Origin of the sequence: Paenimyroides baculatum (assembly GCF_008629655.1) — a bacterium.
GTDB classification, from domain to species: Bacteria; Bacteroidota; Bacteroidia; order Flavobacteriales; family Flavobacteriaceae; genus Flavobacterium; species Flavobacterium baculatum.
Genome location: NZ_VWSG01000004.1, coordinates 173,015 through 230,685, shown reverse-complemented (window position 1 = coordinate 230,685; position 57,671 = coordinate 173,015). Strand labels below are relative to the sequence as shown.

37 protein-coding genes and 1 pseudogene (1 of these 38 cut by a window edge) are annotated in these 57,671 nt (G+C 35.7%); 19 read left to right on the top strand and 19 right to left on the bottom strand.

The features are described 5' to 3' along the window. The first annotated feature begins 453 nt into the window (after nt 1-453). From F0460_RS07480 to F0460_RS07460, 7 genes are all read left to right on the top strand, one after another. Complete coding sequence (locus tag F0460_RS07480) at nt 454-4,974, top strand: sacsin N-terminal ATP-binding-like domain-containing protein (RefSeq protein ID WP_150011814.1); 4,521 nt, start codon at nt 454-456, stop codon at nt 4,972-4,974. A gap of 18 nt (nt 4,975-4,992) precedes the next feature. Then, on the top strand, nt 4,993-6,507 hold the full coding sequence (locus F0460_RS07475) for a P-loop NTPase fold protein (protein WP_150011812.1): 1,515 nt from the start codon (nt 4,993-4,995) through the stop codon (nt 6,505-6,507). 287 nt (nt 6,508-6,794) lie between these two features. Then, nucleotides 6,795-7,859, top strand: a complete 1,065-nt coding sequence (locus F0460_RS07470; protein WP_150011810.1) for a helix-turn-helix domain-containing protein — start codon at nt 6,795-6,797, stop codon at nt 7,857-7,859. After that, nucleotides 7,860-8,300, top strand: coding sequence for a hypothetical protein (locus F0460_RS07465; protein WP_190304119.1), 441 nt, complete (start codon nt 7,860-7,862; stop codon nt 8,298-8,300). A 188-nt stretch (nt 8,301-8,488) separates the two neighbouring features. After that, nucleotides 8,489-8,662 (top strand): hypothetical protein, encoded by a 174-nt coding sequence (locus F0460_RS16165; protein ID WP_190304118.1) that lies wholly within the window; start codon nt 8,489-8,491, stop codon nt 8,660-8,662. Between the two features lie 380 nt (nt 8,663-9,042). Continuing rightward, nucleotides 9,043-9,216: a hypothetical protein gene (locus F0460_RS16160; RefSeq protein ID WP_190304117.1), complete on the top strand. Its 174-nt coding sequence runs from the start codon at nt 9,043-9,045 to the stop codon at nt 9,214-9,216. Nucleotides 9,217-9,221: 5 nt separating this feature from the next. Then, nucleotides 9,222-10,472 carry a hypothetical protein gene (locus F0460_RS07460; protein WP_150011806.1) on the top strand — a complete coding sequence of 417 codons (1,251 nt, stop codon included), beginning with the start codon at nt 9,222-9,224 and terminating at the stop codon, nt 10,470-10,472. A 353-nt stretch (nt 10,473-10,825) separates the two neighbouring features. Here F0460_RS07460 and F0460_RS07455 read toward each other — a convergent pair whose 3' ends face one another. The 6 genes from F0460_RS07455 to F0460_RS07430 all read right to left on the bottom strand — a co-directional run bounded on the left by F0460_RS07455 (nt 10,826) and on the right by F0460_RS07430 (nt 16,991). Further along, nucleotides 10,826-11,674, bottom strand: a complete 849-nt coding sequence (locus F0460_RS07455; RefSeq protein ID WP_150011804.1) for a hypothetical protein — start codon at nt 11,672-11,674, stop codon at nt 10,826-10,828. A 165-nt stretch (nt 11,675-11,839) separates the two neighbouring features. Then, entirely contained in the window at nt 11,840-12,652 is an 813-nt protein-coding gene (locus tag F0460_RS07450) for a hypothetical protein (RefSeq protein ID WP_150011802.1), read from the bottom strand. A gap of 351 nt (nt 12,653-13,003) precedes the next feature. After that, nucleotides 13,004-15,058 carry an AAA family ATPase gene (locus F0460_RS07445; RefSeq protein WP_150011800.1) on the bottom strand — a complete coding sequence of 685 codons (2,055 nt, stop codon included), beginning with the start codon at nt 15,056-15,058 and terminating at the stop codon, nt 13,004-13,006. Then, nucleotides 15,045-15,524 (bottom strand): hypothetical protein, encoded by a 480-nt coding sequence (locus F0460_RS07440; RefSeq protein ID WP_150011798.1) that lies wholly within the window; start codon nt 15,522-15,524, stop codon nt 15,045-15,047. Before F0460_RS07440 ends, F0460_RS07445 begins: the two co-directional genes overlap by 14 nt. Continuing rightward, the gene (locus F0460_RS07435) at nt 15,525-16,454 is read right to left on the bottom strand and encodes a hypothetical protein (protein WP_150011796.1); all 930 of its coding nucleotides are present in this window, start codon (nt 16,452-16,454) and stop codon (nt 15,525-15,527) included. 27 nt (nt 16,455-16,481) lie between these two features. Further along, complete coding sequence (locus tag F0460_RS07430; protein WP_150011794.1) at nt 16,482-16,991, bottom strand: hypothetical protein; 510 nt, start codon at nt 16,989-16,991, stop codon at nt 16,482-16,484. A gap of 3,022 nt (nt 16,992-20,013) precedes the next feature. Between F0460_RS07430 and F0460_RS07425 the strand changes: the two genes are divergently transcribed. The 3 genes from F0460_RS07425 to F0460_RS07415 are packed head-to-tail and all read left to right on the top strand — an operon-like array spanning nt 20,014 to nt 26,839. Beyond that, nucleotides 20,014-22,992 carry a SusC/RagA family TonB-linked outer membrane protein gene (locus tag F0460_RS07425; RefSeq protein ID WP_150011792.1) on the top strand — a complete coding sequence of 993 codons (2,979 nt, stop codon included), beginning with the start codon at nt 20,014-20,016 and terminating at the stop codon, nt 22,990-22,992. A 54-nt stretch (nt 22,993-23,046) separates the two neighbouring features. Continuing rightward, the gene (locus F0460_RS07420) at nt 23,047-24,393 is read left to right on the top strand and encodes a RagB/SusD family nutrient uptake outer membrane protein (RefSeq protein WP_190304116.1); all 1,347 of its coding nucleotides are present in this window, start codon (nt 23,047-23,049) and stop codon (nt 24,391-24,393) included. Further along, nucleotides 24,380-26,839 (top strand): alpha/beta hydrolase family protein, encoded by a 2,460-nt coding sequence (locus tag F0460_RS07415; RefSeq protein WP_150011788.1) that lies wholly within the window; start codon nt 24,380-24,382, stop codon nt 26,837-26,839. Before F0460_RS07420 ends, F0460_RS07415 begins: the two co-directional genes overlap by 14 nt. 432 nt (nt 26,840-27,271) lie before the next feature. On the opposite strand, the gene F0460_RS07410 is transcribed toward F0460_RS07415, so the two are convergent. From F0460_RS07410 to F0460_RS07395, 4 genes are all read right to left on the bottom strand, one after another. Beyond that, a complete protein-coding gene (locus tag F0460_RS07410; RefSeq protein WP_150011786.1) occupies nt 27,272-28,249 on the bottom strand; it encodes a hypothetical protein in 978 nt (325 codons plus the stop codon). A 331-nt stretch (nt 28,250-28,580) separates the two neighbouring features. Further along, nucleotides 28,581-29,042 (bottom strand): MauE/DoxX family redox-associated membrane protein, encoded by a 462-nt coding sequence (locus tag F0460_RS07405; protein WP_150011784.1) that lies wholly within the window; start codon nt 29,040-29,042, stop codon nt 28,581-28,583. A gap of 86 nt (nt 29,043-29,128) precedes the next feature. Continuing rightward, nucleotides 29,129-30,034, bottom strand: coding sequence for a helix-turn-helix domain-containing protein (locus F0460_RS07400; protein WP_150011782.1), 906 nt, complete (start codon nt 30,032-30,034; stop codon nt 29,129-29,131). After that, on the bottom strand, nt 30,031-30,417 hold the full coding sequence (locus tag F0460_RS07395) for a DUF7793 family protein (protein ID WP_150011780.1): 387 nt from the start codon (nt 30,415-30,417) through the stop codon (nt 30,031-30,033). The genes F0460_RS07400 and F0460_RS07395 overlap by 4 nt, the downstream gene beginning before the upstream one ends. 1,208 nt (nt 30,418-31,625) lie before the next feature. Here F0460_RS07395 and F0460_RS07390 point away from each other — a divergent pair. Then, nucleotides 31,626-31,982, top strand: a complete 357-nt coding sequence (locus tag F0460_RS07390; protein WP_150011778.1) for a hypothetical protein — start codon at nt 31,626-31,628, stop codon at nt 31,980-31,982. A gap of 180 nt (nt 31,983-32,162) precedes the next feature. On the opposite strand, the gene F0460_RS07385 is transcribed toward F0460_RS07390, so the two are convergent. From F0460_RS07385 to F0460_RS07360, 6 genes are all read right to left on the bottom strand, one after another. Next, the gene (locus tag F0460_RS07385; RefSeq protein WP_150011776.1) at nt 32,163-32,630 is read right to left on the bottom strand and encodes a lipocalin family protein; all 468 of its coding nucleotides are present in this window, start codon (nt 32,628-32,630) and stop codon (nt 32,163-32,165) included. A 258-nt stretch (nt 32,631-32,888) separates the two neighbouring features. Continuing rightward, nucleotides 32,889-33,320 carry a hypothetical protein gene (locus F0460_RS07380; RefSeq protein ID WP_150011774.1) on the bottom strand — a complete coding sequence of 144 codons (432 nt, stop codon included), beginning with the start codon at nt 33,318-33,320 and terminating at the stop codon, nt 32,889-32,891. A 303-nt stretch (nt 33,321-33,623) separates the two neighbouring features. Beyond that, nucleotides 33,624-34,091 carry a GNAT family N-acetyltransferase gene (locus F0460_RS07375; RefSeq protein WP_150011772.1) on the bottom strand — a complete coding sequence of 156 codons (468 nt, stop codon included), beginning with the start codon at nt 34,089-34,091 and terminating at the stop codon, nt 33,624-33,626. A gap of 69 nt (nt 34,092-34,160) precedes the next feature. Beyond that, complete coding sequence (locus F0460_RS07370; protein WP_150011770.1) at nt 34,161-34,391, bottom strand: thioredoxin domain-containing protein; 231 nt, start codon at nt 34,389-34,391, stop codon at nt 34,161-34,163. Nucleotides 34,392-34,557: 166 nt separating this feature from the next. Beyond that, nucleotides 34,558-35,457, bottom strand: a complete 900-nt coding sequence (locus F0460_RS07365) for a dihydrodipicolinate synthase family protein (protein WP_150011768.1) — start codon at nt 35,455-35,457, stop codon at nt 34,558-34,560. A 35-nt stretch (nt 35,458-35,492) separates the two neighbouring features. Next, complete coding sequence (locus F0460_RS07360) at nt 35,493-35,996, bottom strand: cupin domain-containing protein (RefSeq protein ID WP_150011766.1); 504 nt, start codon at nt 35,994-35,996, stop codon at nt 35,493-35,495. Nucleotides 35,997-36,095: 99 nt separating this feature from the next. Here F0460_RS07360 and pdxR point away from each other — a divergent pair, with 99 nt between their 5' ends. After that, a complete protein-coding gene (gene pdxR, locus F0460_RS07355; RefSeq protein WP_150011764.1) occupies nt 36,096-37,514 on the top strand; it encodes a MocR-like pyridoxine biosynthesis transcription factor PdxR in 1,419 nt (472 codons plus the stop codon). 26 nt (nt 37,515-37,540) lie between these two features. On the opposite strand, the gene F0460_RS07350 is transcribed toward pdxR, so the two are convergent. Further along, entirely contained in the window at nt 37,541-37,912 is a 372-nt protein-coding gene (locus F0460_RS07350; protein WP_150011762.1) for a hypothetical protein, read from the bottom strand. Between the two features lie 464 nt (nt 37,913-38,376). On the opposite strand from F0460_RS07350, the gene F0460_RS07345 reads away from it, so the two are divergent. Then, entirely contained in the window at nt 38,377-39,687 is a 1,311-nt protein-coding gene (locus F0460_RS07345) for a T9SS type A sorting domain-containing protein (protein ID WP_190304115.1), read from the top strand. Nucleotides 39,688-39,794: 107 nt separating this feature from the next. Here the strand turns inward: F0460_RS07345 and F0460_RS07340 are convergent, their stop codons facing one another. Both F0460_RS07340 and F0460_RS07335 read right to left on the bottom strand, forming a co-directional pair. Next, nucleotides 39,795-41,282 (bottom strand): serine hydrolase, encoded by a 1,488-nt coding sequence (locus F0460_RS07340; protein WP_150011758.1) that lies wholly within the window; start codon nt 41,280-41,282, stop codon nt 39,795-39,797. An 88-nt stretch (nt 41,283-41,370) separates the two neighbouring features. Then, nucleotides 41,371-41,940 (bottom strand): helix-turn-helix domain-containing protein, encoded by a 570-nt coding sequence (locus F0460_RS07335; protein ID WP_150011756.1) that lies wholly within the window; start codon nt 41,938-41,940, stop codon nt 41,371-41,373. Between the two features lie 292 nt (nt 41,941-42,232). Here F0460_RS07335 and F0460_RS07330 point away from each other — a divergent pair, with 292 nt between their 5' ends. The 6 genes and pseudogenes from F0460_RS07330 to F0460_RS07305 form a co-directional block, all read left to right on the top strand. Further along, nucleotides 42,233-43,969 (top strand): T9SS type A sorting domain-containing protein, encoded by a 1,737-nt coding sequence (locus F0460_RS07330; RefSeq protein ID WP_150011754.1) that lies wholly within the window; start codon nt 42,233-42,235, stop codon nt 43,967-43,969. Between the two features lie 13 nt (nt 43,970-43,982). Continuing rightward, complete coding sequence (locus tag F0460_RS07325; RefSeq protein WP_150011752.1) at nt 43,983-54,983, top strand: RHS repeat-associated core domain-containing protein; 11,001 nt, start codon at nt 43,983-43,985, stop codon at nt 54,981-54,983. Nucleotides 54,984-54,990: 7 nt separating this feature from the next. Next, nucleotides 54,991-55,470: a hypothetical protein gene (locus F0460_RS07320; RefSeq protein ID WP_150011750.1), complete on the top strand. Its 480-nt coding sequence runs from the start codon at nt 54,991-54,993 to the stop codon at nt 55,468-55,470. Nucleotides 55,471-56,206: 736 nt separating this feature from the next. Further along, a pseudogene (locus F0460_RS07315) lies at nt 56,207-57,013 on the top strand (RHS repeat-associated core domain-containing protein); the annotation flags it as partial. Then, entirely contained in the window at nt 57,013-57,498 is a 486-nt protein-coding gene (locus tag F0460_RS07310) for a hypothetical protein (protein WP_150011746.1), read from the top strand. The pseudogene F0460_RS07315 and the gene F0460_RS07310, both read left to right, overlap by 1 nt. A gap of 142 nt (nt 57,499-57,640) precedes the next feature. Further along, nucleotides 57,641-57,671, top strand: the start of a protein-coding gene (locus F0460_RS07305; RefSeq protein ID WP_150011744.1) for a hypothetical protein. It continues 227 nt past the right edge of the window; 31 of the gene's 258 nt are visible here — the first part of the coding sequence; the start codon lies at nt 57,641-57,643; its stop codon lies off the right edge, out of view.

Genomic DNA, 57,671 nt, shown 5'->3' with positions numbered 1-57,671 from the left:
GGGTTGAAGTATTCAATAGTGCAGATCATTTAATTTGATCAAATGCGGATGATAGTATGATGATGGAATGATTTACGAATCATGTTTAATCTTGATCCAAGACGTATCAAACACACTTGCCGTTACCAATGAAAATTGTAACATATTTATGTTGGTTTATTTAACATTTTATTATATTAGCACAATAATATGTTAGGTTTTATAGGTGAATTAACATAAAACTTTAGTAAATAAAACATTAAAAACACAAACTTATGAATACTACTAAAATTGATCTTTCCTGAGTTGGGAGGTCTTATCGTCGAAGTGATCGGACAAATGAAAATTGAACTGATACTGACAAATAGAAATAAGAAACGTCTTTAAATTACCTTTCTGCTACTATACTTATAAATAATATTTTATGCAGTAGCAATAAATCTATACTAACTATTATAATTTAATAAGCATTATATGATTAACCAAATAAAAACTTATAAAGAAAATAAAATAAAAAAATACGTAGACGATTATCCTGAAATGGTTGCTGAGTATCAACGAGAATTAGAGACGATTAAAGGGTATAACGGTAGGCAGATTTTAGAGTTATTACAAAATTGTGATGATCAATCTGCAACAGATGTTAAGATTTTTTTAGACACTATTAATAATATTTTTTCAATTGAGAATGATGGTATTCCTTTTTCTTTAGAAGGCTATCGCTCCTTATTTATCGCTAATTTATCTTCTAAAGTTGATAAGCAAAAATATATTGGAAATAAAGGTCTTGGATTCAGATCGATAATCAATTGGTCTAATGAGTTACAGATTATTAGTAACAATATTTCATTAACTTATTCTAATAAATTAATCAAAGATTTCTTTGAGAATAACTTTAATGAAGAAGATGGAAATAAAATCAAAAAAGAATTCAATAAAGGCGATAATCAAACACCTGTTGCATTATTAGCTATGCCTCATATTGAAAAATATGGTTCACACGATTACGCGACTAAGATTCAAATTAAATACAAGAAAACTGAAGAAGAAAAAATTTTAGATCAACTAAATGTTATTGATACAGACTCTTTATTATTCTTAAATTCAATTCAAAAAATAACGATTATAATAGATAGTAATGTAAAGGAGTATATCAAAAAAGCAGAGGAATCGATAGAGGTTGAGAATATTATTGTAACCAGTAAAAAGATAAACGATGTTAATTGGAAAGTGTACGCTTTAGAAGGTGAAATTGATAACGAATGTGTAGAGAATGATGAGGACAAAGAAACAAACTTTCAAATAAAGATTGCAATTGCAGATAATTTCATAAAGCCAAATCCATATTTGTTCTCATTTTTCCCTACAAATATAAAATTCGATCAAGAATATATCTTACATGCTACGTTCGAATTAGATTCAACAAGAAATCAAATAGTTAAATCAGAAAAGAACAAATTCTTATTAAAGAAAATAGTTGAGTTTACCATTCAAGTAGCAAAACTTCATAGTAAAAATGAAGTGAATTACAATGCATTGAAAATTTTAAACTATAAACATAGAGCGGATGTTTTGGATAAATACGGATATTATGAGTTAATAGACGAAGCTTTAGAAAATGAGCCAATATTTCCATGTATTGACAATACATACAAAACTAAAAAGGAAATTCTATATGTAGATGACTTATTATCTAAGTTTCTCCTAAAATATGAATTAATAGATGAGATGCCTTATCATTTAATCCCTATAGATAGTATAGAAATAGAAGATATTTTATTGAAAAAAAATGTAGATAGAAGTCTTTTGTTACTAAATGATTTAGAAGAGTATGTAAACATTATTTCTTCAGCACAATTGTCCTTAAATGATAGAATAACTTTTATTGAGATAGTTTTAAAAAATCTAAAAGAATACAACAAGGTTAAAAAAGAATTTAAGTTTAATATATTAATTGATGAAAATGAAAATATAGTAAATAGTACGGATAATATCTATACAATTCCGTCAAAAGATAATAAATTAATTGTTCCGGAATTTTCAAAAATAAAATCTGTTAATAATCAATTCTATAGAGACTTTAACAATAGAAATAATAAGACAAATCTTAAATCTAATACTCGTTTTTTTTACGATACTTTTAAAGATTATTGCAATATCTACGAGTACGACATAGTACCCTTAATGAATCGTATTATTTCAAAAACTAATGAACTAGCTAGTCTATCAAGTTTATCAATAACTGAAAAAACTGAAGTTACAAAAGAAGCCATATCTGCATTATATCAAAATTATCAGCAGTTGGAAAATAAAGGAGTTAATCGTGATTTAAATAAATTGATTGTATTAACCAAGTCAAATGAATTTAAACCAATTACAAATTTATTTCTGTCTGTAAATTACGGTGAATCGGGTAGATTAAACCAAACTATATTCCAAGATATCTATACGAATGAAGATTACATTTCCGATATTTACAAGTCGATAGATAATGATTTTCAATTAGGACTCCAAAAGGTTGAAGAGTTTTTAATATGGTTGGGTATCAACAAGTTTTTGATTTATAGTAAAGGAAAGTTTCAGGATAGCAGTACTTATGGAAATCAATTTAATGGTAATCCGTATGTAAAGTATGTAAGGAAAATAGTCGGTAATAGAGAAGACTTTACTAGTTATGAAATCAATTATTTTAGTATAGATTCTACTTTACTAAAAAAAATAAATATCTATCAACTTATTTGCTTTTGCCAATTAGATAACTTTATGTCAAATCAAATTAATGATAGAAAAAATTCAGATACATTTGAATTTTATTACAGAAGCTGGAAAGAAGTAAGTAATAATCCTTCTTACATAAAATTTCAAATCAACAAGGTGTTTAACTTTGAAAACTTCATCATAGAAGATAAGTTCTCTTGGGTTAATGATTTCGAACTTGATTACAACCATGAGTTATTTAAAAAGCTAAATATTGGTCCTTCAGTAGTTAAAAATATTTTAATAGATCTTGGAGCTATTGAGAATTTTGAAGACGCACCACTAGAGTTATTAAATGCATCATTCGAAAAATTCAATAACAAATTTCAAGACGGTAAAAGTTCGCAATCGTTTTACAAACAAATCGTAAAAATTCTTTCTAAAAGGGATATTGTATTGGACGCTCCTTTTAAATTGTTTGCCAATAATGGAGAAGACTTAGTTCTGAAACAACAAAATGAGGTGTACTTTAGTGACAATAATTTATTACCAAAGCGTTTTGCTAAGCAATTCCCTTTGTTAAATTTTCCTTTACGTGCTGGCGCTAAAGAAGCAATTAAAAGATTTAAAATTAACGATCTAGATGATTTAGTGATTAATATTAAATCATATAAAGAATTTCAAAATTTAAATGAAGAATTTCATGATTTTTTCAAATCGTTAAAACCATACATTTTAGCATATCGCTTAGAGGAAGTAGAAACAGATGCATCAATCCAATCTAACGTACAATTATTAAATGCTTTTAGGTTTGAGATTTGTCAGGATTTAGTGTGTCAATTAGAGGATGATATATTCAATTTAGAAGATAATGCCTACGCTTATAATAAAAACAGCAAAACATACTTTATTAAAGTAAATCATGAAAGTACATTACAAAAGCTGAGGTGCAACCCGGCATTTATCGATATATTTTCAGAAGTATTAACCAGTGTATTTTCTACTAAAAATGAAAAACACATTTTTGAGTCTTTAATTAAAGACTCTACTGCTACAATAAATTACAATTTAGAAAAAGCCTTAGGTAATAATGCTTTAGAAGAAGCCAAAGTTCACCTAGGTCAAATATCATCGAAGAAATATTTTTGGACAATTATTTTTAAGCTAATTGATAATCCAGAAGATGCTACTGATGAGAAAATTGATAAGTTCAAAGAACAAAATTTTGGAGAATATGTATTCGACTTAGATTACATAAATTACAATAACGAAAAGAATTTCAATCAATTCAAAGAGATATTTGATGCGTTAAATATCTACATATCAGATTTTAATGATTTAGTAACTGAACGTATTGATTTAACAAATTACAACAAACTAAAATTTGTAGTTGAATACCATAATTTCAATAATGAAATAAAACAAATACTGTACAAAGGTTTACAAACAAAAGGGATAGATGAAAAACGTAAATTATATAAGTACTTCAACTTATACAATTTAGCAATTGAAGAAATAAAAGCTTTTGCTAACGAGTATTCAGAAGCGTTCATCAATAACCCTAAAGATATAGTTGTAGATTTCTTTAAAAAAGAGTTTGACGAATTTGATTTTGATACAAATACAAGTCATTTCAATTTAAATCAACTAGAAACAGAATTCAGTAAAGCATTTACGGAAGATGAGCTTTTTCTAATTCGCCAAAATACAGAATGGCAAAGTTTATTAGTCTTTGGTGAAATTGATTTACTTAGATTGGAATTAGAGGATAATTCAGAAATTGTAGAAGAGGATGAAGCGTATCAAAGTGTAGATAATAATGATAATGCAGATACCTTAACACGAACTAAAACTACCGTATTAGATAGTAAAGCATACTCGACACAAACTGTTACTAAAACCTCTATTGCAAAAGGATTGTACAAAGGGCAATCACGTGATCAAAATTATTTAAAACGTAAAGGAAACAAAGCAGAAGATATAGCTTATCAAGAATTAGTTGAAAAATACACTGAGCAATTTGTACATTACAAATCCAAAGAAAATGAAGCTTTACATTACGATATTTCATACTCTAAAGACCAAGGAAAATCATGGGTATATGTTGATGTAAAAAGCTCATCAAATGGAAACTTTTACGTTTCTGCATCCGAGAAACTATTTGGAGAAGAAAACAAAGACAATTACGAAATATGGGTATATATCAACAATGAATTTAAAATTTTAGAAAAATTCTTCTGTGTAAATCCTATTCTTAATGCAACAGAATATGTTGTACAATTAAAATTAACTGAATAAAATTATTACATAAAAAACATGATTAAAAACAACACAAATATTATTCCTAACAATCTTATTTTACAAGATTTTAAACGCCATTTAAATCTAGATTCAAATAACAGAATTTTATTTACTGCTCCTTTTGGCTCAGGTAAATCTACATTTATTCAGGAATTTGCAGAAAAGTATAACCATAATTACAGATTTATAAAACTATATCCTGTTAATTATGCGGTTGCATCTAATGAAGATATTTTTGAGCTTGTTAAGTTCGATGTTCTTTTCGAACTAATGTCTAAATTTCAAAATGAGATCAGTCTGGAAAAGACAGACTTTGATTTTTGGCTTCGTGCAGCAATGTTTATGCAAAACAGGGTGGACTTTGCTCCAATACTATTAAATATAATTTCGTTACATGAAAAAATAGGTAAACCAGTCGCTACGTTTTTAAATCAGCTAAAATCTATAGTGGGCGATTTTAAAGCTTACACTAAAGAAATTAATATCAACGAAGCAGATGATGTTTTGGAATTCCTGGAATCCTTTAAAAATATAAAAGGTGGTATTCATGAAATGGATGCAACCTCACAATTTATTTATGACATAGTAGATCGTCTAAAAGGTAGTGAGGTTTTTTCTGAAGAAGATGAAGAGAAATCCCTGAACACTGCACAGAGAGAAAATAAAACAATTTTAGTTATTGATGATCTGGATCGTTTGGATCCAGACCATATATTCCGCCTTTTTAATATTTTTTCAGCACATACAAATTTTGTGACCGATGAGAATAAATTCGGTTTCGATAAAGTAATATTTGTATGTGATTTAGATAATATTCAAAAGATATATTACCATAAATATGGTAAAGATGTAGATTTTGGTGGTTACATTGATAAGTTTTATTCTATTGAACCTTTTAAATTTGATAAAAGTGAAGAATTGTCTAACTACATCGAAGGTTTTGTCAGCAATATAAAAGTGAAAAATTGTGATTCGGAATTTACAAAAGCCACCCTTTTTAAAAATTCTGTTATTGCTTTAATAAAAATTCTAATTCACTACGAAATAGTTAATCTGCGCAGTTTAAACACCTTGTCTTTTATAGAAATAGATTATAAGAAAACTAAAAAGCGTAAAATTATTCCTGTTTTGGTTTTGTTTCAAATTCTTGATGCTATACTTAAAACGGATTTGTCTAAAAATAATTTTTTAGACAAATTAAATTTACAAGGTGCTGCATATAAGCAATTTAATAGATATACAAATATATATGAGTATTATTTAAGTATTGATGAAATAAATGACTTTCAAGATGCTTTATTTCATTTATTCGTCGGTATTGATAAAGACGATGAAGAGAGCGATTATTTATATCTAAAAGAATTGGACTTATCTGTTAGATATACTTTAGGTAGATCAAATTATGTACATTATTCTAGAATTAGTCTTTTAGGAATTGGTGATTTTAATCCTCAAAGGGATGGAGGTTTAAGGTTTAATTTAAACCATTTACTCAAGTATTCTTATCAGAGTTACAGGTCATCTAAATAAATCAAGTTTTAATTTAGATATCCTTATTGTGATAAAGACTTTTTGTTTGTATAAATGGAATTTAATTGGTAAACTTTAATTAAATTCTGTCAGTGCTTTCTCAGTCTCAAGGTGTATGATTGTATGGACTTCTATAATACTGTTTCTATATTCTCTTGATTTAATTTTAAATTAAAAACAAGTAATATTTTTAAATAGAAAAACAATTCAACACACAAAATTTATAAATTTTGTGTTTTTTGTGTTTTTTTGTGTGTTTTTATGTATCTTTGAAAAAAATAACTAAAATGGATATTGGACAAAGAATCAAAGAGCTGCGAGTACAGAGGGGATTATCTCAGGATGATTTAGCTCTAAGAGCAAACTTTTCAAAATCTTATATTCAGAAATTTGAAGAAGGTCAAAGAGAAATTAAATCTTCTCAAATGGCGCAACTGGCAGTTGGGCTGGGAATGGATATTTCAGAAATACTACAACCAGTAGATTATAAATCTACCGAATTTAATATTAAAAATATTGAATTTCGAGAGGCCGTTAAACTAGACGTACAAGTAGAGTATTTTACAAAAAAAATGCTTGGGACTCTTTATAAGAAATATTCTAGTTATTCCAAATTAGAAAAAATTTTGGGAGAGTCTATAACGTTTTCAAATCCGTTGAAGAATTTTTCAGTAGTCGTTTCAAACGAAAATGTAGAGGAAGCCGCTAAAATATTAAGGAAACGATGGAAATTTGAAGATACACCAATATATAATCTTATTATCTTTTTAGAGGATTTAGGGGTCAAGATATTTGAAGTAAATGAAGATGATAATTTTGTTGGATTCTCCTGTTGGGTTAAGAGTACTCCAATTATCGTAATTAATACACGAAATACTGATGTCTCAAGGAGACGATTTACAATTCTTCACGAACTTGCTCATTTGTTACTTTTGTTTAGTGAAAATGAGGATAAAGAAAAAATAGAGAGATATTGTGATCAGTTTGCTGGAGCAATGCTTTTACCTGAGGAAATTCTTAAGGGGTATATTAATTCAACTATTAGTATAAGTTTGGAAGAGCTTAAAAGGATTAAGAGCAAATTTGGGATTTCAATCTTGGCAATTCTAGTTCGGATGGTTAATATTAGATTAATATCTTGGGAAAAATATAAGCAGTGGAAGGAAATTTATAGGGAGTGGACGGACAAGGAAAGTGAATATGCAGGACGTGAAAATGTAAGTCGGTTTAATTATTTATTAGCAAAAGGACTCAGGGAAGAATTGATAACTAAAGATTTGGCTAGTGATTTGTCTGGTATTCCGATGTCAAACTTAAGCAGCAACGCTATTAATCAAGAGTTTTTATTTTAGATGATGGTAACAACAGATGTAGAACTATTGAACTGTTTAAGAATTTTGAACATGTTAAAAAATGGGGAATATTATTTCTCTAATCTATACATGACAAATAATTATTTGACCGGTGTTGAACGACAAACATTAAGTAACTTATTCCAAGATCAGAAAATTATATTGTTTGAATTAGGAAATGATTTTTATAAATTTTACCAAGGTTTAGAAACTGAAAAAATTCCGATTGCGTTACCTGGTATGTCATCAATTTTTTTTGCGAAAGATAGCAATTTTCCATTAGTCACAAAATGTAGGATAACGAAGAGAATAGCTGAAGAGAATGGAGTTGTAGTATATAATTATGAGGAAATGTTCAAATGTTCAAATATGCAGCAATCACAAATAGATTATATTAATAGAATTTTGCTAATGATGGAAACTAAAGAAAATCAAATTTAGAAAAATTAACTATTACTAAAAATAACCGAAGCGAAATGGAATTAAGCTTCGGTCAGTAGAAATTAAGTTTAGTCGCTATTATTTCTTCTGCAAAAGTAATAAAATTCTCTTTATTGCCTAATTATTCCTTGGGTATTTAACCAAATGCCTCAGTATTAAAATATTTGGTTGTTTTAAATCTGATAGCTATGGCCACAAATGGTAAGGCAGGAGACGGACGCCGTCATGGCGCTGTACGCGAAAGAAGTCAGACTTATAATCCTAAAACAGAGCAGTACGTTAAGCGCGATACTAATACTGGACGATTTATGGATGTTAAGCAAGATGGCACTCCTTTCAAAGGTGTAAGGAAAGAAAAATAAGTTTTTTTCTAAATATTTATAGCATACAGCATCTTGTTAATGCTGTATGCTATTATAACTTACGACAAAGTTTTAAGAAAAATAGTACATTAAAGAATTATAAAATATGAAAAGTTAGTTATAACAGAGAAGAGATTAAAAAATAAACCCAGATTTATCTGCAAAATAAACCTGAGTTATTTCTTTGATATCTTAGTCCTGAAACCAGAACAAAGAAGTTGATTTTTTCCGAAACAAAATTGCGGATTTCCTTTTTGGAATCCAATAAATTTAACTTCTTTTTTTTTCAAGACTGCAAAACCATTTGTAGACACACGTCTAATTTCCAGTTTTGCTTCACGTTTGGAAACCATTATTTACAACTTAATTTTTTTAGTAAAATGGCTAAAAATGGAATTTCTGGTGACAACCGTCGCCACGGAGCTGTGAAGCAACGCTCACAAACATTTAATCCTAAAACAGAACAATGGATTAAAAGAGATACTGCCACAGGCAGATTTATGGATGTTAAACAAAATGGTACTCCGTTTAAAGGAGTAAGAAAAGAAAAATAGAAGTTATGGAAGAAAGATTTGTACAGAAAGCAGTACAGCTTACCCCTGAAGAGAGTACAGGTAAGTTAAAGGTTGAAAAGTTATGGGAATTGATGCAAAATCATCCCTATCAAAATGAAATGTCTAAGGTTTTTGATATTGATAAAATCAAAGACGAATATATAAATATCGATTTTGTAGACACGGTCTATAAGCGTGTTAAGCATTTCAGTGATAAGTATAAGCGTAGTCTTATTCGTGCTCAAATTAAAGATATCAATGTTTTTGAAGAAGACATTATCAGTGACGGGAAGAAAGAAAAAGAAATCGTATTCCATTTTGATGAATATGTCGTGATTGATGAAGTGCACCAAAATTTAAAAACGGTTGCAAGGTATGATTCTAAAAATACTTATCTAGATGAGTATGTAATGACGAAATACGCCAACAATCTATTTAAAAAGGGATTGTCTGATTTGGCACGTCAGAACATTCAGTATTTTAAAGATTTGGCAACAAGGTCAGATAATTATAACAAGCACAGAAGCTATAGGCTAGTAGAGAGCGACGGCATTACCTACTTGCGCGGTATTACTTCGATCGATAAGTATTATGAATATGGAGTCGATTTTACGTTTGTTGCTTCGATGCTTATATTTCATGATTTTATGAAAAAAAATAAGGGCGTGGAATATAAAATTACATCTGCCCATATCAATGAGTCTAAACTTGAAGTAATTGTTGCAGAAAAATTTAAGAAGGCGGCAGGCGAGTTCGGCAAAGTTTCAACTGCTGTTAAAGTTGCAACGAATGATTTAGGTCAAGGATCTTTAAATTTTTTAAACATTATCAATGTCGGCAAAACTAATAAAGACGGTTTTTATCTTTTTCCAAAACAAAATCCTTTTGAAAGTAATAGGGTAAATATTTCTCATACAACAAAACCAGAAAATGTTGCGTCCATATTGAAAAGCATGGATAATGTTCTTAATACCAGTGACAAGTTCATAAAGGAGTTGATGGAAGTAAAAACTATAAAAAATCCAGACGAATTGCGAGTAAAGATTCAAGCTAAGATCAAAAGTCCTAGAAGTCCTTATTCAACTATCAAAGAACTTTCTGATATTTTTAATAGAAGAATAGATAATGATATCACCAATTTTTCCAAACTTCTAGAGATGTGTAATAAGGCGGAAGAATTGCAAATTCCGTTTGATCTTAAGGATAAATTACGATATATTATATCTGATATTATTTTGTATGGTAACGTTAGATAGCGATATAACAAATATTGTAGTTCAGTATGTGCTAGCAAGTTTTTGAATACTATAGAGCGATTTGTAAATATTGCAAACTTGCGATGTAAACACATAAGCCTAACAATTAAAAAGTTAGGCTTATGTATTTAAAAATTTAGGTCGATTGTTTTTTAGTGATTATACTAATTATTATTTAACTACTTTTTTAATAAGTTTTTTAATAAGTTTTTGATTTCAAGTCGTAGATATTTATTACTTATTTGATAAAAATAAACTTCTCTAAAATCGCTTCAAAAGAGGTTGTTCTTTATAATATTTTATATGTCTGTTTTAAAAATTGTAGTTGTGAACAGTCCCAATGTTAGGAGACGTTATTGTATACTTTTTAATTCAAAATTTTCTGAATTGTTTTCAACTTTACAAGCATTTAAATTCAAAAGTGTTATGTTCTGATTTTCTTTTATGATTTTACATTGAAGCACCTTAATTAATTTTAATCTGTCCATAACTTTAGGATGAAGTGCAAGACATAAACCATAACCATTACTTTGAACACTTGGATATAAAATGCCATCAGAGGAATTATTCGCTATTAGTTCAGAAGCTATCGCACTTATTAAATATTTATAATTTTCATTCTTATCAACTTTTTTAGAAAATTCTTCTGCTAAAAATGAAAGCACCTCATCCCTTTTTTTAACATCACTAGCTGAAAGATTTTGGTGATTATAAAAATCTCTTACTTTGTTAATATAATTAACATTATAATCTTTATTAGGATCAAAAATTGTCATTACAGAAATTGTATTTTGAACTTCCCATTTACCAAAAGTTACAAGACGTTCACCATCTTTATCTTCACGCAATAAATCAACGACTTCAGATGCTCCAATTATACGTCCATATTTAATTTCATCTTGAGAAAGTTCATCTTCTGGTACAACAGAAGCATAAAACATTGTATTTCCTGGAGTACTAGCTCTTAGAAACTCTGTATTCAATTCTACAGGTTTGTAAGATATACGTTTTTTAGAATTGAAAACAGGTTCGTTATCTGTATTATTTACTGCTCTTTCAATTTCTTTTGGGGTATTAAAATCTGTTGTAACAATAGGAATTTTTTCAGAAAACAGATTTGTTAATAATTCTCTTACTTTCTGTTCAGGAAAATCTTTTAAATCTAGTTGACGTATTTGTTCAATTATTTTCGTGGTATTCATTTCGTTTAATGTCTTTAATTATATCGTCTAAAGGTTCGGGTTTTGGCTAAGTGACGGAAACGAGGGTAGCGAACTAACGAGGTGAAATCGCAGCGAAAAGCTTCGATTTAGACGAAACATAGTAGGTTTCAACTGGCTAAGCGAAAGCTTAATAATTGGCAGAAGTTAATATGTTGGATACTTTACATTTTCAAGTTCGTCTTTAAGATACTGATATTTAGACCTAACTCTTTCATTTGCAGTATTTTCTTCAATCAATTTAGCTAGTTGAATTTTTGAATTTTCAATAGTTTCTAATATTTCTTGTTTTTTGAGAGGATGAAATGAAAAATGACTATTAAGTAAATGAGAAAATACGGTAGCTAAATTTATCTCCAAACCTTTTTTAATTTCAATTTTGTTTGAGCCACTAAAATCTTTAAATAAGTGTTTCATTGCTGGATAAAATGGACTGTTTTTAACAATATTATGACTTAAATCATCAAAAATTATTCTTGGAAAATTAGCTAAGTTAGTTTCAATATCATAAGCTTTCACCATAGCAGGACCAAAAAGGACTCCATTATTTTCATGAATTAAACCTTCAACAGCAACGCCTCCCCGGATTAAAATATGAAAATCTTTCCATAAACGATAAATTAATCTTCCAATATATTCGAAAAGAGACATTGCGTACATGTCAATTTCAAGATTAATTGATAAAACTATACTGTCAGAGAAATGCGTAGTAATTATTGATGATTTGCTTAAGAGTGTTTTTGAAAACGACGCTTGACTTTCTTTTAGTTTCTTTCTTTCTTCGTCTCCATCTCCTTTTAAATTTAGTTCTGCAAACATTTCATTTTGAAGATTCTCTGTTGTCATAGAGTTTAGAACTTCAAAAATTTTTTGTTGTAAAGTTTGATTGCTTTCAGTTTGTTTAATGATATTTCTAAATCCTAATATATCAATAAAAATGGTAATCCTTGTTTCGTACATTTCTTGCGGCTTTGCTTTTATTTTTTTAATAAATTACTATAAGTAGGGATTGTAGAATTGACCTATCAGCTTTCCAAGGCTTATAGACCTATATTTCGAATTAGTCTTCTACAAAGACTTTTAAAAAATGGATTGACTTTTAAAAAAATTAATAACGTTCAAGACATTAATATTTAGAGTATTTTTCTAATGGTATATTTATCCTGTAATGTGATGAGGTGTTCTATATATAATTGATTTTACCAAACAAACAACTATTTTTAATTTGTTTTTTTATTAATTCTATTTTATTTGCTTTTAACATATTATTGTTATTACAATAATATGTTTCTATCGTATTAAGAGCTTTAATTAGAGTATAGGACGGATCAGTTTATCTTTAATATAAACTAAATTAAAATTCACATCTTTTGTCGCAGAATTAAAAGCTTCGTTAGAATTTTCGAAAGATGCAAATATTAAAATTTGAGAATCTGTATAAGATGAAATTGTTTTTAGAAAACTATTGAAATTTTCGATCGCTGCATCTTGTTGTTTTGGTTCATCCATCATAATAAGTCTGGGGTGATTTCCATCAAATTTGATAGATGAATCTAACAAACTAAATGTATAAGCCCAAATACACCTAATAAAATCACTTCCGGAGGAATCAAACCTTATACTATAGTCTTTTATCTCTTCACCAAATGGTTTTCTTATCACTGGTAAATAATTATCTCTTGAAATATGAATAAATTCGTTTTGTTGACTTGTATAATTAAAGTTTTTAAGTAAAGTTTTAAATCTTGTTTCTAAAAACTCAAGTTTTTTCTCATCATTAAGCGAGAAAAAGTTTTTAGGCAATTTACTTTCATCAATCACAATTTTTTTCCAATGATCGGATAATACTTTTAATTCTTCTATTAGTAAATTGAAATCTTCAAGAAACTTATTGTAAAATTCGATCCGTTTTTTTAGGTTTAATCTGTTTTCAATATCTCTAATAGAGGGTAGCCTTTCATCAGATATTAGTTCTCGTTTTATTTGTCTTACCTTTGCTCTTTCTTCGGATAGTCGCGATCTATATAAGTCTAATTTTTTTTCTTTCTCAATTATTGTTTTTTCCTGACCCTCAATATAAACTGTAACCATTTTAATTTGAGCATCAATAAAATCAATGTTGTCTTCTAAGCGCATTGGAACCTGCTCAACTTCTAAAGGCAATAATGAATCTTTAATATCTTGATTACAAGTTGGGCAAGTTTCGCTAGAAGTTTTTAAGTTAAAAACGGCTCCAAGATTTTTTACTTTTAGAGCACCTTTATTTTTTCGTAAATCTTCTTTCAACAAATCTAACTGTAACCTATAACTACGCAATCGATCTTTATCAAAGTTTAGTTCTGTGGATACCAATTCATAATTTAAAGACAAATTATTAATGAAACTATTTATTTTTTCTAGTTGAACTTCATCATCTGAAATATTTTGACCAACAGTACCCACAGTTTTATTTTGTGTAGTTCTTAATTCTTCAACTTCTAAATCTATATAATTTGTGATTGTATATTCCTCCTCACCTTTTGTTAATAAAATATTTACTCCTTTATAATCATTAATTATAACAGGTTTTTGTTCAAGACCAACAGCTCTTCCTCCTCCTTTTTCAGCAAGTCTAATGAACTGATTGTTAAGTGTTATCCATTTTTCTTCAATAATTCTTTTGTTGAAAGCAATTTTTTGTTTTCTTTTTTTATTTTCGGTAACATCTAACTTTAAAAGAAACTCTACAACTCTTGCTTCTTTGTTAGATAAACCATAATGTGGCATGGTAGCAAAAAAGTCAGACCATCCTGATTTTTGCTCAATCATAAAAGAAGAAGCAATTTGTTGTATATATAATTTTCTTGAGTCTCCAGAATTGGTCAAAACGTTAGGTAAATTCCAATTCAAGAAATTTTCTAAGAATAAATGGAAACCATATATTTCATCTGTAGCACCGCCTTTATCGTGAATATACATTGGTTTCATTTCAGGAAGAATATCTTCGGTATTACCAATTACTTCCCCTAAGTAAATATCTACTAATTGTGCTTTTCGATCAGAATTACTTATTACACTTCTTTTAATCGTGATAATGTCACCTTTACTATTTTCAATTTCCAAATAAACAAATGACTGTACTACTTTGTGAAAGACATCTTTTGGATATTCAACTTGGTCTCTAAAAACAGATTGCATAGTTTTTTCATTCTTGCCGCCGATTATCTCTTCAAAACCAAGACAATATGTGATTGCTTGAAAGAGACTACTCTTACCACTAGTATTATCTGCTCTAATGATATTTAAACCAATATTAAATGTATACTCCGAACCGTAAAGACCAGAATCAGTATTAACTTCAAACTTTATTTTTTTAATTTTTAACATTGAATAATGACCATTTATTTGAAATAGATTCTATTCTATTATCTGTTATTTTTCTTTTTCCTACAAAATTTAAAAACTCAAACTCTTCAGCAAAAACTTCAGCCTTAACAATTAACTTGAAAAATTCAACTCCTTTTTCAGTTAATAAATATTTTCCGTTTTCCATACTGCAAATATTTTCAGAGATACAAAACAAAAGTGCCCTATTTAGTGCAGGTTCAATTCCCCACACAGCAATATCTTTAGCATAATTGCTTTTTAATAGTTCTAAAACTTCATCTTTGTTTTTGTCATCTTTTAGTGCCCAACTCAATAAATGTAATTTCAGTAAGCTGGATTTATTGCCTATACAAGTAATTGATAATATCATTACAATTTGTGCAATCTTATAAACAGGTCTATAATCAACGGGAATTGAAATAGGTTTTTTAGAAAACTTTATATCTTTTATTTCAAAATCTCTCATCTACTCAAAGTTTATTGGGCATCTTAAAATCCAGTCTGCTAAAACTTGATTCGTTAGATTCATTATCATCTGTTGTTCTAATTTAGGGAAAGTAGCATTCAGCTTTTCTTCTACTAAGTTTTTAAAACTAAAATATAATGTATTTTTATCTTGTACTGGAAACATACATTTTTCCACAACTTCATTCTCAACCAAGCTAACAATCGATAAAAACTTTTCGTACTCTGTTGGATATTCATTCTGCCACATTCTCAAAAGAATATTACCTCCTAAGAAAGATGCTACGGTTTTTTCAGTCAAATCATCAATACGTTTATCCACGTTAGGTGTATTTTTATCAAACCTCAATGAATGTTTTCTTTGTGCATTTTCAACTAAAGTTATTTCTTTACCTTTCCATTTCAACTTATCAGTATCAGTAATCGGCTCATTAGGAGATAAATTTATTTTTTGATTTGTAGAGTCTATTGCAAGATTTAAATGAGGATGTAAAAAACTAATATCTTCAAAAATAACTTCAAAATTATTATTATCAATTATCGATAGATCCCAAGATTTTACTTCATCTCGTTTTGAAGTACAATGAGCAACTATCTCATTTTTTCCATATATTGGCGTAACAAAATACCATTTATTTATTTTAGTATCACCTAAGAAACTTCTTAACTGACTTTCATAAGTTTTCAATTTCTTTAGGTCAGTTGTAATTTTGTTCCTGTGCTTTTCATATAATTCATTGCTTGAATATGATTCGTCTGGGCAATAACATTGGAAGACCTTTCCTGTTCTAGTAAATCCTTCTATACCATAATCACCCGGAGTAGCTTTTACTTCCTGATAGCCTTCTTCTCTAAAATTTTGTTTGAAGCAAATTTGACTTATGGATTCCCATTTATCTCCGTCAAAAGTTCCATATATAGTTCTGATCATTTCTTTATAAAGTATACTCTTACTTACCTAACCTTTGAAATAAACCACTTTTCTCCCCACCTTTTCTCCAGTTGTTATCAATCCATCATCCTTCAGGTTACGCATCACGCCACTAATTTCTTCAGATCTTAAATCTTTTGGAATCAGTTTTAATTTTAATAATTGTTCTTTAATATCAGCAACCATTTTACCATCAGATAAAAAATCTGTATTAACTATATGTTCTCTAACTTTGGCTGTAAGTTTTACTGCTTCTTTTCTTTCCTTTGGTAAATCATTTTTTGGCTTTAGAGGAATTTTAAAATCTAATAAAGTTTGTAATGGATATTTCACAGCTTTACCGTACTCTACGTAGTAATCAATATTGGTAGTAATTCCTTTTTCAATACTATTAATTGTATTTTCGGGAATTGTTGTCATAATAGAAATATCTAACCTTGAATAATTTAATTCAATTCTCTTTCCCAATAGTTTTTTTCCCAACAATTCCCTGTACTGCGGTGAATTAAGTCTTTCTTTTCTTATTTTCTCACTCAATTTTAATGTTTTTTTTAAATTAATTAGTTATGAATTTGCATGTAAAAAATAATTGTTTACATTTGTATATATAATTAACTAAGCGACAGTTATAAACTCGAGTCTTGTTATCGAAAACGGCTAATTTTAGATGACGCAAGACCAATAGGGTTGTCGCTACCTCGTATTTTGTATATTTGCATTTTATGGGGTGGTTCACCCTATCGGATATTCGTCAAAGGTTCTTAGCCGTACCTCGATATTAATTGATGATAGGCAATCACCCCTTCTTCATAAATGACTCGTTCCATAACCACATAAAATCTAATTTATGAGAACGAAATTTGTACATACCGCCATAACCCACCCGCCTTAAAGCGGTGCTAAACTTTTTCCTTTTTGTTGCTCCTGCACCAAAGGTATATACCGCAATAGGCTAACCGTATGGTAGTACTGTAACAGTCCGCTATACACAAAAGCCACCGCCGTATATACAGTACCTCATTGCTTTGGCACTATATAAATAGGGCATTTTAACTTTTTTACTCGAACTCTAAAAGTATTGCCTTTATTTCTATTTTCCAAATCAAATGTTAAAATAATTAGGTACAAAGCAGGAGCTTCAAAAAGGTTTTAAAATAGATACTAATAGGTAATGATGAGGTAACAGCTTCAAGTCAAAGTGCAAAAAGCGCCATTAGTGAAAAAGCGATAGTTGAATAGACGATGAGAGCGTAAGGTGATCGGGAGCGAAGCGAAATTCGATCAGCTAGTGAACGAGGAAAAGTTCAACCGTTTTTGAACTGAGGCAAGATCAAGAAAAAAAGACTTTTGGTACTTTTTGTCTAATAAGTACAGAGAAATTAAGTTCATTGAAACCAGATTCAGAGATCTTTTTCTTTTGGTCGCAAACCGTAAGGTTCACGGCTTCCAAGCTGTAAAATAATGCCTGGACGTAAAAGAAACAAAACTCCTGAGCGCCACTACTCGTGGTCAATTAACGCCTCAATAGCGAAATCAAATAAACTCGCTTTTTCAAAGCTTCAAACAACATTTGATTTTGCGCTATTTTCAGCGAATCGACGCTCACTCCGTTGTGAATGCTCAGTTTAGATTGTAGTTGATAGGATTATTGGATTTTTGATTGAAAACAGAGATAGACTATGTACCCAGCGGTATTAAGCTTTGGGCGAGTGTCAAAACTGTGAAGTTGGCGTTAAGGAGCATCGGATCGCGGAGCGATCGTTCCGATGGACTAGGCAACAAACAAGATTTTGACCGTTAAAAGCTTGACCGCAATAAAAGCACTTTGCTTCTTTGGTGTTTTCAAAGAAGAAAAATTGAGTTCATTGAAACCAGATTTGCAATTGAAAAAATAATCTAACTCCTAAATCCAGAATAATTCAAAATCCGGATTTTGAGAAAAAATAGACAATAAAAAGAGATCAATTTTAAAGCATTTTGACAAATCGTTAAACCGAAAAATAATCTAAATCTCAAAAGCGGGGATACTAAGTAGATACTGTATGGATAGTGTATGGATAGAGCATGAAACACATTTTCGGAAAAAAATATAGAAAACAGAAAATCATTCTAAATTTTTGGATTTAGAAATAAAAAACAGAAAATTCAAAAAAGGAAAAAACACCGTTTTCAGAGATAAAAACAGTTAAAAATAATAAATAAAAAACAAACGGCGAAAACCCCGTTTGCAAAAATGCTTTTTACAACATAAATACAATTTGTTCTTTGAGTAATGATCTTGTTCATTTTGCCTTGATGCAAAAACGAACCAAAAAATCAAGACTCTATTTTTTCAACGGTCAACAAACTTTTCGAAAGGCAATCAAATAATCGCTCCCTTCGGTCGTATTTGATCTATACCTTTTCTTCAAAGAGTTGACACTCGCTGAAAAAATAATGTCGCTTCTAAATCCTGAATTGTTCAACAATAGAATTTTCAAAGATAACTGAATAGAATAATTAAGAGAATCTAAAGGAAGCATTCACGGCGGAGTGAGCGTCAGTAAGTTGAAGGCAACGTAAAATCAAAAGTTGTTTGAGAACTTGTTCGAGTTTTTTTGATTTAGTTGTCGAAACGTAAACTGACCACGAGCAGTGGAGCCGAGGCGTTTTGTTTCTTTTACGCGATAAAAGAAAAGAAATGAGAGTAAGGATTCCCGAAGAGATCTTTCTCTCCATTACATACCGTTCAAGATTACAACAAAAAATTAAAAAGATAAAACCTTAGCGCCAAAACCCAATCATAATACATAAAAAGTGGCTGTTTTAAGGTCGGAGCCAAGCACATAACCAATTCCAACCATCATATATAGAGTATTAATTTATACAAAGGTTAGTTTATTGAAAGTAGTTAGAAATTCTGGAAAAAGTTATGTGCCGAAGCTCTGAAAAACACTCTGCGTTTTAAGGATTAAGGTAAATGCGGCGAATAATAGTTTTAATAACCGCAAATTTTGCGGTGAATAAATATAGAGTAACAATATTAATAGAGGGACATAATGAAAACATAAACCCAAATCTTTTTTTGGGCTATATGGAGAAGCCCCCATTTAAGCTTTGGCTTTATTAAATTCCGAAGCTGAGGGTTAATATCGATAGGTGAAAAACTGGATGAGATGCTGCATCAAGTGCAGCATGACAACGCGGATAGATCTATTGACACGTATTTCCGAGCTGGCATTCACGGCGGAGTGAGCGTCAGTAAGTTGAAGACAACGTAAAATCAAAAGCTGTTTGAGAACTTGTTCGAGTTTTTTTGATTTAGTTGTCGAGACGTAAACTGACCACGAGCAGTGGAGCCGAGGCGTTTTGTTTCTTTTGTGCGCCAAAAGAAAAAAGAAAAAGAATGGAAATACCAATTTTAATTGTAAAAACCAGAATGATGATCAAAAATGCAAATTAAAAAATAAACCTACAAGGTTTCCAAAACCTCGCAGGTTAAAAAAATCCCCTCTAACAAAAGTTGGCGCTTCGCAGAAGGGATAAAAGTCAATTAATTATTAACTAACATCACAAAAGTATGAAAAAAATTACTTTTGCAGCACTTGCTGTACCCCTAATGTGGGTGTTGCTATTACTACTATTCTTTAACAGCAACAAATTACACGCTCAAGAAACAACAGTTCTAAGCGGCGTGGTAAAAACTGCCGACGGTACACCAATAGAAGGTGTAACCGTGTGGCAGCAAAACACCGATAATGGTACCCAGACCAATGAACAGGGCTTCTACACCTTAAGTATCTCACCAAATGCAGTCATCGTATTTGAATACATTGGCTACAAAACCCAGACCGTAAAAGCCTCCGGCAGTATACTAAACGTTACCCTAACGGCAGACGATGATATGCTCGATGAGGTCGTCATAAACGCGGGTTATTACAGCGTGAAAGACAAAGAACGCACCGGAAGCATTTCAAAGATAACTGCGAAGGAAATCGGACAACAACCAGTTGCCAACCCGCTGGCCGCAATGCAGGGACGTATGGCAGGGGTGAACATTACGCAGAGCAGCGGTACCCCCGGCGGCGGCTTCGATATACAGATCAGGGGGCGCAACAGTTTACGAACCGAGGGTAATGCGCCCCTGTATATCGTTGACGGTGTACCCTTTTTAAGTGACACCAACAGTACGGGAGATCTTTCTGTGGAAATTCTGCGCTCTACGGCAAACAATCCCTTGCAGCTGATCAATCCCAACGATATCGAAAGCATAGAAGTGTTGAAAGATGCCGATGCTACTGCTATTTACGGCTCGCGCGGTGCAAACGGTGTGGTGCTTATTACAACGAAAAAAGGTACAAACCAGCCTACTGTATTTTCTTTGCAAAGTCATACAGCCATAGGGGTGGTTCCAAATTTTATGAACCTGATGAACTCGGGCGAGTATTTGCAGATGCGCCGTGATGCCTTTGCAAACGATAAGATTGCGGAATATCCTGCAAATGCTTATGATATGAACGGAACATGGGATGCGAATCGTTATACCGACTGGCAGCAACAGCTGATAGGAGGAAAGGCGGTAAGCCAGCAGGTTTCTGCAAGTGTGCGCGGAGGCGATAAGAGAAACAGTTTTATGGTGCAGGCAAGTACTGCAAAGGATGGTACGGTGTTTCCTGGAGATTACGGAAACAAACGGAAAAATATACTGGCACAGTTCAGCCATATTACGGACGATGAAAAATGGAACATAAGTACCCAGTTTGTAAGGGGAGAAAGTGATAACCGATTGTTGGGTGTAGATTTAACAAGGGATGCCCTTACATTAGCTCCAAATGCACCTGCCTTGTACAATCCCGATGGAAGTCTCAACTGGGAAAACGGAACATGGAACAATCCCCTTCGCTGGACAAACCAGACCTATAATGCAAAAAATGTACAGTGGCTTACCGCCTGGAATCTGGAAGGTAAGTTAACACGCAGCCTTACATTCAAGGCCGTTGCGGGTTACAACGAAATGAATGGTGACGAATGGAAAATTATTCCGCATACCATTTACAATCCGGCAATGGGACTTACAAGTGCCAACTCCAGCAGTATGCAGGGCATCACCAAAGCAAGTGTATGGAACCTGGAACCTCAGCTGCACTTTCACGAACAGTTCGGCAGGCATAAGGTAACGGCTCTGGTAGGAACTACTTTTTTAAAACAAAGTAATGCAAAGCAGGTGTGGCGTGCCTCTAACTTTGGTTCTGATGCGCAGATACAGAACTTTCTGGCAGCCAAAACACTGCGGCTTATGACCAATATGGCAAACGAATATGCTTATCAGGCTGTTTTTACACGTTTAAATTATATGTACGATGACAGGTTTATAGTAAATATAACCGGACGTCGCGATGGTTCCAGTCGTTTTGGTCCGAACAAGCGCTGGGGTAATTTTGGTGCGGTGGGGGCTGCATGGCTGTTTAGCAGGGAAAAGATATTCGAAGACAGCAGCTGGTTAAGTTTTGGAAAGCTGCGCGCAAGCTACGGAACAACGGGTAGCGACCGCATCGGCGATTACCAGTATCTGGACACCTATCAGTACTCTGGTGGTGTTTATGAAGGCGGAGGGCTGGCACCGGCACGTCTTTACAATCCCGATTTTAGTTGGGAAACAAACCGTAAAATGGAGGCAGCAATGGAATTGTCACTTTTTAACAACCGCGTGAGCCTGTCTGCTGCTTATTACAGAAATGTTTCAGGTAACCAGCTTGTGGGGGTACCGCTGCCGGGAACTACGGGCTTTGCTTCGGTATTGGCAAATCTGCCGGCAGAGGTAGAAAATACCGGTTGGGAGTTCGAGTTTAAATACCGGGTATTGTCTGGTAATGACTGGAATTGGAGTCTTTTTGGTAACTGGAGCAGTAACCGCAACAAACTATTGGAATTTCCCGGACTGGATGCCTCTACCTATAAAAATATGTACACCATAGGGCAGCCTACTTCCATGATTTATGTGTACGACTATACGGGAACCGACCCGGTTTCCGGAGCATATACCTTTCGTGATGTAAATGGTGACGGTGTCTGGAATGCAGCCGACGATAAAAAGAGGATCGTTGATCTTACACCGCGCTATTCGGCAGGTATCGGTTCTGAGGCATCGTACCGGAACTGGTCGCTTGATCTGTTGTTTCATGCGGTAAAACAGCAGGGTGCAAATGCTGCACTGGGCTTCGGTATGCCGGGTACGTTTACCAATCAGCCGGCAGATGCCTTAAGTGTTTCGGCACAGCAGCCTTCGGCGGGGTATAATAATGACTTCAATGCTGCCTACAGCAGGTATGCTCAAAGTCAGCAGGCTTTTACCGATGCTTCGTTCATTCGTCTGAAAAATGTTACGCTTGCTTACAGTATTCCCAGGGTATTTGCTTCAAAACTTTCAGGCCGCATCTACATCTCCGGACAGAATGTTTTTACGTGGACAAATTACAAAGGGCTCGATCCCGAAAGTCAGGGAATTACCTCATTGCCGCCTTTAAGGGTGTGGTCTGCAGGTTTTATTCTTAACTATTAACTTTTTAATATACTGATCATGAAAAATATATATAGAAATAGAATACCGAATCTGATGGCAGTGCTGTTGTGTTCGGTGGTGTTCACAGCTTGTGAGGAATTTGTAGAAACCGACCTTCCCGTGACCGAAACCACAGCTGATGCGGTATTTAATGATAAACTTACAGCGGAAGCTGCACTGCTGGAAAACTATGTGTCACTGAGAGACCGTGCGCTTACTACGGGTACCATTCCCGGTATAGGAAACCTCATGGGAATGTATGCAGATGAATCGTTAAACTGGCAGGTGGGCAGTATGGCAGAACAGGCGTTCTTTACCAACGCAATTACTCCTTCCGATGCGGCTGTACAGAATTTATGGAATGATTCTTACAAAATAATTTACCAGTGTAACAGGATCATAGACGGTGTGGCGCAGTCTCCTGCGGTTACCGCAGCTTCTAAAGATCAGCTTACGGGAGAAGCATTGTTTACAAGATCGTTTGTTCATTTTTACCTTGTACAGCTTTTTGGTGAGGTTCCTTATGTAACATCTACCGATTACCGCGTTAACAAAACGGTGGCAAAAATGCCTGTAGGGGCTATGTACACACAGCTAGCAAAGGATCTGGTGCAGGCTGGTACATTGTTGGAAAACACTGCTGCTCCCGTAAATACCCGTCCTTCAAAATATGCTGCGGAAGCACTTCTGGCACGCCTGTACCTCTATGCAGAACAGTATGACAAGGCATTGGAATACAGTAGTGGGGTAATAGCTGCAGGTTTCTCGGTAGACCAACCGGTTGAAAATACGTTTCTCAAAGGTGGGAAAAGTATTATTTGGAGTTTTAAACCTGGTGTGGAAGGGGCAAATACAAATGAAGCACTTATTTACATTGTCACCGGTACAACTCCTGCTTCGCGGAGCTTGTCGGATAATCTTGTGGCAAGTTTCGAACAGGGAGACCTTCGTAAGGAATTGTGGATTAAAAAAATGGGTACGGAAAATGCACCGTACTACCATGCATTCAAATACCGTGAAAAAGGTCCCACAGCTGCTACAAAAGAACATTCGGTACTGCTAAGGCTCGAAGAAATGCTGTTGATACGTCTGGAAGCCGATCTGTATTTGGGAAATAATGCGACAGCTCTTCAGAATTGGAACAGCATACGTGAACGCTACGGGCTGGATCCTTTTACGGAACTGCCTGCTAACTGGAAACAGCTGCTGTTGGATGAGCGCCGACATGAGTTCTTTTGTGAGCTCGGACATCGCTTTTTCGATATGAAGCGTACCGGTACATTGGAACAGGAAATGCTAAAAACGAAACCCTCATGGCAGAAATCGTTTGCAAAACTGCCACTACCGCAGGCAGAATTAATGTTGAACCCTAATCTGCTTCCGCAAAATGAAGGCTATTAAATTTTTAGGCACCATGCTGTTTTTTGCTGTAACATCAGCATGTTTTGCACAGGCGGACTGTGATGCAGTAAACAAACGTTTTTCTGCATGGCAAAAACAGGGGCAGGGTAAATTCTCTGAAAAAGGAGATTGGTTTGCCTACACCAAATCCGGTGCACAGGACAGCCTTTTTGTAGTAGATACACGCAACGGAATCGAGAAGGGATTAAACGGCGTGTCTTCATTTAACTTTTTAGATGCGCACTTTCTGGCTGTGAAGAAAGAGGGGGCTGATATGTTGTTTGATTTAAAGCTGGGGCAGTTAAAACAGATTGGAACTAAAGAATATGGTGTGTGGCACAGTAACAAAGGTCTTGTGTGGAAAAATGCTGGTGAAGTTGGATATATATCGGTAAATGGTAAAAACAGGAAGCCGATACCTCAGGTGGATTTTTTCCAGCTGCACCCGTCACAGAATTGGGGTATATATACAACGGAAGTAGCAGGCAGTACGGAGGTGTATTCTCTCAATGTCGGCGACTGGAAGCAGCAACAACTGCTGAGGTTTAGTGGAAAATTAAAAAGGGTAGTTTACAATCCGGACGATAACTTTTTTGTTATAGCGGTCGAAAAGGCAGATGGCAGTACACAACTTTTTGCACAAAATGTTACAGTAAAACAATCAATGCACAAAGTTAAAACGGTAATTGTAAAAGATATTGCCGTAAACAGTATATCTGTTGACAGCCGTAACGGGAAAGTGTATTTCAATACGTTGAGCGTACCGAAAGTCGCAACAGGTAAATCTGTATTGTTTGCAGAATCTTTGAAAGACGAATCTGCCGTCCCACAAAACAAAAGTATGGTTTGGAATACTTTAAAAGAGGAAGTATATGCTTTAGTAGAACCGGGCTTTTCAGAAATGATACCTACTGCACACCCTGACCGCTACATCGGAATCAAAACCGAGCGGTATGATCCACGAGATTACAACGGCCTCTCTTATGCAGATTATTACATAAGCGGAAAGGACATAGATGAAGTACTTATAGAACGTAAATTGCCCTTGCTGTACAGACAGCTGCTTGTGGCACCTCATGCAGAATATCTGGCATATTTTAAAGAAGGTAATTGGTGGTCTTACAATATAGGTACTATGGTAAAAAAATGTCTTACATGTAACGTGGCGGCGCACTTTGAAAACACTTTGCCTAATTATCCTTACAGTGTCAGGCATTTTGAAACGATGGGCTGGTCTGCGGATGGACGGGATCTGCTGGTATACAGCAAATACGATATATGGCGGCTTGCACTCGATGGTTCTTCAGCTGAAGTCCTCACAACAGGCAGTAAAGCCCAAACCGTATTCAGACACGCTGTAGAAAAAACACTGCCCAAGTCGTTTATTTCCAACTCAATGTACGAGACTAAAATAATACCTTCGGGAAATAAGTTCGTATTAACTGCTTATAGGCATGTGTCAGAAGGACAGGCATTGTATCTCTTAAATGGTAAAAGGCTATTGGAGATATGCGGTTTTGCAAACCAACAGTTTGATTATACGAAACTTACAGAAAAATATTTGGTATATAAAGCCGAAAGTTTTAATAAATTTCCGTACTTTGTAAGACATGATTTAAAGAGCGGAAAAACATGGTCGTCTGATAAACAGTCCGATAAGGTAAATTTTGGTAAAACAAAAGTGATCACTTTAGAAGGTACCGCAAATCGAGTGAAAGGTGCACTGCTGTATCCTACAGATTATAAACCGGGTGCAAAATATCCGCTGATAGTATCGCTCTATGAACGCGAAGCACAGGAGATTAATAAGTTCCGACTTCCAACATTGGCGAATTCCGCAGGTTTTAATGCGGCACTTTACACTCAGAATGGTTATTTTGTTCTTTATCCCGATCTAAGATATACACATGACAATGTGCTGGAGAGTTTTCAGACCGATCTGGATGGATTACTGGATAAGGTTATTGAAGAAGAGCAGGCAGTAAATGCCGATAAACTGGGTATCATCGGTCATTCTTTTGGAGGTTTTCAGGTAATGCATGCCGTGGGGCATACGCACCGTTTCAAGGCAGCTGTAGCTGGTGCCGGTGTTTCAGACCTGATGGATTTCTATTTTACCGAACACGGAAAGGGCGGTGTGGGTATGTTTGCTTTTGAATTTGCACAGTACCGAAGTAAGATGCCGGTGGGAAATTCAAACATACTGTTGAACAATCCGCTAAGTTTTGCAGATAAGGTAACAACTCCGCTTTTTTTATGGTCGGGTACAAATGATTCACAGGTACACCACAGAAACAGCGAGAAAATGTACAAGGCGTTGTGGCGTCAGAAGAAGGAAGCCTATCTCGCATTGTATGATAAGGAATCGCACGCATTGGACAAAGAAGAGAATCAGAAGGACCTCAGTTGCAGAATATTGAATTTTTTTGAAGAAAAGTTGAAATAGTTGTTTTCATATTTATAATTATTTAGTTTACAAACGAAAGAGGCCTATTGGCCTCTTTCTAAATTTAAATTCAACGTATTAGTTAAGTCTGTAAAGGGTCTTGTCACAGGATACGTCATTGATATCCCATTTTCCGTAGGCCCTCATTTCAATACCGTTTACGCTTGCTGTACAAAAGGAACCGGTGTCAATGATGCTACACTGCACTGGTTCGTTACACGGATGTAACAGGTCGGTGGTTACGTACCCCGTTTCAGAAGCTAGGGTAGCTGTTTTACTGCTGTGTGAGGCAAATGCTGCCACTGCGCCTAATACCATTACTCCCAATGGTAAAAAGCTTTTCTTAAAATTTCTCATTATTATAAAATTTTCGTTAGTGCCTACTGTTTCACAGGGGTTCGGCTTATCCCTGACTGCTGCGCAGCAATATTTTTATTCGTAAAGAGATTTTTTAAATCTGGTGATGTTAAGTATGGTACCGCCTGTACTTATCAGGTAATCTCCGTCAGCATAAATTTCCGTTATGGGGGTGTTTTTAAAATGATGCATGTAAAAACTGTAACTGTAGGTAAGGTCTCTTACATCGTATACGTCAATGATGTCGGCTTGGTCATACATCTCCCTGCGCTCATTCTTGCCCATACGGTCACTTAAAATAAAGAGATAGTTCCCGGCGGTGGCTGCAGCTTTATTTACATATATTGGTTTTTCAGACATTTTAAGTTCCTGTCTCTGTTTCAGGTATTCAATTTTGAAATTGGGTCTGCTGATCGTATCTATATTTTTTAAAACCTGCCGATTGGTAAGTTCTGAATCGAAAATGAAACTTTTGTTTTTATAGTAGAACACATATATAATCTTGTTAAGATGCTCGTTATAAAGAAGTATTCCGTCGTTGGAAAAAAGATCCTGAGGCTGTCCTTCTTCATCTAAAAGTGCTTCCTGTATATTTAGAGTACCAGACTTAGAATTCAACATACCGAGTGTTACATTGTTCTTTTTACTGTTGAATGCTCTTAATACGATTTTGTTATTATTCATTGTTGTGATAGACGAATAACTGCCGGGTGAAACAGTCGTTTTATGTACAAGAATTTTTTTCGAAATATTTCCTTTGTAAAACAATCCCAAACCGGAATCGTGTAGTAAGATACTGTCACCCGAAGTACGCCATTTTATGGACTGAAAAGGATATTTGGAAACATCTTCAAGCTTCAAAGCGATGGTATCTGCTACCGCTGATTTAGAATTTACAGACAGCCCGTGCAGTGGAGCACTATGGTTTCCCAGATAGATTTCATCATTGTGGATACCGGCAATATAATACGAGTTGTAAGGCAATTCCATGCCTTGATTATCGGTTACGGGGTGGGGCAGAAATCTTCTTGTGAAAGGATTCTCTCTCTTCATGATATGCTCCGAACTCACGAACAGTCCAACTACCACCGCACTGCTAATCACCATGGTTAATACGATATAGAATATTTTCTTCTTCATAATTTTATAGTTGTATGTTGTAAGTTTTTAGTTATATGTTCTATCGTAAATGTGTTTTATTCCAATTCAATCACCAATTCCATATAGCCTTCAAACAAAACCTAATTTTAAATTAAACTGCAATCCGAAAAACCGACATTATTTTTTAAGCGAGCGTCGAAAACGTTGAAATTTCCGTAAATAGAAATGCTGTTTGAGCGTAGCGAGTTTATTTCTTTTAGGAAATGAGACGGATTTTGACCGTTTAAAAGATAGAGTCTTGATTTTTTGTAACTTTTGTATCAAGACAAAAGTTAAAGTGGTTTGATAAAAGAATAATGATAACAGTTACTAAACAAACAACCCCATTAAACCACAAATGTTCCCACCACCCCAAATCCTCTAGCACCCCTCCACAAGAGCACGGAACAAACGGACTATAATTTAAAATCAGAAAAATATAAACCGTAAACGCCGTCATAAACCCCAGAAAAAGATAAAGCCCCAACAGTCTGCTTTTTTGAAAGCAGAGCATCAGGGCAATGACCAGTTCACCGATAACGGTGGTATATGCAATAAAAGTTGCAAAAGCACTAAGTAAAGGCGATTGTGCTACCTGTACCCGGAAGTTTTCAAAGTCGGCAAGTTTGCTTACTGCCGCATATACGAACAGTATAATGAAGAAGTAAATAACTGCCTTTCTGCTGATTGATAGAATGTTACGCATGACGTTACGTTTTTGTTTATTGTAAAGTTCATACGTTTAAATGGTAAATAAAATGACTCAAAAAATTATCTAATTGCAAAAAGGAATTATTTAAGCTGGTATTTTTCGCGGAATTCTTGCGGACTTATCCCGTATGTTTTTACAAAATTGCGGTAAAAGTTCGAGTAATCTTGAAAACCCACTTCAAAGGCAATGGCTTTAAAACTTATTGAAGTATTTTTCACCAGCTCTTCAGCACGCAGCAGCCGCACTTCTAACTGGTCCTGGTAAACGGTTTTGTTATACAGTGCTTTAAAGCGTGTTTTTAGCTGTTGTTCGTTAATTGTATATTTTTCGCATAGGAAGTCGTAGGTTGCTTCATTCAGTTTTTTTGTTGAGGTGATGTAGTCATAAATTTTCTGTACTTCTATATCAACAAGCGACCTCTGAATCATTCTGCTTTTTTTACTGTCGTCATAAGTAATTTTAGGTCCTCTGTATAATATACCGATAAAATGAAAGGTATAAAGTTGTTCAAGCGTACTGAACTGTACCTGCGCTTCGTACAGCCGTGGAAGCGACAGGTGGGTAAACTGTAGCTGTAGTTTCAGGTTCTCCTTCGTATTTTCTTGAAATTTGTGGAGCATTTTCAATAGTTCCTGGTGCTGTTTGGGGTCGATATAATCACCGAGTGATTTCCCGTGTACAGATTGTTCATCTAATTGCAGTATGCTTAATCCAAAATCAGAAAGTGCAGTAATGTGAAGGTTTTTATCGGTAACGATGGAAAATATTTGAAGATAGTCAGAACTGCCTTCGTCTTTTACAAATGGTATATGCAGTACGCGTTGTTGCCAGTTTTCCGAAAGCATGTTAAGAACCTTGGCAATAGCGGAAAAATAGGTGTTTTGCGGACTGATCTCTACAAAACTGTTCAGCTCGCCATTAGCCATCTGCATCATTTTTCTACAGATATTTGTAACCATCAGTTCGTTATGGGAAGCATCATTCATAATCTGACCTTTTTATAGTTATGCAGAAATTGGAAAGCAGATGGTTCGTCTAAAAAGACTCTGGTAGGAACAGAAGGCACACATACATCAATAAAATAGGTACTCATTGATTGTTGCTCTATGTCCGCACAAACAATTGCAACAGCCTGTGTAAGCAGCGATCCGGTATGGGCAAGGTAGTTTCGCGCTGCATAATTGGCATATTGAAAATCGCTGATGTTACACAGCACCGGAAGCGAAATATGATCTTGAAGACGCAGGCGGTCACTAACGATTTTTTTTGCGGCGGGTAGTGTAATAAGCTGACCTTTCTTGTAAGAGACACACAGAATATTGTTTACAAGCGAGTACGTAGCATAACTGTTTTCAAAAGACTTTTTCATAATAGGATGAATTGATAGTGTAGTATATTGCTGTAGTTATAATGAATGATAAAATTAACCCTTTACATATAATAAACATAATTGTACTATTAACAAAGCAATAGTAAATAAGGTAATGTTCATTGTAAAAAAGTGAAATTATGCAGTAACTATTAATAAGATTTCCAAATATCTTTCAGTTTGATGAAGTGAGATCATTACAAACACGAACCTGCATTTGTATCAACCCAAAGCTCCTTTTGGGCTTTATGGAGTAGCCCTATTTAAGCTTTGGGTCCGTTAGTAGATCTTCTCCAGAAATCTATTGAAAACAAAGAGGAGTATAAACTGAGCAGTATGAGGTTTTGATCGAGCGTCGAACCACTGCATGAAGCGTTACCAGATCGTGGTGCAAAGCACCGTTTCGATCTGGTAGCTTCAAAAGTGCTCTTCGACCGATTAAAAGATCGCCGCAACAAAAGACTTTTGGTGCTTTTTGTCTCTAAAAAGTACAGAAAAACCGAAATGTTTCTACTAAGAATTATGGAGATTTATTTCCAATATAGTGTAATAATCTTATGCAACATAAACCTATAAACACAAAGCTCTTTTTGGGCTTTGTGGAGTAGCCCCATTTAAGTTTTGGTTTTATTAAATTTTGAAGCTGAAACTGAATAACAAATCAAAAAACTGAATGCGATGCTGCATCGGAGTGCAGCATGAAAGCGAGCATTTAACTAATGGATTTTTGATTGCAAGCGGGTTTTTGTATTCTCGAGAATTAAAAACAGACATTATGAAAAAGCCGTAAAGCGATGAATGTTTTTACAAGTTAAGAACAAAATGCCTGTTTGAGCGAAGCGAAATCGAAGATTCATGAATACATTATTATAAAAATTGGCAAAGAATGAATAATATTATTTTGTTTAGTGTAAAAATAAGAAGTATAGGCTTTTTTATAGAGTCTTGATTTTTTGGTTCGTTTTGCATCAAGGCAAATCGAAGATTCACAGCTTCCAAGCCGTAAAATAATTCTTGGATGTAAAATGAACAGAAGAAATTAAAAAACGAAATGTTTAAGTGCTAAACCAGAATGATGAATAAAAATAAATTAAAACCTTAACCTACAAGGTTTGTGAAACCTCGCAGGTTAAAACAATAAAAACATAAACCCAATCTTTTTTTTATTATTCATAAAAAATGTTAATTTTATTTAATACCTTAATAAAATGAGAAAATATCTGCCCTTTTTTATTGTAGCCGGATTATTTGCATGTGATGACACCGATGATATATTCCTTAATGGGATTACCGTAACTGAAGTATTTTTTGATTATCCGGATATACCAAACAACGAGGGCAAATATGTGAACTACTTTGGCGCTCATGTAACAAATTCGTCACCTAAACCAATAAAAGGTTATATAAGGTTTACTGTAAGAGAGTATGGTAACATAAATTCTTATCAGCATGTGGTGAAAGCAAATAATGAATCTCAGACATATTTTGAAGCATCATTGGAAACCGATAAGGTCATAAACGAATCTTATTTGTTGGGAGTTGAGTTTGTGAACGTTAAAAATTAATACTGAAAAGGTATACAACTTTTTGTTATTATTGGGTTGAAATTGTTGGGCAAGCTTTAAGTAATATATTATTTAGAACTTTGCTTGAGATTTTTTTAGAAGCTGTATACCCAACTTTTTTATATTACTTAGCTACTTTAAAAAGAAAAAGCCACTCGATTGAGTGACTTTATTTCCTAATTACTTTCTTATGAATTTCTGTTCAATTTCATCCTTATAAGTAATATCACCGTCTACCTCTTCTTCGGTCATTTTCAAATGAAGGTTGTCAGCGTCACTTTTTGAAATCTCAAATGATTGTGCTTCATCATTTATAGTCATTGTTAAAGTGTTCCCGGTTCTTGTATAGGTTCCCGAACCTTTTTCTTCAAATCCCGCTGAAGGAATTGCCATATAGTAGTCAACCTTGTTGTCTGCTTTAAAGTCATATTCCCAGGTTATTTGTGAGCCTACCGGAGTATCGATATTTTGCTGAACAACTTCACCGTTTTCATAAGACGTAACACTCATGGTATTTAATTTCCACTGACCCAATAAATGATTGGTTGGTTGTGGTTCGGTAGTTGGTGCATTGTCATCCCCTGAACATGCTGTTAATGATAGCAAACCTACAGATGCGGCAAATAGATAAGTACTGATTTTTTTCATAATTGAAATTTTAATGTTAATAAATTGAATGTGCAAAGATAATAAATCAAATAAACTTTATATTAAGACGTATTTATATTTAAAAAGGTTGGAAATTTAATTTTAATTGAAAGAAATAGTAGAGTTATAAAAAGAAGCTGGTAATAAAAATAAAAAAGAGGTCGTTACAAAACAACCTCCTTTCAATCAACTAAACAACTTTTTTAATAATGTAAATTTTATTTAATCTCTGATATACTTTATAATCTGTAACAACCTTTATAAAAGCAGACTGTTCATTTCCTTCCGTACGTACTCTTCGTTGTCATAACTCAAAAAACCAAGCGGAGAATGATTATGGTATCGCTTGCAGTAAGATTTGAAAGTCGATGAAATCTTTAAATGTCCCACCTCACTCTTACGATTGTTAAGGTATCGGTCAATATACTCTTTACTGTAGTTTGCATCTGAATTGGCAAGTGCCAGCAGTTCTTTTATTCCGTCGCAAAACCAACCGGCTAAAAGGTCTTCGGCATCCATAGGTTCAAACTCACAGGTGTTGGAACTGTAATGCAGCAAGATGTCTGTTTCAAATCTAAAGTTAAAATCTGCAAGGTTGGCCGATACAATGCTTATGTTAAACTGTTCTGCGGCTGTTATGCTGTTACCTACTTCCAAATCAAGACAAAGAATATTTTTACTGCTAAACATTTTATTGTGGTTAAATAAGTTAATAAAACGCCCGATAAACCAATACCGGGCGTTTTCACCAAAACAGTGGTGTAAATTCTATTTCAAAGCATAATGTTAAATACAATCATAATGCCGTTTTGCTGATAATTCAAATTATTATCCGTAAATACCTGTTTTGATTCATTTTAGCGTTTTTTTTTGTTTTAATACTGTTTTTAAAGGAAGAAATTATGAAAATTTTATGGTAAATTTTTCCACAATATGTCCGTAAAAGCAATGGTTTTATGTGTATTTATATATTTCTTAGAATGATATTATGGTTTATAAATAAACATTATGTGTTTGGCTCCACCAGTTGTAATAGTTGTGCATCTCATCGCGCTCAAATCCGCAACGGGGATAAAGCTGGTTGCCTATGTCGTTTGTTTTTTCGGTTTCCAGTAACAGTCCGCAGGCATCGGTTTCGGCGCACCACTGTTTGCTACGGTCGATAAGTGCTACCGATAATCCTTTACCTCTGTAGTCGGGATGTACAAACAGGTCGCTAAGCAGCCACTGTTTTTGTAGTTTGGTATAATGAAAAAGTTTATACAGTTGTACAAATCCTACGGCTTTCTCGTTTGCTATGACAAGAAAAATATCCGATTCGTTGTTAAGGAAACGCTCTTTTAAAAACGCTGTTGCTTTACCCAGATCGGGTTGCTGTCTGTAAAAAACGCGGTAAAGGTTGAATAATGCTGCTGCTTCGTCTAGGTCTTCCAGTTGTGCTTTTTTAATGGTGTAATTCATGGTATGATGTTTTAGTTTGTGATGGTAAGTGATATAGCCCGAAAAATCTGTTTCGGGCTATAAAATGGGTTACTTAAGGTCTTCTATCGAAGCACCGAAATTGATATGCAGTACGTTGCCGTTTGCAAGTACCAGTGCAGGTACCGACTGTACACCTGCATGTGCTGCTTCTTTTATTTTTTGGGGTTCGCTTCCCAGATGAACTATTGCTACTTCGTTTGAAGGAATAAGGCTTAAAAGATCGGTTTCTGCGCTTACGCATACCGGACAGCCTGCGTGATAAAAAATTGCTTTTGTCATGATTGTGGGTTTAGATTGTTTATGCATTGTTGCATGATCAAAATTAAGGGTTGTGTTGCTTTACTGGCTGGTACAGATTTTAGATAAACCAATGGTCCAGCTTTTTCTGATGGAGAGCAGTTAAAAAGCATCGGAAAGTTTTTAATCGGTACTTGCCGATACTTTTTTATTTTAAAAAGCTGTTGCTTTTTAGGTTCTGAAAGATCGATTCTAATGTAGCGGTCTCTTCGGCAGTCAGCGGTTTTAAAGGACTCCTTAAATGTCCGCCTTTTTCTCCCAATATGTTTAAACCGGCCTTTATGGCTCTTGGCAGTCCTTTGGCTACGATAAACTGTAACAGTTCTGTTTGCTGGTAAAAAAGATCCCGGGCTGTATTCAGGTCGTTCTGCTGTATGGCATGGTAAAGTGCTATGTTCAGTTGGGGGATCAGATTGGCTGCAGCAGTGCACCAGCCGGTAGCGCCTGCGGCAAATGCGGCAAGCGCCAAAGGGTTGGATCCGTTGTAAAAAGCAACATCCTCACCCAGTTCTTTTCTCAAATAGTGCATGCGCTGTACATCGCCGGTGCTTTCCTTGATCATGGTTACGTTGGGTATTTCCAGAAGTCGTTTCAATAGGGCGGGTGACATATCTACGCCTCCCGTTGCCGGATTGTTATAGGCCATAATTGGTATGGAAATTCTGGATGCTACTTTGTCATAATGACTGACGATTTCGTCATCGGTAAGTTTCCAGTAGCTCATCGGAATGATCATCACCGCACTTGCGCCTGCTTTTTCTGCAAATTGCGCATGGTATATGGTTTTGTCGGTGGTCAGGTTTGATACGCCAACAAGCGTGGGAACCCTGCCTGCTGTTTGCTCTAATGCGGCTTCGGTAACGGCTTCTTTTTCGTCGTCGGTAAGGTAGGGCAGTACTCCCGTGCTGCCAAGCGGTGCTATGCCGTGTATGCCCGATGAAACCAACCGTTCCACTTGTTGTCTGAATAGGGGCAGGTCTACTTTTTCTTGTGAATCGAATGGAGTAATAGGATAGGCGATGATGCCTTTAAAAGGTACGTTTTTCATATTTCTGAGTATTAATGTAAATAAATAGATGTGGCTTACAGATCTCTTCCTTCTTCTTCGCGCAGTGCTACGCCCAGATTTTGAAGTTGTGGTGCGTTCTCGCAGGCAAGATATTTTGCAGGTAAAGTGTCACTTAAATTCTGATGTCTGTGCCATGCCCATGATGGTACGTAAACGGCATCTCCTGCTTCCCAGTAAACGCGTTCGTCTTCAACTTCGGTCCAACCGCTGCCTTCAATCACATACAATACGGTTTCATAGGTATGTCGGTGTCGGTTGGTTAGCTGTTTTGGTAACAGACCGCCAATGGTCATGCTTACATTTTTGCTGGGCAGATCTACAAAAAAAACGGGATGTTTTCGTTCTGTTGAAAACTGGTTGTGTACACCGGCATTTTCCACGTTTTTATGGATAAGGTGCGATGGTTTTACGTAAACAGGTCTCGCAAATGTTTGGTGAAAGTCTTTGGAACTGAAAGATTTGCTTTCTTCTGAATCCTGATGTTCTGCTGATGCTGTTTGTTTCTCTGATGATAACATAAAAAAATATTTTGAGGGTTGATGCATAATTGCAATACAAAAGTACCGTACCTTTGGATGGTTATAATGATGCAGTTTTAATAAAAATACCTAGTCCAGATGTTGAGAGCTTGGAAATTGGAAATAATGTTGGATCCTCAATCCGATAAGGCGTTGTACCTGCAGATAGCCGATGCAGTAATAAGTGATATCCGTTCGGGCAGACTGAAACCCGGGGAAGCGTTGCCGGGCAGCAGAAGCATGGCAATGTTGTTGAAGGTGAACCGAAATACGGTGGTAGAAGCATTGGGCGTGCTGGTTATTGAAGGATGGCTGGTGTCTAAGGAACGGCAGGGGACTTTTGTGGCTGATACTTTTCCTGTGTTTGCAGAGCGCAGTTTGAACGGAAAATTAGATGTTGTGAAAGATAAAACTGCTGCGGCTGTTCGGTTGCAGTTTGATGACGGCCATCCCGACAGTAAGATTGCGCCTATTAACGAGTTGGCAAGGGCGTACCGACAGTTGTTCGGGCAGAAGGGCAGATGGCAGTTGATGGGCTATGGGAATGAACTGGGTGATCCCGAATTCCGTAAAACCATCGTTCAGATGCTGAACTACCAGCGCGGTATGCAGGTGAGCGAAGAACATATCTGCATTACCCGGGGCAGCCAGATGGCGATGTACTTAATGGCACAGTGTCTTTTTACGGCAGGTGATCAGGTAATGGTTGAAAATCCTGGGTATAAGCCTGCATGGAAAGCCTTTGAAAAAGCCGGTGCCAAACTGTTGCCGGTGAATGTAGATGCCGAAGGTTTGGTTGTTGATGAGGTAGCAGCCTATCTGGAATCGGGCAGACAAATAAAGGCACTCTATGTTACCCCGCACCGCCAGTATCCTACAACGGTTACACTGAGTCTTCACAGACGCTTGCAGTTGATCAGGCTGTCTAATAAATATGATTTTACAATTATTGAAGATGATTACGATAACGAGTTCCATTTCGGATACCGACCGATATTACCATTGTCCAGCTTTTGCGAATTACAGAATTATGTGTACATAGGTACCATGAGCAAGGTGGTGGCTCCGGCATTGCGCATCGGTTACTTGGCATGTACCTGCGATTCGCTGGTAGGTAAGGTGGGTGAGCTGCGCAAGATGATCGATGTGCAGGGCGACAGTATTATGGAACAGGCGGTACTGCAGCTGATAAAGGATGGCACCGTAAAGCGTCATATTAAAAAGGCTACGGCACATTATAAATTAAAACGGGATGATACAGCTGCATTACTGGAAAAGTACATGAACGGTAAAGTGTCGTTCACTATACCTGATGGCGGACTCGCGTTTTGGATTGTTCCTAATGAGAAAGTAGATTGGTCTAAACTTAGAGAAAAAATGCAGGAAAAGGGAATTGAAATTACCACACCCGAAAATTATAGTTTTAACGAAACAGTAAATGGTTTACGAGTGGGATACGGGTCTCTTTCAGAAAAAGATTTGGAGGAAGGCATCGCCGTTTTGGCAGGTTTGCTTTAACACAATAGTAAAGAGGTGATCATTCATTAATCTACGTAATAATAGGAAATAATATCTACGACCTTATTATTCTGTAAACGGATCGCCCGTGCACGGTAATGTGTATCGTTTGGTGATTTGGAATACTGCATTGATATTGTGCCTCCGGATCTGTTAAACTCAGCAAATGGTCTGCCTAACAACCATACAACTTGTTGTTTTGTCATTCCTCTCTTTAATGCCAGAAAGTTTTTATCGGTATAATCTTTGGCGTAAAAGCTATCATCAGTGTTTAACAGTATGCGGAACAACAGACCGGTATAGCCGTCCAATTGTAGTTTTGGTACGACAAATCTGCACATAACTGCAGTAAAAAGAAATGCAACTGCAATAATACCTGTAATCTTAATGGTTTTCATAGGTACTGTTTAATATTGATTATTAGATAAAATTAACGCAATAAGTCTTCTTTTTATTTTAAATGAAAATAGAACCATTCTGGCAAAGAACAATTATTGAACACGATATAATTGCTTATTAATTATTGAAATTTGAAAAAAGGGCAAATTAATCGGGGGAGCGTAGCGAAACCGAATGTTCATGAATTCATTATTATAAAAATAGCTAAGAATGAGTACTTCTCAATTAAGTAGCTTTAAAATTGAGAATCTACCGATCAAAGGACCGTCGCAAATAAGAGAATTTTGCTTCTTCTTGTCACAAACCTTAAGGTTCACGATTTCCAATCTGTAAAATAAGGCATGGTCGTAAAAGAAAAGGAATGATAAAAAAAGCAAAAACATAAACGCTACACTCTTTTTGGGCAGCGTTTGTAATTAAGAATTTTATTGTATTTTTAATGAACCAATTAAAAAGTGAAATTATGAAACATTTTGTACTCAAAAATTTTTTAACGGTTTTATTCTTTGTTGCTTGTTCTGCTGGATATGCACAGATGAATTATATAGGTCTGAAAGACGAGTCTAACGTACGCAAAGCGCAGAGTGTTATACCAACATCAGTTACCTACTGGAGCAAGTCAAAGATAATCGATGATTATATGTATGTATCTACCAGAAAAGGTATTTACCGCAAAAATATTACAACCACATTGAACGATACCCTTTGGCAGCTGTATGCTTTTCCTGATGTTCCCATTCGCAATTTTGTTAAGAAAAATGATACCATTCTGGGAATAACGGGTTATGAAGCAACTGATACCTTGATGGTACGTTCTACAGATAATGGACAAACCTATACCGATTTTACCTCAGCACCTTTTTTTGACATTACACCCATTAATGCACTTTTACAGATAGACCAGCATCCGCAAAACCCGAACGAGGTAGTGTTGGTACATAGGGGATACGGTATTTCAAAATCCTCTGATTTTGGTACTACTTGGACGCTGATGAATTCGTTCCTTGGAGGTTATCAGGATTGGTTTGTAGGATATAATCCTAACGATCCCCAAAACATCATGTATACCGGCGAAGAAATTTTCTTTCAGTCTTATATACAGTCAACATATAACGGTGGTACGTCATGGCAGCGGGTAGATTCACTGCAGACGCATTGCACCCACGGCATAGCATTTCATCCGACAGATAAAAATACGATGATCTCTTATGGAGAAGGAAGAATAGCAAAGTCTGTGAATCAGGGGCTTTCATGGACAAATACAGGTTCGCTGCCTATTTATATTTATAAGGTTGTTTATGATCCTAATAATCCGAGCACGGTTTATGCTACTGGGAGTTTTCAAGGAGTTAGTAATACAATTGTGATTTACAGATCTACCGATGCCGGAGATTCCTGGCATTTAAGTTACACCGAAGCTATGCCGGTTGCTCAGGGAGGTTTGGATCTTCATCTGTATAATAACAAGCTTATTGTTTATACGCTGGTAAATGGAATTTATACATTGGATATTGGCTTGCTTGATCTTAATAAGGAACAGTTGCAGGAGAAACTGCTTATTTATCCCAATCCGTCTTCATCAACTGTAAATATAGAAAGTGAATACCTGATCAAAAGCTTTAAACTATATGATGCTGCGGGCAAATTGGTATTGAATAAAGTAGTAAACAACATGAAAACGGTTATAAGCATGGAAGCCTTCGCCGAGGGAATTTATTATATTACTCTTGATACAGAAAAAGGTATGATTACTAGAAAAATTATTAAAAAGTAGTAGTACTGTTTTTATTATTGCAATTATAATACAAGGCTGTCTAAAAAGACAGCCTTTGCAGGTTAATTTAAATGAGTGTTTTTTGGAGATAGAGTATTTTATGGAGTTTAATCCGTTTCAATGGCAATGATTTTCTTTCCGCTGTCTCCCAGATAATGTTCGATCAGTTTTTCATATACATTGGTACCTGTATCAGAATTTGTAAATATTAATAACCCGCGTTTTAATTTTGGGAGGATAATAAACAATGTTCTTACACCGCTGTCTGAACCCCCGTGCGACCATGCGGTTTCTCCGCTACCTAAATCATAAAGTTCAATACCCAGTCCGAAGTGCTTTCCTCTGGTACTTGGTACCTGTTTGGAAATCATTTCCTGATAGACTTCCTTTGTTAATCCGCCGCCATTGATCAGATGTACAAGAAAATTTCCATAATCTTCTATGGTTGTCATTAAATCATCTGCTCCGTTGGGTGTATTGTTCTTTATGGTTTCATACCTGTTTCCGTCTTTGTCGTAACCTGCTGCCACTCGTAAAGTGTCTGTTACTTTATCCAAGATATAGCGGGTATCGGTCATTTTTGCAGGTTTAAAGATCAGTTCATCAGCTAATTGCTGTAGTGACTTTTTGTATTTCTTTTCCAATGCCTTACGGAGATATTCCATTCCTTCACCGGAATATTGGTATTTGGTTCCGGGATCAAATTCAAAGCTCAGTTTTTTGTCTTCCTTCATCCATCTCCAGTTCGGAAAACCTGTCTGATGGCTTAAAATCAGGCGGGTTGTCAGTTTTTTATTTCGTGGGTCAGATGCTGTATCAGGATCTGTCCAATAGTTGTAAAGGGGTTCGTCCAAACCCAGGCTGCCCGAGCTTATTAGTTTTAAGGCAACAAGTGTGGTTACGGGTTTTGTTAACGAAGCTACATTAAAAATGGTGTTATATGGCGCAGCTACTCCTTTGGATAGTTCACCAAAAACCTTTACCTGTTGCAGAGTGCCGTTTTCAATAATGCCGATACCTAGTATTGGTATTTTGTTTTCCCGAATCCATTTTTTAATGGCGGTGTCATCGTCAAAAGTAGGTGTATCTTTCTGCTGCTGTTGATAGTCTGAATAGGGCTGATGGTCGAAACTTAACGATGTTGACAGTTTCCAACGGCCGTTTTCTAAATGCCACACATGTGAAAATTTTGCGATTCCGGGTTCACTTTCGGGACTTTCGTAAAATAGGTGTGAACCATTTTGAATGGCACCGTAAAGAGTGTCGTTATCATAGAGTGGAAAGATTTCTGTGCTTTCTTTTATCAGAATTCTCTTTACCTGTTTACGTGAAAGATAACTACACAGTCCGTTTTTTAAGTCGTTTAAAAATTTTGCTTTATCAGAAGTACCGTCTTTGTCATGGTAGAATTTGAAGCGGTCGCTCAAAAGATTGTCAAACTGTGTGATGTCACACGTATTGAATCCTACGGAAAATAGAAGGCTGTCCTGTATTAGGATGGTCTTATAGAGTGGATTTGTTTTAGTAATTTGAGACATACTGTTGGTGCAGCATACAATTAGAAGGAGTAAAGTGGTGATGCTTTTTTTTGCCATTGTTTTATTTTTTGACAAAGGTTGAAATTTGTAGGTAAGAGTACCAAAAAATCAACCCGCCAAAAAGCCGTCAATAGCCCGACAGTTTTTATATAAGGTTGAAATTCAGTCTGTAGTGAAGTTTTTTGTTTCGGTCTAGCTCGGCTGAATTTCTTAAGATAAGGTAGATGTTTGACAACGCAATTACGAATAAAACTACTATTGTAAAGGAACGGCCAAGCTTTAAAAAGATCCCGAACATAAAAAATACAGGTGCTAAAATAGTCCATAAGATCTGTAATGAAACAATCTGTTTCGTTATCGGGTTCCGCTGTTTTAATACATACGAAAGAACCAATGGCGCTATAATGTTAAGAGGCGGTAAAACAACAAATAAGATGGAAGAAAGGTTAATCAGTTTTACTTTTCCAAAATCAACGGCACTTTCTAATTGTAATATTTTTGGTACTTCGTCATCTATCGGTTCTATTTCAGCAGTGATATCCAGTAATTCGTTTTCCGAAATATCTAAAGATTTGGAAAGTGTCTTCAGCGTATGACCTTTTGGATTGGTACCGGATTCAATTCTTTGAATGGTTCTGACAGAGATTCCGGATTGTTCGGAAAGCTCTTCCTGCGTCATGTTTTTCTGTTCTCTTAACTGTTTTAATTTTGACATGCCTTATTATAAATAGCTAGATGTATTTTACGAAAGTAAATATTTTTTGTTAATCGTTACAAAAGCTTTTATTTGTTGATTTATAATAAATAAACTAAAAGACTTATCTGGTTTGTATATTCCTCTTTATGAGGAGTTATTACTTAAAATGAAATATCGTTTAGTCTTTAAAACATAAGCCTTTACACTTCACACAAAGTTTATATTTTATTTAACATTTTTTTATGTTAAAAATATTGTTGTGTTAAAAATATTTATATTTTTGCTCGAAACATTTTAAAACCAAAACACTATGAAATTAAAGCTTCTTTTATGCTGCGTATTCTCCTTGTTTTTTAGTAAAACTATGGTTTATTCGCAAGAGGCAAAAAGTTTTAAACCGGATCTTTGGCTTCAAAATCCGCAGCGGATTAAGGATACGGTTAAAGAATTCGATAAGTTGAATTTTCAGTCCCGACTATCTTTAAGTAAGAAGAATATATGGACTTCTACAAAAAAAATAAACAATTCCAACCATCTTTTTGTGGTATACAAATCCAACCGTGATGAGAACCTGATTTCATTAATCGGGTCGGGAAAAAGCCTTTTCTTGGATGGAAAGAAGTTAAAACTGAACGATTCAATAGATCTCAACGGATATAATGAAGCCTATGGGGAATTGCTTGATGTGCAGTTTTCGGGAATAGAAGACGGAAAATTCTGGTTGAATCCGAACTTTAAGGAATCTAATATTTTTGAAATCATCCTCATAGAGAAAAGTGGTCAGACAGCAGCAGTAAACGATGTCAGAACCTATTTAAGCATTAAATATGGTATTGACCTTATAGACTATAAACAATATGGTTACTCAGGTAAAAAGTGGTGGGATGGTGCTGGTAAGTCCTTTAATCACAACATCTTTGGACTTGCCAAAATGGACTATTTCAACCTGAACAACTACAAAAGTACGCATTCCAAAGACCAGGATCTGATTGTTTTTAATTCGGGTTCCGTAGAAACTATGTTCCAAGAGGGTGACTACCTTCTTTTTGGAAATAACAAAAAAAGTCTGACTTTCGACAGAAAAACCAAATTGAGCAATAAGCAGTGGCTTGGGCAGACGAACAAGGAAAAAGCAGTTGTAGATCTTGCTTTTCCGGTAAACAAGCTAAATCAGGATCCAGACTCATTCACCGAATACGAGCTTATTGTAGGAAATAAAGGACTCAAAACTGTATATACTGGAGAAGTCAAAGACAGTTTACTGATTTTCCAAAAAGTGGTTTTTACAAATGCAGAAAATCAGATCGTAAAGCTTAAGGAATATAAAGCGGATCTGAAATTTGAAACAGTTACCCTTTGTGACCAGTTTCAGCTAAAGGTAGAAGCGCCTTCAAACATTGCAAATTACTCAGTGAAAATCTATGATGATAAAAATGTAGCTGTTTTATCCTCTGTGAATCTGCGGGAAGTTTACACTATAAAAAATACATCTTCTGCCTATTTTGATGTAATGCTTACCTATAACAACAAGAAATCAACCAAACGTGTCGATACAGGGATGGCTGTTTTAAACCCTAAGGGACTGAACAAACATTACACAATGTATGACGGCGCAATAACTATCAAACTCCCTGAAATTGAAAACGTAAAATACCAGTGGTTTAAGAACGACCAGGAAATAGGGCAGGGAAGCCATGTTACATTAGATACAGAAGGCAACTATAGCTTAAAGGTTTCCAATGGGGAAGACTGCTGGCAAACAAAACCTTTTACCGTAGGAAACGATTTTAATGATGGCGGATGGCGGGTGTACCCGAATCCTGCATTGGCAAGTGAAGAGGTCAGTATAATGTTCCAGCTGGCCGAAGCATCCGATGTTCAGCTGTCGATTTATACAAACGAAGGAAGGCTGGTAAAATCTGTTGCCATAGGTACCGTAGAAAACGAAACCTATAATTTGGGTGCTCTGCAGCTTTCATCAGGTGTATACATTCTTGTAGCCTATATTAACAAAGTACCTCAGATAAAAAAGATCATTATAAAATAAACTAAAAAACACTATGAACGCATCAATGAACCCCTTAAAATTCGGTTACAGAATTTTATACTATATCATAATGTTTGGTATTTTCTTTCAGTTTTTTGCCTATCCGGTTTATGCTATGGTGGAGCATTTTCCGTACGTTGCAAAATCAAAATACTACATTCATTACGAGAGTCCGGATGACTATCTGAATTCGGAAGCAGCTAAACGCACAGAACCGAAAGAAGCTGCTGCAAACAATGCAGCCTCAAAAACAAAGCCAAGCAGTAAAAGTTACCGGTTGTCGGCACCTTCTGCGGTATCCCATGCCGAAGAAACCACAATAGAAATATTCTCTCAGGATAAATCGGGAACCATAGGTTATGCAAACAACAGTAATAGCGATGATCCTTCAGACAACATCTTTTCCTTCAATATAGAAAAGCAGATTTTAGCAGAAAAAGAAATACGCTTGAGCTACGAAGTGTACGGTATTGAAAATGTTTCGGGTATCTCACGCAGTATCAATGAAAACAACGCAACGGGTGGTTACGTTGTAAAGAAGAATTCCAAGTGGAACCATCTGGAAGAAACCATATCTTTAAATCAGTTAAAGGATGGAGTAAACCATTTACTGTTTACTGCCTTTGAAAACAAAAGTGCCAATTATAAGGTAAAGAACGTAAGCATAAAAGCCGTACCAATTGCAGATCAAAAGCTGGTAGCATTAGCAGACGGTGCTGTTGTTTATACAAAAGACAATAAGGCCTACCTTAAGGGAAGTGTTTTGACAGGAGGATTCGATTTATATGTAAACAACGAAAAAGTAGCGGTTAAAAACAACGAGTTCGAAACCATAGTAGCACACGCTTCAGGTACCAATCAAATCGACCTTCAGCTTAAAAAGCAGGGTACGGTGGTTTACAGTGAGCAGGTTCAGTTAACCGAAGCTTCAGAAGCTGCTGTTCATACCTTTAAAAAAGCCGAAGGCTACAGCCTTATCAAAGAATTGGACGATAAAAGTTATGGTTTTACTTTGGAAGAAGTCGGCTTCAATATAAAGAAAGAAAGCTATGAAAAAGTAGAGCAGATTACCGTTCAAAAATTACGCGCGATTGATCTGGCACCTCTTGGTACCAACATCATCAACGTAACACAAAACAAATCAGGTTATCGTTTTTTACCCGAAGGAGCCAAGTTTAAAGAAAATGCACAGGTAACAGTAAAGTTCGACAAAACCTTACTTCCAAGCGGGTATAATGCCCAAGATGTTAAGATTCTTTATTTTGATATGGACCAGCGCCGCTGGTTGTCGGTACCAACAGACACTATAATGGCAGATCAGGACAAAGTGGTGGGATTAACCGATCATTTTACCGATTACATTGCAGGAATCATTCAGTCTCCGGAATCACCAGAAACCAGTTCGTTTACCCCAACGTCAATTTCAGACATTCAGGTAGCTAATCCTACAGCAAACATAGTGCAGGTACAGCCACCAACGGCAAACCAGAAAGGTGATGGAACTTTAGAGTTTCCAATTAATGTTCCGGCAGGTCGTAATGGTATGCAGCCGAATTTATCTGTTTCTTACAACAACAACGGCAGCAGCGGCCCATTTGGTTACGGTTGGGATATTGCCTATCCATATATAAGTGTAGAAACCAAGTATGGTGTGCCGGTATATGATCCACAAAAAGAAACAGAGAGTTATCTGTTGAACGGAGAAGAACTGATGATGGAAAGCGGCAGTGGCTACTATCAGCCACAGCGAAGTGCCTCTTCTTCTGCGGTTCCTAACAGAACAGGTTCTGTAAAGATGTTTTATCCTAAAGTTGAAGGTTCTTTTTCTAAAATACAAAGAATCGGTAGTTCCCCTTCTACTTACACATGGGTTGTTTGGGACAAATCCGGGACAAAGTATCAGTACGATATGCCATTAAGAGGTTCGTCAAGCACAAATATTGGTAAATGGTATTTAACCAGAGTTACAGATAAAAACGGAAATTATATCCAGTATTACCCCCATGTAGAAACTCATCCAACAGGTAATTTAAGTGGAGGTGTAGAAATGCGTTTGATGCGTATTGAATATACACACCATCAAAACCATCCATTTAATGATCCAGAATGGCGTATATATAAGGTACAATTTGAATATAAAAAGAATAATTATGCCCGTCCCGATGCAAATTTTAATTACCGTTACGGTTTTAAAGAGGTAAATGCAGGACAAGTGGATTATATTAAGGTAACTTGTGATAGACATGATGATATAGCATTGAATAAATCTTGTAATTATGATGTAGAATACCACTTTAATTATGGTAACGGTGCGTTTGGTAAACGCTTGTTAAACAGTATTACTACAAAAAACCTTCAAAAAATTGATAATGGAAACCAAGGAGGCGCAGTAACCGGAACCGAAGAATATACCCATAATTTTGAATATTACAATGATGCTGCAGGGGGATTGTTCGGTGCGGAAGAAACCATACCGGTGACGTCTGATTTTCCTAACGAAAAACACGCGACGCTGAGCTCTACCATTGAAGATTATACTACTTCAGAAATAAATTTTGGTGCAGGATTCACTGTTTTGCCCAATCCACCGGCCTATCTGCCGTTTAGTTATGGTGGAACCATTAACTTTGGCTTTCCTACAAAATTAAAGACAGACAGTTCGCCTTCCATGATGTTATTGGATATAGACGGAGACGGTCTGGATGATAAGGTTGTAAAAATTGGCAACACCGTAAAATACCGTAAAAATATAAACGGTACGGGTTTCAGCCAGAATCTTTACCAAACACACCATATTAGTGATTTGGGCTTTAGCGAAAGCACCACCAAGAGTGATAAGGAACTATCGCTTTCCCTTATGTTTGTTAATTTAAATGCGTCTAAATCGCATACAAACAATATTTCGCGTACCTTCTTAGCAGATGTAAACAGTGATGGGCTTATTGATTTTGTAAGTGATAAAATTGTTTATTTCAACAGAATCGATCCTAATTCAGGTGCACCAACTTTTACATGTGACAGTAGTTTAACGCCAAACCTGATATTAAAAGAAGGAGCAGTAGATCCGGGCATTTCACCACCGTTACCACCTTTAAGTACCGATGGTGACTTTTTAGATGTGGTAAAAGTATGGGTAGCACCCAAGCCGGGGCAGATAGAAATTACAGGCGATATTTCAAAGGCATTTGTTGCATCAAACAACGGTATACGCTATTCTATAGAAACAAGTGCAGACAATGCGCCATCCCCATGGCAGATATGGCATCCTAACAGATCACCTATAAAAATTAATGTAAAAGTACCATTGGTTCCATGGAATCCCTCATCTCCTTTGGTTTTGCATCCGATACCTTTTCCCAATTATACCAAAGATTATCTGTTAGCACCAACCTTATTGGTTAACAATACGCAGTCAATAAGTAAAACCGCAACGGTTAACACGGGTGACCATATTTATTTCAGGGTAAACAGCAGTCAGGAACCAAATGAAAGGGTAAATGTAAACTGGGATCCTGTTATTAAATACATAAGTCCCACATCATCAGCGCCATCTAAATTTAGTGAAGCTTTTCTGTATGGCGACTCTGTTTTAGAGGCACTTCCTGTTTTTGAGCCCGGTAATTACCGTATACAGTGGCCTCATGATAATACCCTAAATTTAGATACCAATGTAGAAATTACCGTAAGGGGATATAAACTGGATCAAAATGGGAATAAAACAGCATTATCAGGAAGCAGTAGTGGTAACATTACTTTGGATTTTATTAAGTCTAAAAATTTGCCTTCGAGAAATCTACAGGTAGGTCCTGTATCTTGGTCAACTAATATTGATACGGATAATCCCGATACTTATGGTTATGTGGATATTGAAGTTACAGCAAAAGGACCTGTTAACTGGAAACGTTTCGACAGCGCTTTTATGCCTAAGTTAATAAACATAAATATTCCTAATGACCCTGGAAGATATATTGTACCAAGATATTTAATGCAGGACGATCCGTTAACGTATTACCCAAAATCGGTGTTTCCTGCAGGTGCGGTAGTATCTATCAACAATGCGTTTTCTTTACCGGCTTGTCAGGGAGAAAATGAATGTAATGATAAAGTAATTACATTGATTGTAACCGACAATAACGGAACCATTCCTATGGCGACCAACGGTCTGGCGGCAAGATTTGAATACAGGGTAAACGATGATGGTAACATTATCGGGGTAAAACAATATGCCAATCCGCATTCGGAAGAAAGCCAGGATGTGAGTACTGCGCCTGCATTTATAAATCCGAATCCGGGCATAGAATATTCTTTTGAATATTATACCGATAATTATTTGGTAGCAACTGCCTTGAACCATTATCAGAATAACAGCGGTTTGCTGCACATGACCTATGATGCCCCTATGCAGAGCCCTCATATAAGCGGTGTTTCAGGCGGTTTCAATAAAGGTAATATCAGTACATTGACCCCGGAGGAAAGCGGTTTGGGAACTCTTTATAAAGGTTGGGGACAGTTCGCGTATAAAGGAGCGAACCCTGACCAGAATTTTACGCCTATTGAAAAAAGTTTTATAAGCCGTAATGCTCTTGCGGGTACTTCTTCAAAAAATACACCGTCTGCGGCCGAGCAGTCTGCAGCTAATGGTATAAAAAATCAACTGCAAAATGCTACTGTTGAAGATTTGGAGTATGATTTTGAAAACGATAAATTTAAGGTTGGCGGCGCAAACGTGTCTTTAAACGAGAACCAGCAGGAAGCAATGAAGCATTTTGTATTGTTACGCTCAGATAGGGCAGACAGTGCATGGAGCCTGCATAAAGACCTGTTTGTTGGTAGCAGTGAAATGAGTCCGTACTTAAGCTATGAGAATGAAGGTAAAGCATTGACAAAAGTGCTGGATCCTACGGCTAACTGTACTTACGGAGCGGTTTCAATCGTTAAAGAATCGTATTCGGAATCTAAATCGCAAGGAGCCAGTATCGGTTTTGGTACGTTAACCAGAAGTAAATCAAAAAGTAATGGTATTACCAACCAGATGAACGACTATTTTGATGTAAACGGAGACGGTTATCCCGATATTGTAGGGAGTCAGATTCAGTTAACCACGCCACGCGGTGGTTTAAGTACAGCAAACTACTTGAATAAGGGGTTAATGACAACCACTACCAGCAGCGGAAGCGGAGACGGTTTGGGGGGTGGTACTGCTCATATAGCCACCGTTTTAGATAAGTATGGAAATAGCTCTGCATTTAAAATAGGTACCAGTACAAGTTTCAGTGTGAATGCAGGACTTAATGAATTTAAAACAGACTCTAAGCCCGAAGGCGCATTGGTAGACATAAATGGCGACGGCTTGATAGATCTGATAAAGGAAAATGGAGTCATTGAATTAAATACAGCCAAAAGTTATGTTCCAAGCATGTGGACAGGTTATAATGTACACAAGTTAAGTGAAACAAGGTCGCACGGCTATAGCGTAGGTGGTGGTATACAGCAGATTGTAGGTAAAAGTTTATCAAACCTTGACTTATCTTTAGGAATCAGCGGATCCACCAGTAATACCTATGATAAGAATGATTTTGTAGATTTTAACGGTGACGGACTGCCTGATTATATTAGCGGAAACGGTATTTCGTTTAATTATGGAACCTACCACAGTTCATATGCGAGTTTACCTTATAATAGTAAATCATCATCAACTGCTTTTGGAACAACAGTTAATCTTTCTGTATTGATTCCAATACAATTGGCAATTCTTCCTTTTATAATAAAAGTAGGCGGCGGTGGCGGTAAAAGCTGGGGAAGCAATTTAAACCAGCAAAATGTAAGCTTCAGAGATTTTGATGGCGACGGCTATACAGATATTGTGCGTTCTGATACCGAGAATGAAGTAAAGGTACAGTTCTCTAAAATACGTCGTACCAACATGTTAAAACAGGTAAAAAATCCTACCGGTTCTGTTATTACAATGGATTATGCCACTGAAAATACCCTTTCTAAAACACCTTTTGGTCCTAATTATAAAATGCCGTTTAAAAAATGGGTGCTAAGTGAAGTAAAGGTTAATGATAATTTTGCCGGTGACGGAGAAAATGAACAGCATTATGCTTTTGAATACCAGAACGGGTTAAAAGACCGCCGTGAACGTAAATTTTTAGGTTTTGGTGAAGTAACAACTTACCAGTTAGACAAAAACGGAGGGGTTTACCGCAGCAATATGCAGGAATATGTATTAAACGATATGACTGCTGGTGAGGTTTATTTAGCGGGTAACTCTTCAGACAGCAGAAAATACCAGTACATAGGAAATCTTTTAAAGAGAGAAACCACCAAAGACGGAATGAACCGCTTATTAAGCGTATCAGAGAATGAATATTCGTATTATTCACTGCAGCCTAATGCTTCAGCTTCATTTACAACAAACAGTGCTCCTTCGGTAACTTATACCGATACCAGCAGAATTCTTCCGCTGGTAAACAGAACAAAAAGTATGGTGTTCCATTACAATGGCAACAGCACTTCGGTGGCACACCAGGATTTGAACAGTTCAGTGTTTGAAACGTATGACCGTTATGGTAACGTAACATTTTATTTAGATGAGTATTTCCTTAACGGAGCTGCCATGACGTACCATTACATTGATACGCCAACCAAGTACATTGTAAACATTCCTGCATCGCACAGGGTAGGTGGCTATCAAAGATACAGCACCACTGAAATAGATCCTAATACAGGAAATATTACTAAAATTCACCGCTATAAAGATTACAGTAACAACCCGGCAGAAAAAGCAACTACCGATTTGGCGTATGATTCTTTAGGGAACCTTACACAAGTAACCTTACCGGCAGCGCTAAACAACCAACGTATGTCTTTTACTTATGTGTACGATAATACCTTTAAGCAGTTTGTTACACAGGTAACCGATGCTTACGGATTTAGTAGCAGCACAGTGTATGATCATTTTGGAATGCCTTTGGTACAGACTGATATTAATGGTGTACAATTTATCAATAGTTACGATCCGTTACGCCGTGTAAAAGAATTTAAAGGACCTTATAACAATCACTGGACCATACGTAACGAATATAAAACAGTACCGGGATCCAATCTGCGTTATGCAATAACCAAGCACAATATTTTTGATGAATTTGCTACCCCAGGTGAGCAGGTACTTCATACCTCGTCATTTGCCGATGGTTTGGGAAGAATCATTCAAACCAAAAAACAGCTGGCATTAGAACAGGATCCTAACTGCACCACTCCGGGCAGCGGCTATCGTTTTGCAGTATCGGGCCGTCAGGTGTACGATGAGTTCGGACGTGTCATAGAAAGTTATCTGGGTCAGGAAAGAATAGACTGTAACGGCGTGTTCAATGATTTCCTTGAAACTTATACCGGATTAACACATACTATTGATGAAAAATCATCAGTAACCTACGACATGCAAGATCGGGTAATTCAAAACCACGTTCACGGTTTAAATGCCACTACAAGCTTTGAGTATGGTGCCGAGCAGGATCACCATTATACAACAAGATCTTTTGAACAGATAACCTTACCGGAAGGTAACAGAACCAAAACGTTTAAAGACGAAAGAGGCCGTGTAACCAATACCTGGCAGATTGATACAACCACAGGTAATCGTTTAAGCACCCTTTATTTCTATAATAATATTAATGAATTGCTGAGTGTAAAAGATGCAGATAACCAAACAACAAGTTACACATACGACAATTTTGGGCAGAAAACCCAAACGGTACATCCAGACAACGGTAGATCAAAATTTGAGTACGACCTTTCGGGGAAACTTACAAAAAGTACCAACCAGAATTTAATAAATGCAGGTAACAAATGGATTGTTTACGATTATAATTTTAACCAGTTAACAAACATTAACTATCCGGCTTTTATAGACGACCACAACATACAGCATTCACAGTACGATGTAAGCTATACTTATGGAACTGCTGTAGGAAACAAAGGTAAAGTTATACATGTTAACGATTTAACAGGTGAACGCGATTTTACTTATGGTGCGCTGGGTGAAGTAACAGCAGAACAACGCTTGTTAACAAGCCAGACAGGCAACATGATGTTTAACACCCAATACCGTTACGATTCATGGGGCAGAATTTTAGAACTAACCTATCCCGATGGTGAAAAGGTAAACTATGGATACAACAGCGTAGGGCAGTTAAAAAGTATTCAAAGCAACGATCAGATCTATTTAAAAGATGTGAAATACAACTTTTTTGACCAGCCAACAGAGATTTTGTATGGTAACGACATGGTAACCCTTAACGAGTACGATATCACCCAGCGGGTACGTGCCATGCAGTTAAACCGCCCCGACCAGTACAACTCTACCCTTATGCGTAGTGTGTATAGTTACGACCGTAACCAGAACATTACCCAAATAAGAAATGGTGTTTCACAGCATGATATACTGCAGTTGGGTGGTGTTTTTGATAAAAACTATACGTATGACAAGTTTAACCGTTTAAAAGTAGCAAAAGGCGGTTGGTCAGGTTATAAAGACGATCATCAGTTTGAGTTAAAGATGGAGTACAACAATACCCATGGTATTGTAAAAAAAGACCAATACCACACCTCGTCTTTAGCCGGTGGTGAAACCAATAATTCATACCGTGCTGATTACAGTTACAACAGTGGCCGTCCGCATGCAGTAGAGAAGATAGAGTATAACAACATTATGGGATCACAGTCTGCAGTTGCAGATTTTACCTATGATGCAAACGGAAACATGTTAAACTACGATACCAATTTTGGCAGGTTCAGCACCCGTGATATGGTGTGGGACGCACAAAACCGTTTGGCAGCCGTTATAGACAACGAATCTAAAGCAAGCCATTATATATACGACCATGCAGGTGAGCGTACCTTTAAATCAGAAGGAAATATTAACATAGCAAGCGTAGGCGGGCAGGATATTTACAGCGTGTTAGATTATACGTCTTATGTAATGTATCCATCGGGATACATGGTGGTAGATGCTAATAAAGACGAATACAGCAAGCATTACTATATAAACGGCAAACGTTTTGCAAGCAGGTTACAACCGGGCATAAACCAGTTTGTTTATTCGTCTAAAAACGCAAATAGCAATGCACAGGCAAGTAACCAGCTTAGCGGTTTAGGCCAGCAAATGGGGGTACAAAACACCACCTATTCTATAAATATTGGCAATAACGAAGCCGATTGTTTGTTACAGATTAATGCACTTAGAGCTAACTATGTGTCGGTAAACAACCCGTCTACATACTCGGTACAGCATTGTATAAATGAAATAGACAGGTTAAAAAACCTTGCAAACGCAAGTACTACCGATACCTATACCATGTGCGAGGCATTAAAGGAAATTAACAAATACGTTTGTGTGCCTGTAACACCAGGCAACCCGGGTACCAACACACCAAACCCAACGCCAAACCCGGGTAATGTACCGGGAGCACAGCAAACAGATTGTTTAACAGAACTGAATATATTAATAAACCAGTTCCGCAACAGCACCGAAGCCCAACAGTATTACAGTTGGTATACCTGTACGGTTAACTGTTTTGAAACCAACCGTGAATTTTTGAACGCAAACTTTGCGTGTTACGAACGATTGATATACGGCGACGGTATTTTAACAGGAGATTGCTTGTCAGTTATAGCAGGTTGTGGCTGTATTAATATACCCGACGAGAAAGTTTTAGACAGCTGTCCGGTAAAAGCACTAATGTATATCGATAACAACCTGCGCAGTGATTTAACAAATTCATGTGCGGTTTACAACTATGTAATTAATAATTTTGACTGTGTAGACCTTCCAGGTTCAGAGGCACCGCACAATCCGCACCACCCGGATATCGATGATGACTGGAAAGACGATACAAGCATAAACGGTCCTGCCGAAGATGGTCCTTACGACGAATATTTACGCAAACCAATTTGGTGGTATCATACCGACCATTTGGGAAGCAGTACGTATTTAACGGATTATTTCGGACGTCCAAGTCACTACTACGAAACATTACCTTTCGGGGAGATGATGGTAGAACACAACCAAAGTGCCAATGTACAATCTGGTGTAGGCTACGACAACAAATTTAAGTTCAACGGAAAAGAATTGGATGACGCCACGCAAATGTATTATTATGGCGCACGTTATTACGACCCAAGAATTAGTATATTTGTAAGTGTGGATCCGCTGGCGGAACAGACGATGACACCTTATCAGTATGTTCATAATAATCCAATTATGTTCACAGATCCTACGGGGATGAGTGCTGAAGGACCTGGAGATGGTAACAAAGAGCGTCCTAATTGGGCGTCAAGAACCTGGAGTACAATTAAATCTTGGTTTAGGGGAGGTTCAGAATATCAAAGTATACCAAAAAATAATCCTAAAAGTAAATCTCCAATAGAGTTTGGAGAACTTGAATTTAATGGTTATGAATTAGAAGCAGGAGATTCTTGGTATGAGAATGGAGTAACAAGTACAGTGGTCAATTCTACTACGGTAGTAAATCAACCTAATGTAGGGGATCCTTATTACTCGTTCATATACCCTAGCGATATGGGCTCTTGGGGACAAGCAGGTTCAGATGGTAAAATTTGGATTGGTTGCATGTCTTGTCATGGAGATAATGGAGCATATAGAGAAGCTGCTTATAATTCACAAGAAGCTCTTGCAGGGCATATAGCTGCTTTTGTATTAAATTCTGTTATTTTTGGCGGTAATATTAGTGCTGCTAAAACGAGTGAGACGCATTTAAGAAGTACTGTTGGAGCTGCTAGATCTGGATTCTCCAAACTTCCAAAAGGTTTCAAGGAGACTAAAGAATTTGGATATCAACATGGTCAAAAAGTCTATCAATATAAGAATAAATTTTATTCTCGAGATATTGATTCTCACAATGGAGGTGCATGGAAAGTATTCGAAAATAATGGAGGTAGGTTAAATCGTATAGGAACAGCTGATGAATTTCTTAACATTTTCAAACAATAAAATTTATATGATAAAAATAGATTCAACAAATTTTGATGATCAATTTAAAGTGCTCCTTGAAAATAAAAAAGGAGAAAATGTTATTACAGGAAGATTTGATATTGAATCTATTGGTTTAATAAAAAAAATCGATTTTATAATTGAATTCTTTTCATTAAATCAAATCATAGGTTCAACTATCAAAATCCTCTTTTGGGAAAAAGATAGTTTTTTGATAAATTTAATGACTTCAATGAATGTTACAAACTATTGGTTAGCTACTTCTTATAAAAATGAAGAAATACCAGGTACTCTTTATATCGATATGAGTGTTTTTGATGAGTCAGTTTTCAGACAATTATTGATAAATCATTTTAATTTCGAGATGGCGGAAAATCCCTCTTTGAATATAAGGGTTCAAATATCCTTAACTAAAGAAAAAAAAGTAACATTACTTGATATATACGATGATAGAGGATTTGACATTTATATGTTAGAGAAAGAGTAACGTGATCGGGGTAGTGTATCAAAAGTGTTGATAGAATTTACAACTCTTACAAAGCCTAGGTTTATAAATCAAAAAAGGATTTATTTCATAATAATAAAGACGAACATTTCCTCGTCTTTATTAATTTAGGTGGCTTAAAACAGGTGAAAATGATCAATAGTAACACCCTAGTGTTTCAAATGTGTTGATGTCTAATATATTGATAACAACCTGCGTGCCGATTTAACCAACTCATGTGCGGTTTACAATTATGTAATTAATAATTTCGACTATATAGAACTTCCGGATTCACAGCAGCCACAAAATCCGCACCATCCGGATATCAATGATGATTGGAAAGATGATACCAGCATAAACGGTCCTGCCGAAGATGGTCCTTACGACGAATATTTACGCAAACCAATTTGGTGAAATCGAAGATTCATCGAAACCAATATAAAATAAAAATGATGAGATATACCATACCGACCATTTGGGTAGTTCAACTTATTTAACGGATTATTTCGGACGCCCATCACACTACTACGAAACATTACCTTTCGGTGAAACCACAGCGTAGCAAGGTTCACCGAACACCAAAACAAAATAGAATGCGTGAGGTAAATGATGGTAGAACACAACCAAAGTGCGAATGTACAGTCTGGTGTAGGGTACGACAATAAGTTTAAATTCAACGATTTCGGAGGAGAAAGCGGGCTGAGCTTTAGACGAACGAACCGCGCATGGCGCTGAGTTAGACGATGTTACCCAAATGTATTATTACGGCGCACGTTATTACGACCCAAGAATTAGTATATTTGTAAGTGTGGATCCGCTGGCGGAACAGACGATGACACCTTATCAGTATGTGAATAATAATCCGATTATGTTTACCGATCCAACAGGAATGAGTGCAGAAGGAGCTGGACCTCCTGTAAGGCCAGGATTTTTATTAATGCCTGTTTATAAAACTAGAACATATTCATATATGGGAACTACGCATAAATCTAAAGATATTGTTGGATATAAATTTAGACCATCAGCTGTCCATTTATTAAGTTTAGTTAGCGGTGTTAAAGCAGAATACATTAAAAATGCTAAAGTAGAATTTAGTAGATTTGGAAGTGGTGGCTCATCACTTACTACAGGATCTGGCGTAAATAATTCTACAATTACACATTATCCAGAAAAAGGTGATATATGGACTGATCCTATATATACTATTGCATTTTTTACAAGAAACGCACATGAAGTTGGGCATATACCACATTTAAAGGATGGAAACGAAGCGCACATGGATCAATCTATACTCGAATATACATTGAATCTTCTTTATACAGGAGAATGGCATGATGGTCCATTTTCTTTTAAGGAAAAAGAAGCAGATGTAGGTGAGAACACTTTTGAAGATTTTAACGAATTTGTTAATGAGTATTATGGTGAAAACAACTTGAAAAAATTATTTGAAAATACTAAAAATACTGAAGAAGATAAAATAAAGAGAATAGATACCTGGTGGAAAAAATATAGAGAAGAACGACCTAAAATAAAGATTAAAGATTGATGATTAAACATATTTATATAGTACTTGTTAGTTTAGTTTTTTTAGGATGTAAACGTCAAGATCACGAATTGAGTTTTAATATACAAAGACAAGTTTTTTTAACTTGTAATAGTAATCCTATTAAAAATTTAACCATAAAAAATGATTCTATAAAAAGTAATAATTTTGCTGTCGAAGCAGGATTACTGATTTATTGGAATGGAGAAACAAGTGTAAGAATACCAAATGAACTAGATTTATCTAATATTCCTTCTGGATATATAATCAGACAAGGAGGACGTAATTATGAAGGAAATAAATATTTTTTTAAACCTAATAGTAGTTACACAATAAAAAAATTTGGTGGAGGAAAAGCGGGATTTTATTTAAGAGTGTGGACTGATTCATTAGGAAAAGTTTTTAAAACAACACATTCAAAATGTGGTTTAAAAAGTTTGCATAGCGGTGAAAAAAAGGCAAATGTATCAGAAATATTAACAGAATAAACCAACGGTAATGTATCAGAAGTGTTGATGAAATTTGAAACCCTTACAAAGCCTAGGTTTATAAATCAAAAAAGGATTTATATAATAATAAAGACGAACATTTGTTCGTCTTTATTAATTTAGGTGTTTTAAAGCAGATAAAATGGACACATGTTTTAGACAGTTGTCCGGTA

What these genes read in the sequence shown, in the direction of transcription:
- F0460_RS07480 (WP_150011814.1), top strand. Translation starts at nt 454, where the DNA reads ATGATTAACCAAATAAAAACTTATAAAGAAAATAAAATAAAAAAATAC.
- F0460_RS07475 (WP_150011812.1), top strand. Translation starts at nt 4,993, where the DNA reads ATGATTAAAAACAACACAAATATTATTCCTAACAATCTTATTTTACAA.
- F0460_RS07470 (WP_150011810.1), top strand. Translation starts at nt 6,795, where the DNA reads ATGGATATTGGACAAAGAATCAAAGAGCTGCGAGTACAGAGGGGATTA.
- F0460_RS07465 (WP_190304119.1), top strand. Translation starts at nt 7,860, where the DNA reads ATGATGGTAACAACAGATGTAGAACTATTGAACTGTTTAAGAATTTTG.
- F0460_RS16165 (WP_190304118.1), top strand. Translation starts at nt 8,489, where the DNA reads ATGGCCACAAATGGTAAGGCAGGAGACGGACGCCGTCATGGCGCTGTA.
- F0460_RS16160 (WP_190304117.1), top strand. Translation starts at nt 9,043, where the DNA reads ATGGCTAAAAATGGAATTTCTGGTGACAACCGTCGCCACGGAGCTGTG.
- F0460_RS07460 (WP_150011806.1), top strand. Translation starts at nt 9,222, where the DNA reads ATGGAAGAAAGATTTGTACAGAAAGCAGTACAGCTTACCCCTGAAGAG.
- F0460_RS07455 (WP_150011804.1), bottom strand. Translation starts at nt 11,674, where the DNA reads ATGAATACCACGAAAATAATTGAACAAATACGTCAACTAGATTTAAAA.
- F0460_RS07450 (WP_150011802.1), bottom strand. Translation starts at nt 12,652, where the DNA reads ATGTACGAAACAAGGATTACCATTTTTATTGATATATTAGGATTTAGA.
- F0460_RS07445 (WP_150011800.1), bottom strand. Translation starts at nt 15,058, where the DNA reads ATGTTAAAAATTAAAAAAATAAAGTTTGAAGTTAATACTGATTCTGGT.
- F0460_RS07440 (WP_150011798.1), bottom strand. Translation starts at nt 15,524, where the DNA reads ATGAGAGATTTTGAAATAAAAGATATAAAGTTTTCTAAAAAACCTATT.
- F0460_RS07435 (WP_150011796.1), bottom strand. Translation starts at nt 16,454, where the DNA reads ATGATCAGAACTATATATGGAACTTTTGACGGAGATAAATGGGAATCC.
- F0460_RS07425 (WP_150011792.1), top strand. Translation starts at nt 20,014, where the DNA reads ATGAAAAAAATTACTTTTGCAGCACTTGCTGTACCCCTAATGTGGGTG.
- F0460_RS07420 (WP_190304116.1), top strand. Translation starts at nt 23,047, where the DNA reads ATGGCAGTGCTGTTGTGTTCGGTGGTGTTCACAGCTTGTGAGGAATTT.
- F0460_RS07415 (WP_150011788.1), top strand. Translation starts at nt 24,380, where the DNA reads ATGAAGGCTATTAAATTTTTAGGCACCATGCTGTTTTTTGCTGTAACA.
- F0460_RS07410 (WP_150011786.1), bottom strand. Translation starts at nt 28,249, where the DNA reads ATGAAGAGAGAGAATCCTTTCACAAGAAGATTTCTGCCCCACCCCGTA.
- F0460_RS07405 (WP_150011784.1), bottom strand. Translation starts at nt 29,042, where the DNA reads ATGCGTAACATTCTATCAATCAGCAGAAAGGCAGTTATTTACTTCTTC.
- F0460_RS07400 (WP_150011782.1), bottom strand. Translation starts at nt 30,034, where the DNA reads ATGAATGATGCTTCCCATAACGAACTGATGGTTACAAATATCTGTAGA.
- F0460_RS07395 (WP_150011780.1), bottom strand. Translation starts at nt 30,417, where the DNA reads ATGAAAAAGTCTTTTGAAAACAGTTATGCTACGTACTCGCTTGTAAAC.
- F0460_RS07390 (WP_150011778.1), top strand. Translation starts at nt 31,626, where the DNA reads ATGAGAAAATATCTGCCCTTTTTTATTGTAGCCGGATTATTTGCATGT.
- F0460_RS07385 (WP_150011776.1), bottom strand. Translation starts at nt 32,630, where the DNA reads ATGAAAAAAATCAGTACTTATCTATTTGCCGCATCTGTAGGTTTGCTA.
- F0460_RS07380 (WP_150011774.1), bottom strand. Translation starts at nt 33,320, where the DNA reads ATGTTTAGCAGTAAAAATATTCTTTGTCTTGATTTGGAAGTAGGTAAC.
- F0460_RS07375 (WP_150011772.1), bottom strand. Translation starts at nt 34,091, where the DNA reads ATGAATTACACCATTAAAAAAGCACAACTGGAAGACCTAGACGAAGCA.
- F0460_RS07370 (WP_150011770.1), bottom strand. Translation starts at nt 34,391, where the DNA reads ATGACAAAAGCAATTTTTTATCACGCAGGCTGTCCGGTATGCGTAAGC.
- F0460_RS07365 (WP_150011768.1), bottom strand. Translation starts at nt 35,457, where the DNA reads ATGAAAAACGTACCTTTTAAAGGCATCATCGCCTATCCTATTACTCCA.
- F0460_RS07360 (WP_150011766.1), bottom strand. Translation starts at nt 35,996, where the DNA reads ATGTTATCATCAGAGAAACAAACAGCATCAGCAGAACATCAGGATTCA.
- pdxR (WP_150011764.1), top strand. Translation starts at nt 36,096, where the DNA reads ATGTTGAGAGCTTGGAAATTGGAAATAATGTTGGATCCTCAATCCGAT.
- F0460_RS07350 (WP_150011762.1), bottom strand. Translation starts at nt 37,912, where the DNA reads ATGAAAACCATTAAGATTACAGGTATTATTGCAGTTGCATTTCTTTTT.
- F0460_RS07345 (WP_190304115.1), top strand. Translation starts at nt 38,377, where the DNA reads ATGAAACATTTTGTACTCAAAAATTTTTTAACGGTTTTATTCTTTGTT.
- F0460_RS07340 (WP_150011758.1), bottom strand. Translation starts at nt 41,282, where the DNA reads ATGGCAAAAAAAAGCATCACCACTTTACTCCTTCTAATTGTATGCTGC.
- F0460_RS07335 (WP_150011756.1), bottom strand. Translation starts at nt 41,940, where the DNA reads ATGTCAAAATTAAAACAGTTAAGAGAACAGAAAAACATGACGCAGGAA.
- F0460_RS07330 (WP_150011754.1), top strand. Translation starts at nt 42,233, where the DNA reads ATGAAATTAAAGCTTCTTTTATGCTGCGTATTCTCCTTGTTTTTTAGT.
- F0460_RS07325 (WP_150011752.1), top strand. Translation starts at nt 43,983, where the DNA reads ATGAACGCATCAATGAACCCCTTAAAATTCGGTTACAGAATTTTATAC.
- F0460_RS07320 (WP_150011750.1), top strand. Translation starts at nt 54,991, where the DNA reads ATGATAAAAATAGATTCAACAAATTTTGATGATCAATTTAAAGTGCTC.
- F0460_RS07310 (WP_150011746.1), top strand. Translation starts at nt 57,013, where the DNA reads ATGATTAAACATATTTATATAGTACTTGTTAGTTTAGTTTTTTTAGGA.